Below are 55,607 nucleotides of genomic sequence, written 5' to 3'. Positions count from 1 at the left end.
CAGCTGCTACTTCGGCAAGCTGTCGATCGTGAACGGCGCGATCAAGCACTCCGGCGACAACCTCACGGGCGAGGGCGGCGGTGACGACGAGGTGATCGTCGTCGACCTCGGCCGGCTGCCGCAGGACGTGACGGGTCTCGTCTTCACGGTGAACTCGTTCTCCGGCCAGAAGTTCACGCAGGTCGCCAAGGCCTACTGCCGCCTCCTGGACGCGGCGACGGGCGAGGAGCTGGTCCGCTTCGACCTCACCAACGCCGAGGCGCAGACGGGCGTGATGATGGCCAAGCTGATCAAGCAGTTCACCGGCGAGTGGGAAATGACCGCCATGGGCGACTTCGTGAAGTCACGCACCGTGCGCGGCATGGTGAAGCCGGCGGCGCAGGCGCTGTAGCCGCCGCGGGACATGCGCAGGGGCGGCCGCCGGAGGATCGACTCCTCCTGGCGGCCGCCCCTTTGTCGTACGCAGATCAGGGACTCAGAGCTTGGCCAGCTTGGGGTACGGGCTCAGGAACCTTCCCTGGCGGCCGGCGAAGTCGATGACCACCGCTTCCTCGCCTTCGACTCCGACGATCCGTCCGAGTCCGTACTGGTCGTGCGAGACCCGGTCGCCCACGGCGAACTGCTCGATGGGCGGTGCGGGCGGCGGCGGAACGTTGAAGGGACTGTTCGGCAGGTGGCGTCGGGTACCGGGGGGCCTCGTCATGTCCTGAGTATGCGCCCCCGGGAGCCCGCCGCACCATGCTCCGAGCTCACACGGTCCTCACATCGGCATCAAACCGACACACAAACACGGCTTCCCCGTAGCGGTCCGTAGCCACTCCATCGCACCACGCGCACATTTGTGCCCCACGGGACTCCGTCAACGCCGATTTATCCCTTCCGGATCTCTCGTCGCATCCGTTCAGAAAAATCCGGCGGATCCGGTGCGGGGCGCGGTGGGCGGCCGCCAGGGAGTGCCGCCTCAGACCGCCCGCCGCTCGCCCCCTCCGTCACCTCACTTCACCCAGGGCCAGTCGCTCGAAGCCCCCTGCTCGAGCAGCTGCACCATGCGGAAGGCCGCGTCCGAAAGCCCGCCGAACACATGGCGGTTGCCCGTGCCGGACGCGCCGTGGCCCGCCTGGTAGCCCGCCAGGTTCCAGGTGTAGACCGGGATGTCCGCCGGAACCTGCTCGGTCGGGTCGCCGTGGTAGTTGTACGCCGCCTGCTCGTCGGTGACGATCAGGACCCGGTCGTGCTTCTTGTAGAAGCGGCGCACCGCCTCGGTGGTGTTCGTGCCGCCGAGGCTGCCGAAGCGGTCGAGCACCTTCAGGACGGACTCGCCCTTGCTGTACTTCACCCGGGCGCTGCTCGTGCCGAACTCGACCAGGTCCGCGTCCGCCGCCCGCAGTGCGAGCGCCGTGCCGAAGACCGCCGCCGCGTCCGCGCGGTTGAGCTGCGAGCGGGCCGAGAGCGGCGACCACATCGATCCGGACCGGTCGACCAGGATCAGCGAACGGCCGGGCAGCGCGGGCACGTTGGCCAGCGAGTGGCCGAGCGCCTGCTCCAGCGGGTACGACCACCGCAGCGACGGCGCGTGCTGGTACGCGGCGAGGTAGCGGAAGGGGAACTGCCGCGACTTCGCGACCTCCGCCGGGTCGGCGAGCTTCGCCGCGACGCCGGCCGCCACCTCGTCCGAGACGCCCGCCTCGTCGAAGTTGCGCAGGTTGCGGACGAGCGCCATGGCGCCCATGGACGGAATCACGGCCTCCCAGGCCGCCTTGTCCATCGGACCCTGCAGCCAGCCCGCGAGCGCCTCCCAGGTGATGCCCGCGGCGGCGAGCCGCTCGGCGCCGCCCGCACCGGTCACCACGGCGCGCCGCTCGGCGACGGGCACCGCCATCAGCTCGCGGTGCGCGCCCAGAATGCGGGCGGACGCGGGCGGGACAGCGGTGTCCGGGTTGTGCCGGCGGTCGAGGGCGTACTGGAAGAGGTCGCCCTGCCACGGCTTGTCCGGGTCGGGCGCGGCGTGCACGAGGTTGAGGATGTCGCCGAAGCGGTAGCCCTTGGACGCCGTGTCGTACTTCAGCAGTGCCTTCTCGCCGTACATGCGGCGTACGGCGTCGGCGATGCCGCGCTTGACGGGCTTGGGGATGCTGCGGCCGTACGTCGCCGTCCAGTAGCCGAGCAGCTCGCCGGGCTCGTCCGGGCGGCGCAGCACGGAGGCGACGACCTGGCGGTTGGCGGGGCCTTCGGTCACGTTCGCGTCGAGGCGCGCCTTGACGTACTCGGCGGCGCCGACGAGCGAGGCCGTGCGCATGTTGCCGTCGCCGCGCAGCCAGCCGAGCAGGCCCGCGGTCCACTCCGGGTCCTCGACGGCGAGGCGGCGCACCAGGGCGGCGAATCGGTCGTCGCGGTCATCGCCGGTCTCGTAAAAGGTCTGCTGGGACACGAAATTCGCGACCGCGAGCAGGAAAAGCTCGGAACGCGGGTCACGGAGATGCCCTCGGCCGCCCTCGTGGGTGCGGGTGGTGCGGCCGGTCGACTTCACCGCCGAAGTGACGAGAGCCTTCGCGGACTTGGTGTTGAAGCGTGCCATGAGAATTCCCCCGAATTCCGAAGTACGACGGGGGAGGCAGCACAGCGCGAGGGCGCGCCGCAGGGCGCGCACCGGCTGTTGAGGCCTCCCGAGATCAAAGTGGCGGCGGCATGGATTCTTTGAAGGAAGTAGCCGCTGCGTGCGCACCGGGAGGTGCGAAACATGTGAAGTTCAGGTGTCCAGAGTTCCGGTTCGGCTGAACTGACGATGGTGCTCTAACCCCTGAGCTACTCCGGCCTGTTGGTGCCGGAGACGGGACTCGAACCCGTCCGCTCCCCATTATGAGTGGAAGTAAGTCCTGCCTTCGCACCTGGACGAGCTTCACTTTAGGAGAGCGAACTGGCGGGGCACCAATGCTTTTTCGGTGCAACCGTACGATGACTCGCAGGCGTCGCACAGATCGTCCGGAGGGGTGGTCGATGCGGAGGGGGATGCCGGGGCATGGCACAGTCCACGCGGGGTGAGCCGGTCGAGCTCGGCGGGTTCATCGTGGCGCGGCTCGGCGAGGGCGGGATGGGGCGTGTGCACCTGGCGCGTTCGGCGTCGGGGCGGCTCGCCGCAGTCAAGACGGTGCATGAACACCTGGCCGTGGAGGCCGAGTTTAGGGAGCGGTTCCGCCGCGAGACCGTCGCCGCGCGCGCCGTCGCGGGCCCCTTCACCGCGGCGGTGCTCGACGCCGATCCGGACGCCGAACGGCCTTGGCTCGCCACGGAGTTCTGCGCGGGCCCCGATCTGACGGCCGCTGTCGCCGCGCACGGGCCCCTCGGGCCGGCCGAACTCGCCACGCTGGGCGCGGCCCTCGCGGAGGCGCTGTCCGGGGTGCACGCGGTGGGGCTCACGCACCGCGACCTGAAGCCGTCGAACATCCTCATCACCCGCGACGGCCCCAAGGTCCTCGACTTCGGCATCGCGAAGAGCGCGGCCGACGAGAGCCTGACCGCCGCCGACGAGGCCATCGGCTCGCCCGGTTTCATCGCTCCGGAACAGCTCGCACGGGACGGCGAACCGGGCCCCGCCGCCGATGTGTTCGCCCTGGGCGCGGTCCTCGCGCTGGCCGCGACGGGGCGCGCCCCGTTCGGTACGGGCGGCGCCCCCGCGGTCCTGTACCGCACCCTGCACGACGAGCCGGACCTGGAGGGCGTCCGGGCACCGCCTGGCCCACGTTTCTGGCCCGCTGCCTGGCGCGTGACAGCCCCGCTGGCACTTCCCCACCGCCGGGCTCGGCGCGAGCTGGCGGTGGCTGCCCGGCGGCGGGCACGGCCCCGTCACCGCCGACGGCGTCCTGCTGCACTGGACGAACGAGAAGACCCTGCAGGCCATCGACCTCAGCAGTGGCAAGGGCCTGTGGCTCGAGACGTTCGGCGCGACCGCGCAGGTCCCCCCGGCCGTCGCGGACGGCACCGTCTACGCCGCCGCGGGCGGTGTCTGCAAGGCGCTGGCCCTGAGCGGCGGCACGGTGCGTGAGCAATGGCCGGTCGGCGGCGAGATCACCGACCTCGCCGCCGATTCGTCCGGCTGGTACGCGCGCGTCGACAACGACTCCGTGCGCGCGGTCAACGCCCCCGGCCGGTCCCGGTCCTAGCCGCGCTGCCTCCGCCACGGCCCGGTGATCGCCAGCAGGATGCCGGGCGACTGGATGTTGGCGTAGAGCGTCTTGCCGTCGGGCGAGAACGTGACGCCGGCGAACTCGCTGTAGGAGGGCTTCTCCGGGGTGCCCGCGTTGAGGTCGTTACGGGCGATCGGGTACGTGCGGCCGCGGTCGGTCGCGCCGAAGAGGTGCTGGATGCCGTCGCCGTCCTCGGCGATGACCAGGCCACCGTACGGGGAGACCGTGATGTTGTCCGGGCCGTCGAAGGCGCCGTCCTTGCCGGGGTCCTGGTTGACGCCGATGAGGACCTTCAGGGTCAGGGTGCGGCGGGCCGGGTGGTAGAACCACACCTGTCCGTCGTGGTGGACGGGGCTCTCGTCACGGGCGTACGACGCGACGATGTAGACGCCGCCGTCGCCCCACCACATGCCTTCGAGCTTGCGGGCACGCGTGATGTCGCCGTCGTCGAACTGCTCGCGCACCGGGACCGTGCGGGCGTCGCGGTCGGGGACCTCCACCCAGTCCACGCCGTACACCGTGCCGATCTTGGTGGCGCGGGACAGGTCGTCCACGAAGCGGCCGCCGGAGTCGTAGCACTTGGGGGCCTTCAGTACGCCGGCGTCGTCGGCCAGGGTGCGCAGCTTGCCGCGGCCGTGCTCGAAGCCCTTCGGCGGGGTCCAGCGGTAGAACAGGCCGTTGGGCTTGGAGGCGTCCTCGGTGAGGTAGAGGTGACCGCGCTTGGGGTCGACGACGACGGCCTCGTGGGCGTAGCGGCCGAGCGCCTTGATGGGCTTGGGGTCGCGGTTGGCGCGCTTGTCGAGGGGGTCGACCTCGAAGACGTAGCCGTGGTCCTTGGTCATGCCGTTCTCGCCGGCCTTGTCCTCGGTCTCCTCGCAGGTGAGCCAGGTGCCCCAAGGAGTGCTGCCGCCCGCGCAGTTGGTGGCGGTGCCGGCGATGCCGACCCACTCGGCGACCTGTCCGTCGCGGCGGACCTCGACGACGGTGCAGCCGCCGGACGCGGCCGGGTCGTAGACGAGGCCCTCGGTGAGCGGGACCGGGTGCTTCCACTTGGAGCGGGGGCCGCTCAGCTCGTGGTTGTTGACGAGCAGGGTCACACCGCGCGGGCCCTCGAAGGTGGCCGTGCCGTCGTGGTTGGACGGCGTGAACTCGCCGGTCTCCAGCTTCGTCTTGCCGCTGTACGTGAGGACGCGGTACGAGAACCCGGCGGGCAGCGCGAGCAGGCCCTTCGGGTCGGGGACGAGCGGACCGTAGCCGGGGGCGCCGTACGGCGCATCGGCGCCTTCCGCGTCCACGCCTTCCGTCTCGGTGGCGGCGAGCGCACCGGGTGCGGTGGCGAGCGCGCCGACGCTGCCGGCCAGCGCGACCCCCGCGCCGGTGATCGCGGAGCGTCTGGCGAAGTCCCTGCGGGTGAGCGGCATGATCTCTCCAAAGGCGCGTACGAGCGGACTACGGACGGGCTGCGTGGGGCTCGGTCGCAGGCGGCGAGGATCGGCCGGGCTGCTGTCGGCGTCACGTTCCCGCTCACGTATAAACAGCGGTTGAACACCGTCCGACGTCAAGGGGCTTCCTTCCATGAACCTGCCAGCCACCGGCCGCCGTGTCCTGATCAGTGGAGCCTCCCGAGGCCTGGGGAGAGCCGTCGCGCAGGCCTTCGCGGAGAACGGGGACCGCGTCGCGGTGCACTACGGATCGCGTGAGGAGGAGGCGCGCGCGACCTTCGACTCGCTGGAGGGCGACGGACATGTGCTGGTGGGCGGCGACCTGTCGGATCCGGCGGGTGCGGCGGACGTCGCGGGGCGGGCCGCCGACGGGCTCGGCGGCATCGATGTCCTGGTGAACAACGCCGCTGTGAACCTGCCGCATCCGCTCGCCGACACGTCGTACGAGGACTGGGCGGGGCTGTGGCAGCGGCATGTGTCCGTGAACCTCCTTGCCACGGCGAATCTCAGCCACCTGGCTGCCCGCCGGATGATCGACCAGGGCTCGGGCGGCCGGATCGTGAACATCGGCTCGCGCGGCGCCTTCCGCGGGGAGCCGGACCATCCCGCCTACGGGGCGACGAAGGCCGCCGTGCACGCGCTCGGCCAGTCCCTCGCGGTGTCGCTCGCGCCGTACAAGATCGCGGTGGCCTCGGTCGCGCCCGGCTTCTTCGAGACCGAGCGGGTGGCACACCGGCTCAGCGGGGCGGAAGGCGCGGCGATCCGTGCGCAGAGTCCGTTCGGGCGGGCGGGGACGGCGCAGGAGATCGCGGCGGCGGTGCTGTGGCTGGCGTCGCCGGTCGCCGAGTGGGCGTCGGGCTCGGTGCTCGACCTCAATGGCGCTTCACATCTGCGTACGTGAACGTCTGCGTACCTGAACGTCCGCGCGCCTGAGCAACAGGTTGGAAGAATCTTCGTAAAGAAGGTCAACAGGCGCGGATCACCCGTAAAGCCAAGATTTCGTGCGGTACGCCTTGACCCGCGATCCACACCGCAATAGACATCACCTACCTGCATCACCCGTTGGGGGAGGCGAGCCGCGTGGACGCACAGCAGGCACGCAGCCTCCATGAGGACCGGCTGATGAAGCTGGCCAATGTCACCGGAGTCGGCATCGGAAAGGACGAGCACTCGGGCGCGGACGTGATCGTCGTGTTCGTCACCCGCACAGTGCCCCGCGACCGGCTCCGTGACGAAGACGTGATTCCGGATCGGCTCGAAGGCGTCCCCGTACGTGTGCTCGCCATCGGCGAGACCGCGGCGCAGTAGGACGAGGCGCAGCGGGACGACCTGCGCAAGCGGCCCGGAACTCCACCCTTCAACCAAGGGGAAGAGGTGGTCTGGCGTGGTGAGCCAGCCCGAATTGATGCGAGGACCCACCGGCGGTCAGCTCAGTGACAGCTCACGTCAGCAGGCGACAGGGGACTTCCTGGGCCCCCAGACGTCGCTGGCCAACGTCGTCGGCTTCGGCCACGGCGTGAAGTGGATCAACGGCGAGCCCACGGGCGAACCCGCGGTCATCGTGTTCGTGACCCAGAAGGTTCCGGAGTCCATGCTCCCGGAGCGGGACGTGATCCCCTCCCAGATGGACGACGGCACCCCCACCGACGTCGTCGCCGTCGGCCATGTCGCCGCACAGCGGCAGCAGCGCAAGTCGGGCCGCACCGAGGACCGTTCGGTGACGTACGGCCCCGACGGCAGTGTGAGCGAGCAGCTCGGCGGCCTTTCGCAGCCCATGCTGGAAGAGCTCGCCGGACTCGGCGCGTTCGAGCCGCAGCTCCTCAAGCGCCGGATGCGCCCGTGCCCCTCCGGCTTCTCGGTCGGCAACGTACGGGTGACGGCAGGCACGCTCGGCAGCGTGGTCTACGACTTCCTGCCCGGCGCCTCCGTCGACCCGCCGGGCTCCGGCCTCGGCGTACCGGCGAAGTTCTACATCCTGTCCAACAACCACGTGCTCGCCGACTCCAACCGCGCCCAGCTGGGCAGCGCGATCGTGCAGCCGGGGATCTTCGACGGCGGCCAGGACCCAGCCGACCGCATCGCGACCCTGGAGCGCTTCATCACGATCCAGTTCGCCCCGCAGATCCCGCTGGAGCGGCACAACAACGTCGTCGACGCGGCGCTCGGCACCGTCGACTTCCAGGACGCGACCCGTGAGACGTACTTCAGCGGTGCGCCGCGCGCCTGGCGCCGCAAGGCGAACGTCGCGGTCGGCGACCTGGTGAAGAAGACCGGCCGCACGACCAACATCTCCTTCGGCCGGATCATCGCCGTCGACGCGACGATCGACGTCAACTACGGCACGGCGGGCACGGCCCGCTTCAAGGACCAGATCCTGACGACGAACATCTCGGCGGGCGGCGACTCGGGGTCCCTGGTGACCTCGCTCGACAACGTCGCGCTCGGCCTGCTGTTCGCCGGTTCCTCGACCGTGACCGTGCTCAACCACATCGAGAACGTCCGCGCGCTGCTGCGGGTCGAGGTCTCCGAGCAGCTGGCCTGACCGGTCGCACCACGAGAGGAGGGTTTTCATGACCACTCAGGCACGTAAGCAGAAGGGCCAGGCCCGCGCGGAGCACCGCTTCCACAATCCGCAGGGCGCCGAGGTCAAGACGCGCGACGAGGCGTTCGCCGCGCCCCAGGAGGTGTCCGCCGAGGCGGTCTCCACCGCTTGCAAGATGGAGCTGCACAGCGGCACGTTCACCTTCGCCATCGAGGTGAAGTACAACCCGAACACCTACCCGCACGTGGTGACGGGCGGCCAGATCACCGCCGGCATCTGCGGCGCGCCGTGGGACATCACGGGCGGCTTCATCGGCGACACCATCCGCCTGGACGCCAAGCGCGCGGGCCAGGGATCGTGCGCGAACACGATCACGATCGTCGGCGAGTACCAGAACCCTCCGGCGTACCGGGGGACGTACGGCTTCGACGGTGCGACGTCGTCGTTCAAGCACACGACGCTGTATCAGTGCTGAGCTGAGCCGGATGCGGGCCGGGCTGAGAGCTTCAGCCCGGCCCGCGTCTGCCGAGGGATCAAATCCCTTGCTGCGAACGGGCCTTGAAGGCCGCCTTCCGCGCTTCCTTCGCCACCTTCTTGTCCGGGTGCAGCCGCCCCATCGCCTCCAGGACATCGGCGGTGGCCGGGTGCTCGACCCGCCAGGCCGCCGCGAAGAACCCGCTGTGCTGCTCGGAGAGGCCCTCGACCAGACCCTGCAGCTCGTCCGAGTTGCCCTCGGCGGCGAGCTGCGCGGCGATCGTGTCGATGGTCAGCCAGAACACCATCGCCTCGGACGGCGCGGGCACGTCCGCGGCCCCGTGCTCGGCCAGCCACACCCGGGCGAGCCCGCCGAGCTCCGCGTCGTCGAGCACCTCCCGCAGCGCGGGCTCCGCCTCCACACCCACCAGCGACAGCGCCTGCTGGCACCGCAGCCTGCGCAGCGGCGCGCCCTCGTCGCCGCCGCGTGCCGCGGCCAGCAACTCCCGTGCCGCGTCCAGCGGTTCGTGCCGGGCGAGCCACAGCTCGATCTCGGCCTGCGCGGCCGCCTGCGGGAAGCCGGCCGTCCCGTCGAGCAGCGTGTCGGCGCCCTTGTCCGCGAGGTCACCGACGGCGGGCGCGTCGACGCCGGCCTCCAGCATCCGCGCCCGGACGCCGTACAGGCCGAGCGGCGTCAGGCGGACCAGGCCGTACCGGGACACGTCCTCGTCGTCCTCCGGCAGCGGCGCCTCCGCCTCGTCGATGTCGACCATCAGTGCCTCGTCGACCGGCTGGTACTCGACGAGGCCAAGGGGCTCGAAGAGCCGGAACTGGTCGTCGAGCTTCATCATCGCGTCCGACACCTGCTCCAGGACGTCGTCCGTGGGCTCCCCCATGTCGTCGGGCACGATCATCGAGGCGGCGAGCGCGGGCAGCGGCACCGGCCCTTCGTTCCCGGCGGCGTCGCTGACGGTCAGCAGATACAGATTGCCGAGCACACCGTCGAGGAAGTCGGCCTCGGCCTGCGGGTCCCAGCCCAGCTCGTCGAAGTCGACCTCGCCGTTCTCCTCCAGGACGTCGAGGAGGTTGTCCATGTCGGGCACGGTCGCGTCCGCGTACACCGTGTCCAGGGCGCCGAGCCAGACCCCGAGGACGTCCTGCGGGCTGCCGGACGTGAGCGCGGCGAGGTCCTCGCCGAGGGTCACCGTGCCGAGCGCGTCCTCGCCCTCCGCCTCGTCGCCGTCCGTGACCTCCACCAGGCCCGTGTCGACGGCGACGCGCCAGGCCTCACTGGCGTACGCGGCGGAGTCCGGGTCGTCCGTGTCCAGGCCCAGCTCCGCCGCGGCGGCCGGCAGCTGCTCGTCGATCAGTTCGCCGCCCGCCCCGACCCGTGTGTCGGGGCCCGCCCAGCGGGCGAGCCGCGCGGCGCGGGACAGCAGCGGTGTGGCGAGCGCGGCCCGCGCGAGTTCCGCTTCGGGGTGCAGCAGCACCGGCGGCAGGGTGGCGGGACTTACGGACATCGGCTGGTTCTCCTCCGAGGCAAAGCAAACGGTTCGGCTGAACAGAAGCCTAGACGGATATGGACCCATGCCGCCCGGTTCATGTCCCTGTCAGAAGACATACATGGCGAGAACACCCGCCGAACCTTGACAACTCCCCTGGCCACACAAGAGATTGACGCGCGTAGAGTCCCGGGCGCCCGCCGGCCCGGTACTGCGTACGTACCCTCACCCACCCGGAGTCCCCACATGCCGCTCATACCCGGTGCCACCCGGCCCACCGTGAGATCCGCCGCGATCGCCACCGTCGTCGCCACCGCACTGGCCGCCGGTCTGCTCGCCGCGACCTCGTCCGCCGCCTCCGCCGACGAGGTCCGCGTCCACGACATCCAGGGCACCACCCGCCTCTCGCCCCTGAACGGTCAGCAGGTCACGGACGTGACGGGCATCGTCACGGGCGTGCGCTCCTACGGCTCCAAGGGCTTCTGGATCCAGGACCCGAAGGCCGACTCGGACGCCGCGACCAGCGAGGGCGTCTTCGTCTACACGGGGTCGGCGGCCCTGACGGTGAAGACCGGTGACGCCGTCCGCGTCTCCGGCACGGTCGCCGAGTACGTGCCCGGCGGCGCCGCGTCCGGCAACCAGTCCCTGACCCAGCTCACCAAGCCGACGGTGACCGTCGATTCGTCCGGCAACGCGCTGCCCGCGCCGGTCACGGTGGACGCCAAGAAGGTGCCGTCCGCGTACGCGCCCGACGGCGACCCGGCGAACGGCTCCAGCATCAACGCGCTGCCGCTGAAGCCCCGCTCGTACGCCCTCGATCTGTACGAGTCCCTGGAGGGCATGAACGTCCGGGTCGGCACCTCGCGCGTGGTCGGCGCCACCGATCCCTACAACGAGCTGTGGATCACCGTGAAGCCGCGCGAGAACGCGGACCGGCGGGGCGGCACCGTCTACGGCTCCTACACGGCGCAGAACACCGGACGGCTGCAGATCCAGCAGCTGGCGCCGGTCTCCGAGCAGCCGTTCCCGAAGGCGAACGTCGGCGACGTGCTGTCCGGTGGCGCCGAAGGACCCCTGGACTTCAACCAGTTCGGCGGCTACACCCTGACGGCGCGCACCCTCGGCAAGGTCACCGACAAGGGGCTCGTACGCGAGAAGACGCGGCGCCAGGCCAAGGGTGAGCTGGCCGTGGCGACGTACAACGTGGAGAACCTCGACCCGACCGACCCGCAGAAGAAGTTCGACGCGCTCGCGGGCGCCGTCGTCTCGAACCTCGCGTCGCCCGACATCCTCGCCCTGGAGGAGATCCAGGACGACAACGGCGCCAAGAACGACGGGACCGTCTCGGCGGAGGCGACCCTGAAGAAGTTCACGGACGCGATCGTCGCCGCGGGCGGGCCCCGCTACGAGTGGCGGTCCATCGCCCCGGAGAACAACAAGGACGGCGGGGAGCCCGGCGGGAACATCCGTCAGGTGTTCCTCTTCAACCCGGAGCGGGTGTCCTTCACCGACCGGGGCGAAGGGGACGCGACGACCGCCACGGACGTCGTCGCCTCGTCCTCGGGCGGACGGGCCGAGCTGACCCTCTCACCCGGGCGCATCGACCCCGCGAACTCCGCCTGGGCGGACAGCCGCAAGCCGCTGGCCGGTGAGTTCAGCTTCCGGGGGCGGACCGTGTTCGTGGTCGCCAATCACTTCGGCTCGAAGGGCGGCGACGAGGGCCTCACGTCGCACCACCAGCCGCCGGTGCGCTCGTCGGAGGAGAAGCGGGTGCGGCAGGCGCAGGCCGTGAACTCCTTCGTGCGGGACGTACGGAAGGTGCACAAGAGCGCGGACGTGATCGTGCTCGGGGACGTGAACGACTTCGAGTTCTCCGAGACGACGAAGACCCTGGAGTCGGGCGGCGCGCTGAAGTCGGCCGTCAAGTCCCTTCCCCGGTCCGAGCGTTACTCGTACGTGTACCAGGGGAACTCGCAGGTCCTCGACCAGATCCTGACCAGCCCCGGAGTGGGGGGTGCCGGGGACTTCGCGTACGACAGCGTGCACATCAACGCGGAGTTCGCCGAGCAGAACAGTGACCACGACCCGCAGGTGCTGAGGTTCCGTCCGTAGGGCCTAGGCGTACAGCCTGTCCAGCCAGTCCCGCCAGGCCAGTTCGGTGCCCTTGGGGTCGGTGTGCGCCGCGAAGTCGTGGACGCTGACGGCCACGGGGGCGCCGAAGCGGTTGCGGCCGAAGAAGCGGTACAGCGCGGTGTCCGTGCGCAGGCCGATGAAGTGGGACGTCCGGAAGTCGACCACCGCGTCGAGCGAGCCGCCGGGGGCGTCCACGCGTACGCGGGCGCCCTCCCGGGCGTCGTCGGGCAGCCCCAGATGGCGGCCCAGCTTGATGAAGGCGTCCGGGGTCTTGGCGGACGGCGGGCCCTCCAGGGTGGTGAAGGTGGCGGTGCGGCCCGTGAAGTGGGTCAGGTACTGGCGCAGGGTGTGCAGATAGAAGTCGGTGTGCTTGCTCGCCCCGTCGTACTGGTTGGCCCAGTCGTCGGTGAAGACGCCGCTGTGTACGTAGCGGACCCAGGAGCGGCGGCCGCCGTCGCGGGGCTCGATGGTCTGGTCGAGCTGATTGAGGACCTGGCCGTCCGGCAGACCTTCCGGACCCTCCACCCGTCCGGTGAGGCGGTGCGGGGGATCCCAGCGGGTGACGGTGCCGCCGAAGGGGGCGGCCCCGCCTTCGCGGGGTTCGTACCGCATGGGCCACAGCCAGCCGCCGGCGCCGGTGGTGAGCGCGTCCCAGACCTCCACGGGCGAGGCATCGACCTCAAACTCCCGCGCAATCTCGAACTCCTTGCCACTGCTGGTCGTCATGGCGACTCCCTCGTGATGGTGGTTCCTTCTATGTCGCCCCGGCTGTGGGCAGGCGTTCTATGTCGCCCCGGCTGTGGGCAGTCGTTCCGCAGGGCGGAACGGGTGGGCACAGCCCCCAGCTGCCGGGCAAGCGATGCACGAGGCGCCCGCCTCACGGCGCCCGCTCAGACATCACCACCGGCCCAAGAACCGGCCGCTTCGCCTCCCTCCCGTCCCCAGAGGAACGCCCCCGCAGCCGCCGCCAGGCCCACGGCCCCATGAACCCCGCAAACCACCGCGCCTCCACCACCGCCGCCCGCAGCGGCGAAACCGCCGGAGGCGTCGGCAGCGGCCGCAGCCAGTCCTCGTGCCCCGGAATGCCGAGCGCGTCGGCCATGCCGGCGGCGATCCGCGCATGCCCCAGCGGACTGGCATGCAGCCGGTCGGCGCACCACAGCCGCGGATCGGTGGTGATCCGGTGCGGGAACGTGTCGAAGACGACGACGCCGTGCCGGTCCGCGGCCGCCCTGATCCGCGCGTTCAGATCGAGCACCCGCGGCATCGCCCGGCGCGCGAGCGGCGAGATCCGCCCGATGTCCGGGAACGTCACCGTGGCCACCCGCGCTCCCGCCGCGGTGAGCTCGGTGAACATGTCCTCGATGTCGCGGGCCACCCCCGCGGCGTCGAAGCCGGGCCGCACCAGGTCGTTCATGCCCGCCATGACCGTGACCAGGTCCGGCTTGAGGGCCAGCGCGGGGGCGAGCTGCTCCGCCTTGATGCCCGCGGTCAGCCTGCCCCGCACGGCGAGGTTGGCGTACCCGATGTCAGGGTTGGCATCGGCGAGCAGCTCGGCGAGGCGGTCGGCCCAGCCGCGGTAGCCGTGGGCCTCGTCGCCGTCCCCGATCCCTTCCGTCTGGCTGTCGCCCATCGCGACATAGCGCGCGTACGGATGTGTGCTCATGGCCTGAGCCTCCTCTGACGGGCGGGGGTCGTCAACGCGGTCGCGGGGGCGGCCCGTCGGCGAGGGTCACAGAAGGTGGCCGCCGCCGTCCACCAGCAGGACCTCGCCGGTGATGTACGAGGCGTTGGCCAGGTCGAAGACGGCGTCCGCGATGTCCTGCGGCCTGCCCACGCGGCGCAGCGGAAGCCTGGCCGCCGTCTCCTCCATCGCGGACTCGATGCCCTCGACCCCGTCGAACCACGGGGTGTCGATCATTCCGGGCGCGACCGCGTTGACCCGTACGTCCGGGCCGAGGGTCTTGGCCAGGAGCTTGGTCATGTGGTTCACGGCGGCCTTGCTGACGGAGTACGGGATGGAGCTGCCGCCGGGGCGGACCCCCGCCTGCGAGGAGATCGTGACGACGCTGCCCGCGCCGCTCGCCCGCAGGTGCGGGACGGCGGCCGTGATCGTCTGCCATACGCCGATGACGTTGATGTCGTAGAGCTCGCGCCAGACCTGGGGGTTCGCGGACTCGAAGTCGTCGTGGGCGATGAAGCGGGTGGCGCCCGCGCAGTTGACGAGGATGTCCAGGCGTCCGTAGGTGTCGACCGCCGTCCGGACCAGGCGTGCGGCGTCGGCCTCGTCGGCGACGTTCGCCTGAACGTAGACGGCATCGGGGAGTTCGGCGGCCAGTTTCTCGCCGGCCTCGACCGAGTTGGCGGAGTTGACCACGACGCGGATGCCCGCCGCGGCGAGGCGCCGGGCCACCTCCGCGCCGATGCCCGATGACGACCCCGTCACCAGCGCGACGCGCTTGTCCTGTGCCTGTGCCTGTTCCTGTGCCTGCGTTCGGTTGTCGTTGTTGTTGCTCATCAAGCCTCATGTCTTGTCATGTCGGCCTGTCACGCCCCGCGCCGATCATGCCAGACAGTGCGCGGCTAGTTCCGTTCCCCCTTCGCCAGTCGCGCCAACTCCCCCTGGAACACGTCGAGTCGGGCCTGCAGCAGCGCCGCCTCGGCGAGGAGCTCGGGCACCCCCATGCCCTGAGGAGGCGCCCCGGACCCGGGCCGCGCCCCCAGGACCGTGAGCCCCTCCCCGGCGATCCGCGCGAACTCCGTGAGCCGCAGCGACGTACGCCCGCCCGCGCACACCCCGCACGCGCTCTCGAGCACCTGCCATCCGGGCCTGCCCCACCCGGCGTCCACGAGCAGCGAGGCCCGCGCCCCGCAGCCGCACGGCCGCACCGTCGCCGTGCGCACGCGCTGCCGCGCATACCGGAAGCCGCGCTCGAAGCGGATGTACGCGCCGAGCACCGTCACTTCGAGCAGCGCCGCCCTGTGATGTTCGGCGGTGCAGAGGAACGCCTCGGCCGCGGCGCGTTCGTGGACGCAGTGGAAGCCGCAGTCGCAGCGGCGGTGCGGGGCCGCGTGCCGTCTGCCGTAGACGCAGTGCGCCTCGTCGAGCACCGCGTAGGGCAGGGCGGCGCCCAGGGATACACCGGTGAACCCGGCCCGGGTGCCGTCCTGGGAAAGCACCGGGTGGGCGATCTTGTATCCGGTCGGCGGCTCCTTCGGGCGTTCCTCGGGGAGCCGCAGCCTCATCGGGTGGCCGGCACCTCGACCGGGGCCTGGATCTCTTCGACCCGTTCGGGATCGAGCACCGCGTCCTCGATCCGCTCTTCGACCCGCTCTTCAACCCGCTCTTCGACCCGCTCTTCTCGCGGCTGCTCATCGGCGATACCGGTGGCGAGTGCCTTGCCCAGCCTCATGACGCCTCCTGTGCCCGGCCCTGCGGCCGTCCGTCGACTACCGTCCCGCCATGGTGGCCCATACGGGGGCGAGTTGGCACTAGTGCCCGCCGGGTTCGGCGTCCACCTCGTAGCGTTCCTGCCCCGTATCTCGTAGCAGAATTAAGTGGAGCTTCACGGCCGTCGTGCCGACACTGCCCCTATGACCTCACCCTCATCGGCTCCTGTCTTCGGCCGCGCTCTCTGCGCGATGGTCACGCCCTTCACGGACGACGGTCTGCTCGACCTGGACGGCGCGCAGCGGCTCGCCGCGCGTCTGGTGGACGGCGGCTGCGACGGGCTCGTGCTGTCCGGCACCACCGGCGAGTCCCCCACCACGTCCGACGGCGAGAAGTCCGCGCTCGTACGGGCCGTCGCCGAGGCCGTCGGTGACCGGGCCACGGTCGTCGCGGGGGTCGGCAGCTTCGCCACACGGCACACCGTCGAGCTGGCACTGCAGGCCGAAAAGGCGGGCGCGGACGGCCTGTTGGTGGTCACGCCGTACTACAGCAAGCCCCCGCAGGCCGCCGTCGAGGCGCACTTCCGCGAGGTCGCCGACGCCTCGGGTCTGCCGCTCGCGCTGTACGACATCCCGGGCCGCACCGGGACACGGATCGAGCCGGAGACGATGCTGCGGCTGGCCGAGCATCCCCGGATCGTCGCCGTGAAGGACTGCGCGTACGACCTGATGGGCACTCAGAAGGTGCTCGCCCGCACGGACTTGGCGTATTACACGGGCTGCGACGAGTACATCCTGGCGATGTACGCGATCGGCGGCGCCGGATACATCAGCACGGTGGCCAACGCCGTGCCGCGCCAACTCCGGGCGATCATCGACGCGTTCGACGCGGGAGACACGACCGAGGCTCAGCGGCTTCAGCAACGGGCCATGGAGCTCATCGAGTTGATGATGGGCGCGGGTCTGCCCGGCACGGTGACCTCCAAGGCGGTGCTCGGCGCGCTCGGTCTGCCCGGCGGTCCGGTGCGGGCACCGCTGCTGCCCGCCGGCCGCGAGGCGACCGACGGGCTGATGACGGCGTACGAGGCGCTGCGATAGCTCCGCCGGGGGTCAGCGGGCGGCGAACATCGGCGTCCAGCGGCCCGGATAGTCGTCCGACGCCTTGCGGAAGTCGCTGAGCGGCACGACCTTCTTGCTGTCGACGGTGACCAGCACGAGCTGGTTGCGGAACTCGCCCTTCCCGCTGCACTTCTCGGGGTCGCAGCCCCACGCGATCAACCGCTTGTTGTCGGCCCAGGCGAGCTGCTGCTGCCCCGGCACCGTGGTGATCTTCTTGCCGGTCCTCGGGTCGAGGACTGGTGAGCCCTTGTCGTTGCCGTCGCTCGCGAGCAGCTTCCCGTCGGGCGAGAGACCGGCCTCGGGCCAGCCCGCGTACCGCTCGGCGGCGGGCGCCTTCGTCTTCTTGCCCTCCGGCGTGTACCAGGCGCGGTTCTCGCCGTCGGCGCCCGCCGCCAGCTGAACGTAGAGCAGCTTGCCGTCATGGCTCCAGCGCAGGTCCTCGCGCGAGTTGCCTTCGAAGAAGCCGAACTTGCCGGCGGCCTTCTGCGGCAGCTCGCGGAACGGGCCCACCTCGCCGGACGGGGCGTCGACGACGAAGAATCCGGTGCGGCTGCCGTGCCGCTGGGGCGGGTTCTTGGGGTGGTCGTCGGGCAGGTCGATCAGCCGGTCGGGGTTCTTGCTGTACGCGGTGGCGACCAGTTTGCCGCCGTCGGGGGACCAACTGACCCCCGCCACCGGGTGGTTCACCGGGATCCAGCGCTCGACCTTGCCGGTGATCAGGTCGAGGATCCCGATGCGCCGGGCGGGCAGTTCGCCCTCCAGGACCGCGGCGGTGCGCATGCCCGGCGCGACATCGATCCAGGCCCACTTCTTGGAGGCCTTCTTGTACGTCCCCGTCTTCTGGTCGAGCAGACCGTACGTACGGGTGGTGAGCTTGTCGCCGCCCGGCTGCTCCGTCGTCCGGGTGGTGTAGAACGCGGCGAGCGCGGTGCTCCCCGCGGCGATCAGGTCGCGGGGCGGCGACTGGTCGGGGTGGGCGACGACATCGCCGGTCTGGGCGTCGCTCGCGGGGCGTACGTCCTCGCCGCCGGAGTCCAGCGCGGGCACGGCCACCGCGGCCGCGACCGCCGCGGCCGTGGCGACCGCGAGGCCCGCGATGGTGCGGGTCCTGCGGCGGCGCCTGAGCGCAAGGACCCGGTCGGCGAACCCGTCCGGGGGCCGCACGCCGTCGCCCGCCTGCTCCCGGAGCGACTCGCGCACCACTTCTTCCACGTTCACGGCTTTACCTCCACGGACGACACGGGCGAGTAGTCGGGGGACGGCCGGCGGCCTGGGCCGGGGTCAGGACCGTCGAGCGCCGCCAGTTCCGGCGCGAGGCCGCGCAGCTTGGCGAGCGAGCGGTGCGTCGTGCTGCGCACGGTGCCGACCGAGCAGCCGAGCAGCCGGGCGACATCCGCCTCCGGCAGGTCCTCGAAGTAGCGCAGGACGAGCACGGTGCGCTGCCGCGTGGTGAGCCGGGCGAGCGCCGCCCGCATCACGATGCGCAGCTCGGCGGCGCCCGCGCCGTCCCCCACGGCGCTCTCCGGCGGCTCGGCGACGGCCAGTTCGCGCCGCGGCCACTTCAGCCGCCAGCGGCCGACCTGCTGCCGGTAGAGGATCTGCCGTACGTACGCCTCGGGATCGTCGATCCGATGCCACCGGCCCGCGGCCTTGACCAGCGCGTTCTGCAGCAGGTCCTCGGCCGCGTGCCGGTCGCCGCCGCTGAGCAGCACGGCGGTCCTCAGAAGTGCGGCCGACCTGTTGTCCACGAACTCCCGGAAGCTTTCCTGGCCTTCGGCATCCATCGCCACCTTCTCGTCTCCTGCGTTCCGACGGGCCTCACTGCCCCTCTGCCCGTGATGACGCGCGCGGCGCCGCCCCGCTATGCCTCGCCTGTGTATCTGTCCCTACATACGCGTGGGCGGCCCGCACCGGTTTCGGTGCGGGCCGCCCACGCGGAGTGTGTGGCGTACGTCAGTTGTGGCTGTGCAGGACGTCGTTCAGGCCGCCCCACACCGCGTTGTTCGGGCGGGCCTCGACGGCGCCGGAGACCGAGTTGCGGCGGAAGAGGATGTTCGAGGCGCCGGAGAGCTCGCGGGCCTTGACGATCTGCCCGTCGGGCATGGTGACGCGGGTGCCCGCGGTGACGTACAGACCGGCCTCGACGACGCACTCGTCGCCGAGGGCGATGCCGACGCCGGCCTCGGCGCCGATCAGGCAGCGCTCGCCGATGACGATGCGGACGTTGCCGCCGCCGGAGAGGGTGCCCATGGTGGAGGCGCCACCGCCGATGTCCGAGCCGTCGCCGACGACGACACCGGCGGAGATGCGGCCCTCGACCATGGAGGTGCCGAGCGTGCCCGCGTTGAAGTTCACGAAGCCCTCGTGCATGACGGTGGTGCCCTCGGCGAGGTGCGCGCCGAGCCGGACGCGGTCGGCGTCGGCGATGCGGACGCCCTTGGGTGCGACGTAGTCCGTCATGCGCGGGAACTTGTCGATGGAGGTCACGGCGAGGTGCAGGCCCTCGGCGCGGGCGTTGAGCCGGACCTTCTCGACGTCGTCCACGGCGACCGGGCCGAGCGAGGTCCAGGCGACGTTGGCGAGCAGGCCGAAGACGCCGTCCAGGCTCTGGCCGTGCGGCTTGACCAGGCGGTGCGAGAGCAGGTGCAGACGCAGGTACGCGTCGTGGGCGTCCAGCGGCTTCTCGTCGAGGGACGCGATGACCGTACGTACGGCGATGATCTCCACGCCACGGCGGGCGTCGGGGCCGATCGCCTTGGCGGCACCGTCGCCGAGCAGCTCCACGGCGCGCTCGGCGGTGAGCCGCTCGGTGCCGGACGGGCCCGGCTCGGCGGCGAGCTCGGGCGCGGGGAACCAGGTGTCGAGGACGGTGCCGTCGGCGGTGACGGTGGCAAGGCCTGCGGCGACGGCGCCGATGGTGCGGGAAGCGTTCGTGTCGGTCATGGGGAAAACCTAACCGGCCGGGCGCCGCGCGGGCGAACCGGTCTCAGGGACCGGGCCGGGGGACCGCCGGGGCCCTGCTCCGGGGCGGACCGCCCGGCGACGAGGACGGCGCACCCGGCCGCGCCCGCGAGAGCCGCGCACAGCGGCCAGAGCAGCCCCGGCGCCACGGAGTACAGCGCCCCGCCGAGCGGCGCCGAAAGCACGACACCGCTGACCGAGACCCCCGAGTACAGGCTCTGGAAGCGGCCCTGCGCATGGGCGGGCGCATGGTCGGCGACGTACGCGGTGGCCGGAGTCTTGTAGAGGACCTCGCCCGCGGTGAGCAGCAGCATCATGGCCACGGCGGTGGCGACCGAGGTGCCGATGACGAGCGCGGCGTACCCCGCGCCGACCAGGAGCAGCCCGGCCCCGACGATCCGCAGCGGCGCGCGGCCGCGCAGGGCGAGGGTGGCGGGGAGTTCGAGGAGCAGGATGACGCCGCCGTTGATCGCGAGGAGCCAGCCGTAGACGCCGGTGTCCAGGCCGTGGCGTGCGAGGTCGACGGGGAGCGTCGAGTACTGCTGCCGGTAGACCAGGTCGGTGACGAGGATCGCGCCGAGCAGGACGAGGACGGTGGGGCGCTGTCGCAGCGCGGCGAACACCCCGGGGCCCGGCTCGGCCGTTCTGGCGGCGCGCACGGCGCCGTGCGCGGGCAGGACGCGCCAGGCGTACGCGGCGAAGGCGAGGGTGCCGAGCCCGTCGACGACGAAGAGCAGGCCGTACGAGGCGTGCGCGATGATCAGCGCGCCCAGCGGGGGCCCGACGGTGAATCCCGCATTGGCCGCGAACCGCGTCACGGCGAAGGCCTGGCGCCGTCCGCCCTCGGGCACGGTGACCGCGACGAGCGCGCCGTTCGCCGCGCGCACGCATCCTCCGGCGTACTGGCTCAGGGTCGGCACCACGTACAGCAGGGCGAGCGGGAGAACGGGCAGCGCGAGCACGCCCGCGCCGCTGATCAGCGATCCGATGAGCAGGATCCTGCGGTGGCCGTACCGGTCGCCGAACCAGCCGCCGGTGAAGTTGCCCGCGACCATGCCCGCCCCGCCCATGCCGCTGATCACCCCGGCCTGGGCGACGGAGAGGCCGCGCTCGTCCGTCAGGTAGACGAAGAAATAGACGAAGGTGAAGGCGACGACCATGTTGAAGAAGCCGCCGGCGGCCAGCAGCCACACGGTTCTCGGTACGTCACGCAGGCTGCGCAGCATGCCACCCCCAGCAAGACAGTGAGTTCCTTTTGGGAACGGACTATGTCAGCATGGGGGCCATGGCGCAACGGACCCGGCTCGACGACGACCACTGCGCCATCGCGCAGGCCCTGGACGTCGTGGGCGACTGGTGGACCCTCCTGATCGTGCGCGACGCGGCCCGCGGCCTGCACCGCTTCGACGAGCTGCAGCGTGAACTGGGCGTGTCCCGCAAGGTGTTGACCGAGCGGCTGCGCCTCCTGGTGGACGCGGAGGTGCTCACGCGCGTCCCCTATCAGGACCGTCCGGTACGCCACGAGTACCGCCTGACGCCACGCGGCCGCGCGTTGCTGCCGGTCCTGGTCGCCCTCCAGGACTGGGGCGACACCTGGGTGATGGGAGAGGGAGAGACGATGGCGACCGCGGCGGAGGTCTCCATGGAGGCACAGCGGGTCCACGAGCTCCTGGGCACACACCTGCCCGAGCTCCAACTCCTCGGCGGGGACGGGGAGTTCAATGACCCGGTGGCCGCCACCACCCCGTACACCGTCTTGTACTGCTTCCCGGGCGCCTACGCCCGCAAGGACGCCTACCCGCCCGACTGGGCCGAGATCCCCGGCGCCCAGGGCTGCACGCTGGAGTCCTGTACCTACCGCGACCGGCTCGCCGAGTTCACCGCGGCGGGCGCGACGGTCCACGGGGTTTCCACCCAACGCCCCGACGAACAGCGGGCGTTCGCCGAGAAGGAGCGGCTGCGCTTCCCGCTCCTCTCGGACGCGGACCTGAACCTGACGGCGGCGCTGCGCCTGCCGACGTTCCGCGCGGCCGGGGTGAGCCGGCTGAAGCGGCTGACCCTGGTGGTGGACCGGGACCGAGTCGTGCGGGACGTGCAGTACCCGGTCACGGATGTCACGGCGAGCGTCGACGCGGCACTGGCGACGGTCGGCCGCCTGCGACGGTCAACCGGCTGACCGAACAATCCGGCTGAACGCCTCGCGCGCGTACTCCTCGTCGTACCGCGCGTCCGTGAGCAGGACCTCCAGACAGATGCCGTCCATGAGCGCGGCGATGGCCCGCGCGGTGACGGCGTCGGTGCGCTGTTCCAGGACCTCCGCGAGGCCCACGCCGCACTCGGCGGCGACGGGCCGCAGGGCGGGCTTGCGCAGGGCGGCCAGATAGAGCTCGTACTCCAGCTCCACCTCCGTGCGATCCCCCGCGAGCCACTCCCCGAGCAGTGCGGCGAGCTCACCTGCGAGATCGGCCCGCGGGTCCTCGAAGGCGCTCCGCGCGGCGACCGCCTTGGCGAACCCCTCATTGGCCTGCCGCAGCGCGGCCACCATCAGCTCGTCAAGTGTCTTGAAATGATAGGTCGTTGACCCGAGCGGCACATCCGCCTCCGCGGCGACCGAGCGATGACTGAGCCCGCCGATCCCCTTCTGCCCTACCACCCGGATCGCGGCGTCGATGATCCGCTGCCGCCGCTCGGGGTCGTACCTGCGGGCCATCAGTGCGCACCTCCGAGATTGAGCACGACGACGCCCGCGATCACGAGCGCGATCCCGGAGACCTTGACCAGGCTCGTCGACTCCCCAAGGAACAGCATCCCGATTCCGGCGACCGCGGCGGTCCCTATCCCCGCCCAGATCGCGTAGGCGGTCCCCACGGAGAGCGTCTTCAGCGTCTGCGCGAGGAGGGTGAACGCGATCAGATATCCCGCGACGGTGATCAGCGAAGGCCAGAGCCTGCTGAACCCTTCGCTGTATTTCATGGCCGTCGTCCCGGCCACCTCCGCCGCGATCGCCGCGGCCAGCAGTCCGTATCCCATGCGTACGAGTGTACATAACGTTGTGTACGGGCGTACGCAAAGCCGGACGGCAAACCGGCTAAGGTGACGCGATCACTGTGGGGGGCCACAGCGAGCACACGCGGAACACCGCACGAAGCTACGGAGCACAAGAGCGATGTCAGACACATCGGGGTGGGGACCACAGGCGCCTTACGGCGGGCCGCCGGGGCCGTACGGGCCGCCGGGGCCGTACGGGCCGCCCGGGCCCTACGGCGGGCCACCGCCCGGCTGGGGCTGGAACGGCAGCGGCTGGGCACCCCTGCCCCCGCCGCCCAAGCCGGGCGTCATCCCCCTCGCGCCGCTCGGCGCGAACCACATCATCGGCGGCGCGTTCGCGACGATGCGGCGCTACGCCAAGCCGCTGTTCGGCACCGCCGCCGCGGCCTACGGCCTGCTCGCCGTCGTCCTCGTGGCCGGGGCGGGGCTCGCCTACGCCGCGACCCAGGACCACGTCCGCGCCGTGTACGAACCGGGCACGGACTTCACCTGGGACGACGGCAGGCCGATCCTGGTCGCGTTCGGCCTGGTGTGGCTGCTGTTCATGCTCGCCACGCTGGCCGTCAACTCGTTCATCCAGGCCGCCTGCGCGGCCACCCTGCACGAGGCGGTGCTCGGCCGCCCCGCGACGTTCGGCGCGGTCTGGCGCAGGGCGTGGTCACGGACGCCGTCCGTGGTGGCCGTGACGCTCTTTCTCTCCTTCATCCTGATGCTGCCGGTGGCCGCGTTCGCACTGGTCCTCTTCTCCATCGTCTTCCTGATGATGACCCAGTCGCTCATCCCCATCGGCCTGGTCTTCCCGCTGTTCCTGGTGACGATGCCGCTCGCGGCCTGGCTGTACGTCCTGTTCGCCTTCGCCCCGGCGGCCGCGGTCCTCGAATCAGCGGGCCCCTTCACGGCGTTGCGGCGCTCCGTACGTCTGGTGCGCGGCTCCTGGTGGCGCACCTTCGGCATCTCGCTGCTCGCGGGCCTCATCGTCCTTGGGGTGTCCCTCGCGCTGCGGCTCCCCCTGCAGTTCGCGGCCCCGACACCGCCCCCGGTGGACCCGGACGACTCCGCGTCGGCCTACTTCCTGGACCAACTGCGTTCCCAGTTCGGCCTGTACGCCGTCCTCGGCCTGGTCGGCAGCTTCCTCACCCAGCTGGCCGCCACGGTCTTCCTCCCCCTGGTGACCGCCCTGCTCTACATAGACCGCCGCATCCGCAAGGAGGGCCTGGCCCACACGCTGACGGAGGCCTCGACGGCCCAGCCGACCTCCCCCTAAAAGCAGTTCGGCCCCCTGCGCCATAAGCGCGGGGGGCCGAATCAGCCGTATCAGTGGTGTCTCAGACGTTGAACCCGAGCGCCCGAAGCTGCTCGCGACCATCGTCCGTGATCTTGTCCGGGCCCCACGGCGGCATCCAGACCCAGTTGATCCGCAGCTCGTTGACGATGCCGTCGGTGGCGGACTTCGCCTGGTCCTCGATGACGTCCGTCAGCGGGCAGGCCGCCGAGGTGAGCGTCATGTCGATCGTCGCGATGTTCGCGTCGTCGATGTGGATGCCGTAGATCAGGCCGAGGTTGACGACGTCGATGCCCAGCTCGGGGTCGACGACGTCGTACAGCGCCTCGCGCACCTCTTCTTCGGAGGCGGGCTTCGTCAGCGTCTCGTTCTCGCTCATGCGGTCTTCCTCTCAGCGATCCCGGCTCCGGCGCTCTCCAGCGCCTGGGCCGTCGCGTCCTTCCACGCCATCCAGCTCAGCAGAGCACACTTCACACGCGCCGGGTACTTCGAGACCCCCGCGAACGCGACCGCGTCCTCCAGGATCTCCTCCATCGCGTCGTCCGGCTCCAGCTTGCCCTTGGACTGCATCAGCTCCAGGAACACGGCCTGGATCTTCTGCGCCTCGGCGAGCTCCTTGCCGACAAGCAGGTCGTTCAGGACGGACGCGCTGGCCTGGCTGATGGAGCAGCCCTGGCCCTCGTACGACACGTCGGCGATCGTCGACCCGTCGTACCTGACGCGCAGCGTGATCTCGTCGCCGCACGTCGGGTTGACGTGGTGCACCTCGGCGTCGCCATCACGCAGACCGCGCCCGTGCGGGTGCTTGTAGTGGTCCAGGATGACTTCCTGGTACATCGAATCCAGCTTCACGTTCCCAGCCAGCCCCTCAGCCGAAGAAGTTCCGTACGTGCTCCAGGCCGTCGATCAGCGCGTCGATCTCGCCGGGCGTGGAGTACAGATAGAACGACGCTCGCGTGGTCGCAGGAATTCCGTAGCGGAGGCAGACGGGGCGGGCGCAGTGGTGACCCACACGGACCGCGATGCCTTCCTCGTCCAGGACCTGGCCCACGTCGTGCGGGTGGATGTCGCCGAGCGTGAAGGAGATCGCGGCGCCGCGGTCCTCCGCCGTGGACGGACCGATGATCCGGAGGTCGGGGACCTCCAGGAGGCGCTTCACCGCGTACTCGGTGATCGCGTGCTCATGCGCGGCGATCTTGTCCATGCCGATCGCCGACAGGTAGTCCACGGCCGCGCCCAGGCCGACGGCCTGGGAGACCGGGGGCGTGCCCGCCTCGAACTTGTGCGGCGCGGGAGCGTAGGTCGACGAGTGCATCGACACGGTCTCGATCATCTCGCCGCCGCCGAGGAACGGCGGCAGGTCCTCGAGGAGCTCCTGCCGTCCCCACAGCACGCCGATGCCCGTCGGGCCGAGCATCTTGTGGCCGGTGAAGGCCACGAAGTCGGCCTGCAGCGCCTGCACGTCGAGCACCATGTGCGGGGCGGCCTGCGAGGCGTCGATCAAGACGAGCGCGCCGACCTCCTGGGCGCGGCGGACGATCGCCTCGACCGGGTTGAGCGTGCCCAGGATGTTCGACACGAGCACGAAGGAGACGATCTTCGTCTTCTCCGTGATGATCTCGTCGATGTTGGACAGGTCGAGCCGGCCGTCGTCCGTGAGACCGAACCACTTCAGCTTCGCGCCCGTGCGCTGCGAGAGCAGCTGCCACGGCACGATGTTGGAGTGGTGCTCCATCTCCGTGATGACGATCTCGGTCTCGTGGTCCACGCGGTAGGGCTCGTCGGCCCAACCGAGCATGTTGGCCACGAGGTTGAGCGACTCCGAGGCGTTCTTGGTGAATATCACCTCGTCGCGGCTCGGCGCGTTGATGAACGCCGCGACCTTGTCACGGGCGCCCTCGTACAGCGCCGTGGCCTCCTCCGCGAGGACGTGCACGCCGCGGTGGACGTTGGCGTTGTGCTTCTCGTAGTACTCGTTGAGTACGTCGAGCACCTGGCGCGGGGTCTGGGACGTGGCCGCGTTGTCCAGGTAGACGAGCTTTTTGCCGTCGTGGATCGTGCGATCCAGGATGGGAAAGTCCTTGCGGATCGCCTCGGTGTCGAGGAGGCCGGAGAGCCCCTGGTGGGCCAACGTCACGCTGATACGCCACCCTTCGTGTAAGCCTCGTAGCCCTCGGCCTCGAGCTTGTCGGCGAGCTCCGCGCCGCCGGACTCGGCGATGCGGCCGTTCGCGAAGACGTGCACGAAGTCGGGCTTGATGTAGCGCAGGATGCGCGTGTAGTGCGTGATCAGCAGGGTGCCGACCTCGCCCGTCTCACGGACGCGGTTGACGCCGTCCGAGACCTGACGCAGGGCGTCGACGTCCAGACCGGAGTCCGTCTCGTCGAGGATCGCGATCTTCGGCTTGAGGAGCTCCATCTGCAGGATCTCGTGGCGCTTCTTCTCACCGCCGGAGAAGCCCTCGTTCACGTTGCGCTCGGCGAAGGCCGGGTCCATCTGGAGCTGCTCCATCGCGGACTTGACCTCCTTCACCCAGGTGCGCAGCTTGGGGGCCTCGCCGCGGATCGCGGTGGCCGACGTACGCAGGAAGTTGGAGACCGAGACGCCGGGGACCTCGACCGGGTACTGCATGGCCAGGAACATGCCGGCGCGGGCGCGCTCGTCGACGGACATCTCCAGGACGTCCTCGCCGTCGAGGGTGACGGTGCCCTGCGTGATCGTGTACTTGGGGTGTCCCGCGATCGAGTACGCGAGGGTGGACTTGCCGGAGCCGTTCGGGCCCATGATGGCGTGGGTCTCGCCCTGCTTCACGGTCAGGTCGACACCCTTGAGGATTTCCTTGGTGCCGTTCTCGACCTCGACAGTGACGTGCAGGTCGCGGATTTCAAGCGTTGCCATGTGCCTCAGGACTCCTGGGTGACGGAGACGAGCACATCGTCCCCTTCGATCTTTACGGGGTATACGGGGACGGGGCGCGTCGCGGGAAGGCCGGACGGCTTGCCGGTGCGGAGGTCGAATGCGGAGCCGTGCAGCCAGCACTCGATCTGACAGTCCTCCACCTCTCCCTCGGAGAGGGAGACGTTCGCGTGCGAGCAGATGTCGTAGATCGCGAACACCTCGCCCTCGGTGTGGACGACCGAGACCGGCGTGCCGTCGAGTTCCACCCGCTTCGGGGTGTCCTCCGACAGCTCGCTCAGGCCACAGGCGCGTACGAATGTCATGCGACCGACGCCTCCAGCTCCTCTTCGATCTTGGCGAGGAGGCGCTCTTCGATGTCGGGCAGGCCGATCTGCTGGATCAGCTCGGCGAAGAATCCACGGACGACCAGGCGGCGCGCCTCGTCCTCCGGGATACCGCGCGACTGCAGGTAGAAGAGCTGCTCGTCGTCGAAGCGGCCGGTCGCCGATGCGTGGCCCGCGCCGACGATCTCGCCGGTCTCGATCTCGAGGTTCGGCACGGAGTCGACGCGGGCGCCGTCGGTCAGAACCAGGTTGCGGTTCATCTCGTACGTGTCCGTGCCCTCGGCCGCGGCCTCGATGAGGACGTCGCCGATCCACACCGCGTGGGCGTCCTGGCCCTGGAGCGCGCCCTTGTAGACGACGTTCGACTTGCAGTGCGGCTGGTTGTGGTCGACCAGGAGGCGGTGCTCCTGGTGCTGGCCGGCGTCGGTGACGTACAGACCGATGAGCTCGGCCTCGCCGCCCGTGCCCGCGTACTCGACGCGGGGGTGCAGGCGGACGACGTCGCCGCCGAAGGTCACGACGACCGACTTGAAGGAGGCGTCCCGGCCGATCAGCGCGTTGTGCTGCGCGACGTGCACGGCCTTGTCGTCCCAGTCCTGGACGGAGACGACGGTCAGCTTGGCGCCGTCGCCCAGGATGTAGTCGACGTTGCCCGCGAGCACGGCGTCACCGGTGTGGTCGATGACGACGAGGGCCTCGGCGAAGGCACCGAGCTCGATCACCTGGTGCGCGAAGGCGGTGCCGCCCTCGCCATGGACCGCGATCCGGATCGGCTCGGTGAGCACCGTCTCCTTGGGGACGGTCACGACCGAGGCCTTCTCGAAGGACGAGTACGCCTGCGCGGCGACGCGGTCGACGGGCTTGCCCGCCTTGCCCACGCGCGCGTCGTCCCGGCCGACGGTCTCCTGGGTCACGCCCGCCGGCGCCGTCACCTCGACGCGGATGCCGCCGGTGGCGACCGCCGTGCCGTCGTGCAGCCCGCGAAGGCGCTCGAGCGGCGTGAACCGCCACTCCTCCTCACGGCCGTGCGGCACCGGGAAGTCCGCCACGTCGAAGGACGGGGGCGCGCTCATACGGGTGGCGACGGTGGACTCGGCGGCCACCGCGATGGATCCGGCGGTGGTGGATCCCACCGGGATGTTCTGAGCCTCAGCCATGGCTGTCGTCGTGCTCTCTCTCTGCGTAAGAAGTCTGCTCGCTGCTACGGGGACGCGGCCGGTCTTAACCGACCGAGCCCTCCATCTGCAGCTCGATCAGCCGGTTCAGCTCCAGGGCGTACTCCATGGGCAGCTCCTTGGCGATCGGCTCGACGAAGCCGCGGACGATCATCGCCATGGCCTCGAACTCGGTCATGCCGCGGCTCATCAGGTAGAAGAGCTGGTCGTCGGAGACCTTGGAGACGGTCGCCTCGTGACCCATGGAGACGTCGTCCTCGCGGACGTCGACGTACGGGTACGTGTCCGAGCGGGAGATCGTGTCGACGAGCAGCGCGTCACAGAGCACGTTCGACTTCGATCCGGCGGCGCCCTCACCGATCTCGACGAGACCGCGGTAGGAGGTGCGGCCACCGCCACGCGCCACGGACTTCGAGACGATGTTGGAGGACGTGTTCGGCGCCATGTGGACCATCTTGGAACCGGCGTCCTGGTGCTGCCCCTCGCCCGCGAAGGCGATGGAGAGGGTCTCACCCTTGGCGTGCTCACCCATGAGGTAGACAGCCGGGTACTTCATCGTCACCTTGGAGCCGATGTTGCCGTCGATCCACTCCATGGTCGCGCCCTCGTACGCCACGGCGCGCTTGGTGACCAGGTTGTAGACGTTGTTCGACCAGTTCTGGATCGTCGTGTAGCGGCAGCGGCCGCCCTTCTTGACGATGATCTCGACGACCGCGGAGTGCAGCGAGTCCGACTTGTAGATCGGCGCGGTGCAGCCCTCGACGTAGTGAACGTAGGCGTCCTCGTCCACGATGATCAGGGTCCGCTCGAACTGGCCCATGTTCTCCGTGTTGATGCGGAAGTAGGCCTGGAGCGGGATCTCGACGTGCACGCCCTTGGGGACGTAGATGAACGAGCCGCCGGACCAGACGGCCGTGTTCAGCGAAGCGAACTTGTTGTCGCCGACGGGGATGACGGTCCCGAAGTACTCCTTGAAGAGCTCCGGGTGCTCCTTCAGCGCCGTGTCGGTGTCCAGGAAGATGACGCCCTGCTCCTCCAGGTCCTCACGGATCTGGTGGTAGACGACCTCGGACTCGTACTGGGCCGCGACACCGGCGACGAGGCGCTGCTTCTCCGCCTCGGGGATGCCGAGCTTGTCGTACGTGTTCTTGATGTCCTCGGGCAGGTCCTCCCAGGACTCCGCCTGCTTCTCCGTGGAGCGCACGAAGTACTTGATGTTGTCGAAGTCGATGCCGGACAGGTCCGAGCCCCAGTTGGGCATGGGCTTCTTGTCGAAGAGGCGCAGGCCCTTGAGGCGGAGCTTGGTCATCCACTCCGGCTCGGACTTCTTGGCCGAGATGTCCCGGACGACGTCCTCGTTGATGCCGCGCTTGGCAGAGGCACCAGCCGCGTCGGAGTCGGCCCAGCCGTATTCGTACGTACCCAGACCCTCGAGTTCGGGGTGGGCAGTCTCCGTGGGGAGAGTCATGCGGGGTTCCTCCCGGCCGTGCTTGCAGATGCGTTAACAGTGGTCTCTGGGGGTTGTGCGGTGTTGCGGGGAATGAACGTCGTGCAGACGCCGTCGCCGTGGGCGATGGTGGCGAGCCGCTGGACATGCGTTCCGAGCAGGACGGAGAAGATCTCCGTCTCCGCCTCGCACAGTTGCGGGTACTGCTCGGCGACATGAGCGACGGGGCAGTGGTGCTGGCACAGCTGCTCGCCTACCGGCGCGCTGCGCGCCGTAGCAGCGTACCCGTCGCGGGTCAACGCCTTCGCAAGAGCCTCGGTGCGCTGCTCCGGAGGTGCCGCGTCGATCGCCTTGCGGTAGGCCTCCGCCTGGGAGGCGACCCGCTCGCGGGCGAATTCGACGACCGCTCCCTCGCCGTGCCGCTCGCCGATCCAGCGCAGGGCGTCGGCGGCGAGCTTGTCGTAGGACTGGTCGAAGGCGTCCCGGCCGCAGTCCGTCAGGGCGAAGACCTTGGCGGGGCGCCCGCGGGTACGCGTGCCGTAGACGCGCTGCTCGCGGGGCTCGACCACGTTCTCGTGGACGAGGGTGTCGAGGTGCCTGCGTACGGCTGCCTGGGTGAGCCCGAGGCGCTTCGCGAGGTCCGCGACGGTGGACGGGCCGTGATCCAGGACGGAGCGCGCGACCCGGTTGCGCGTAGACCGCTCCCCGGTCGCGAGTTCCTCCTGCGGAGCCTCGCCAACGTTTTTCACAACGCCATTGTTGCGTAATTCCTCAGAGCCTGACAACCCGCGTCCGGATCACGGTCCGGTGCGCTGCGTCACTTAGGCATACCTAAGCTGACCTGCGGAAATGATCACTGATCGATCAAATAGGTGGCGGCCCGAAGCGGGCCCGAGGACACTCTCAAACCATGCCCACACCCCCTCCGACCGGCCCTTTGTGTACGCGGACGTCTCTTGCCGCCGACCTCCGCGAGCTCGGCGTACGGCCCGGCGAGACCCTCCTCGTGCACTCCTCGCTCAGCGCGCTCGGCTGGGTCAGCGGCGGCCAGATCGCCGTCGTGCAATCACTGCTCGACGCCCTGGGCGAAATCGGCACGCTGGTGGTCCCCGCGCAGTCCAGCGACAACTCGGACCCCGCCGAGTGGGAGAACCCTCCCGTGCCCGAGTCCTGGTGGCCCGAGATCCGCGCGTCCATCCCCGCGTACGACCCGCGCACCGCGCCCACCCGGGGCGTCGGCGTGATCCCCGAGACCGTGCGGACCTGGCCCGGAGCCGTCCGCAGCGCACACCCGCAGACCTCCTTCGCGGCGATCGGCCCGCGCGCGGCGGCCCTCATGGACGGGCACGCGCTCGACTGCCGCCTGGGCGAGCGCAGCCCGCTGGCCCGCCTCGAAGAGGTGCACGCGCGCGTGCTGCTGCTCGGCGCCGGCTTCGACTCCTGCACCTCCTTCCACCTGGCCGAGTACCGGATCCCCGCCCCCGAGGTCGAGAATTCCTTCGCGGTCATGACCCCCGAGGGCCGCCGGTGGACGACGGTGCGCGAGCGCTCCATCTCCGATGAGCGTTTCGACGAGCTCGGCGCGGACTTCGAGCGGGACAGGCCGGTCGTGCGGGGCAAGGTCGGTGCCGCGACGGCACGGCTCTTCCCCGTCGCCGATGCGGTCGCGTACGCCGAGCGGTGGCTTGACATCCACCGCTCGCGGGCCGAGTTCGCCGGGTAGCAGCCCCCTGCCCACGGCCCGTCTCCCCCTCTCTAGACTTCCCGCCATGGGAACTGAGTCCGTCGTCCAGGTCACCGGCCTGGTCAAGCGGTACGGCAAGAAGACCGCGGTGGACGGGCTCGACCTCCGGGTCCGCGCGGGCACCGTCACCGCCGTCCTCGGGCCGAACGGCGCCGGGAAGACCACCACGATCGAGACCTGTGAGGGTTACCGCAGGCCGGACGCGGGCACGGTCCGCGTCCTCGGCCTCGACCCGGTCACGCAGGCCGCGGCCCTGCGCCCCCGCATCGGCGTGATGCTGCAGTCCGGCGGCGTCTACTCCGGCGCCCGCGCCGACGAGATGCTGCGGCACGTGGCGAAGCTGCACGCAGGCCCCCTGGACGTGGGCGCGCTGATCGAGCGCCTTGGCCTGGAGAGCTGCGGCCGCACCACCTACCGGCGGCTCTCCGGCGGCCAGCAGCAGCGCCTCGCACTCGCGATGGCCGTGGTCGGCCGGCCCGAACTTGTCTTCCTGGACGAGCCCACCGCGGGCCTCGACCCGCAGGCACGCCGGGCCACCTGGGATCTCGTACGCGATCTGCGCCGCGACGGAGTCTGCGTCATCCTCACCACGCATCACATGGACGAGGCCGAGGAGCTCTCCGACGACGTCGCGATCATCGACGCGGGCAAGGTCATCGCCGAGGGCAGCCCCGAGGAGCTGTGCCGCGGCGGCGCCGAGAACACCCTGCGCTTCACCGGGCGCCCGGGACTCGACGTCGCCTCCCTGCTCAAGGCGCTGCCGCCGGACTCGGCGGCCGCCGAACTCACCCCCGGCGCCTACCGCGTGAGCGGCACGGTCGACCCCCAGCTGCTCGCCACCGTCACCTCCTGGTGCGCCCAGCACGGCGTGATGCCGGAGAAGATCGCCGTCGAACGCCACACCCTGGAAGACGTCTTCCTGGAGCTCACAGGCAAGGAGCTGCGCGGATGAGCGCCGCCGGTACGTACGCACCGAAGCCGGGCGCCGCCCCGCTCCCCCGCATGATCGCCGCGCAGGCGGCGCTCGAGACGAAGATGCTGCTGCGCAACGGCGAGCAGCTGCTCCTCACGGTCGTGATCCCGACCCTGCTGCTCGTGCTGTTCAGCGCGGTCGACATCGTCGACACGGGCGAGGGCAAGGCCGTCGACTTCCTCGCGCCCGGCATCCTCGCGCTCGCCGTGATGTCGACGGCGTTCACCGGGCAGGCCATCGCGACGGGCTTCGAGCGGCGCTACGGCGTGCTCAAGCGGCTCGGTGCCTCGCCGCTGCCCCGCTGGGGCCTGATGGCGGCCAAGACCCTCTCGGTCCTGGTCACCGAGGTCCTGCAGATCGTGCTGCTCACGGTCATCGCCTTCGCGCTGGGCTGGTCGCCGCAGGGCAGCCCCGTCTCCGTACTCCTCCTCCTGATCCTCGGCACCGCGGCCTTCTCCGGGCTCGGCCTGCTGATGGCGGGGACCCTGAAGGCGGAGGCGACGCTCGCCGCCGCGAACCTCGTCTTCCTGCTCCTGCTCGTGGGCGGCGGCGTCATCGTGCCGCTCGACAAGTTCCCGGACGCCGCCCAGTCGGTACTCGGTCTGCTGCCCATCTCGGCGCTCTCGGACGGGCTTCGGGACGTGCTCCAGCACGGCGCGGGCATGCCGTGGGGCGACCTCGCGATCCTTGCCGTGTGGGCGGTCGTGGGGCTCGGCGCGGCGGCGAAGTTCTTCCGCTGGGAGTAACCGCCGTCACAGATACGCCGCTTACGTCCCCCTCGTGAAGGCGTGCACAAGCGGCCCCCTACGATGGGGCCCGTGCCAAACGTGACCCGAGCCGACGTCGCTCAAGCCGTGCGCAACCCGCTCGCCTTCATCGCTGAACGCTGGACCCCGCAGCAGCGGACCGTCCGGCGCGCGGCGATGATCTCGCTCGTGATGACGGTGGGCATCGTGGTCACCGGCGGCGCCGTCCGCCTGACCGGCTCGGGCCTCGGCTGCCCGACCTGGCCCAAGTGCACGGACGACTCCCTGACCGCGACCAGCGAGATGGGCATCCACGGCTACATCGAGTTCGGCAACCGCATGCTGGCGTATGTGCTCAGCGCGGCCGTCGGCTGGGCCATCATCGCGGCGCGCTCCCAGAAGCCGATGCGGCGCAGCCTCACCCGGCTCGGCTGGATCCAGTTCTGGCTGGTCATGAGCAACGCCGTGCTCGGCGGCATCGTGGTCCTCGTCGGCCTGAACCCGTGGACGGTCGCGGCACACTTCCTGCTCTCCTCCGCCCTGATCGCGGTCGCCGTCACGATGTGGCAGCGCACCCGCGAGGGCGACGCCGAGCCGCGCCCGCTGGTCGGCAGGGCCGTGACACAGCTGGTGTGGTTCCTGATCGTGACGTCCGGTCTGCTGATCGCCGTGGGCACGGTCGTGACCGGCTCGGGGCCGCACGCGGGCGACTCCAGCGAGGTGCCGCGGATGGGCTTCGACTGGGAGACGGTCAGCAAGGTGCACGCGGTCCTCGCCTGGATCGTGGTGACGCTGACGTTCGCCCTGTGGTTCGTCCTCAAGGCCGTCGACGCGCCCAAGGGCCCGCTGCACCGCACCCGCGATCTGTTCCTGATCCTCCTTGCCCAGGGCGGCATCGGCTACGTCCAGTACTTCACGGACCTGCCCGAGGTCCTGGTGGGCCTGCACATGCTCGGCTCGTGCCTGGTGTGGATCTGCGTGATGAGGGTGCTCCTCTCGCTGCGCGAGCGCCCGCTGACCGCGGTGGAGGTCCCGGCGCAGGCCGACGACTCCCGCCTGTCGGCGGTCTGACGGGCCTCAGCCCTCCGAAAGCCCGTACACACGGCGGGCGTTGCCCGACGCGACGAGCCCCGCCACCCGCTGTGCGTCCGCAAGGGACCACGCCCCGTCCGCGACCCAGCCACCGAGCACCCTGCCCAGCGCCTCCCTGAACAGCCGCGCGCCCACCACGTGCAGCTCGGGAAGCCCGTGCGCGCCGCTGGAGAACAGCACCTTGCCGAACGGCGCCAGCTCCAGGATCTCCGCGAGCACGGCCGCCGCGCGGGCGCCGGTGCGCACCAGCGCGGGGCCCAGATCGGCGTACACGTGCGGGAAGTCGCCCGCGAGGTGGGCGGCGCCCCGGTGGTAGGGGTAGCCGTGCAGCAGTACGAGATCGGTGCCGAGCCCCGCGGTCGCCCGCGCGAAGCCGCCGAAGTACGCCTGCGGGTCGCCGGCCCCCGCGTGCAGCTGCAGCGGGCGCCCCGACGCGACGGCGATCCACAGCAGATGCCTCAGCAGTACGGGGTCCCCGAGGGCGCCGCCCACCTGCCGCCCCGAGAGCCAGCGGCCCGCGGCGCCCCGCACCTCCCCCGGGCCCGGCGGTTCGGGCGTCAGGGCGAGACCGTGCCGGACGCCGGCGACGGAGGTGAAGGCGACGGCGCCCGCGGCCGCCGCGTGCACGGACTCGGCAAGATTGGCGAGGAACGAATCGACGGTGCCGGAGGTGTCGGCCACCTGTTCGGCCAGTAATTCGAGGCGGACGATCTCGTGCGCCTCGGCCGCACCGGTGGAGGCCATCTCACCGGGCCCGGTGAGATCACCCGGCAGCCCGGTGTCGACGAGATACGTCGTGATGCCGCTGCCCTGCAACAGCCGCCGGGCCGCTTCCAGTACGCCCAGTTCGCGACGGCGGGCCAGATAGCGGGCGGGCGGGCAGTGCGGTTCGAGGCCGAGCAGCGGCGGGCACCAGCGGCGTACCGCGAAGCCCGCCTGGGTGTCGAAGAAGGTGGTGCCGGGCGCGGGCGGGCCCCCGCCGCGGCCGAGGTGGGCCTCGAAGGTGCCGAGGCCCAGCTCCGTGCGCAGCACGCCATGGCAGTACTGGTCCACCAGGGACGGCGTTTCGATCATCCGGGCTCCCGGTAGACGGACCGTGCTCCTACGGTCCTAACGGGTCACCCGGGCCTCAGGTGTTGCTTTCGGCCAGTCTGTACGACATCGGCCGCGATCCGTCAGCCGTTGCTCGGGCCGCCGAGCTGAATGCCCGCCATGCGCGTCCACTCGTAGGGCCCGGTCTTCACCTTGGCCGCGAACTCGCCGTCGAAGTTCTCGTGGACGGTGATCCCGGCCTTCTCCACGGCGCTCTGCGCGATGGCGTAGGTGGGCGCCACCAGGTCGCCCCACCCACCGTCCTCACCGACGAGAACGATCCGGGTGCCCTCGTGCCCGATGTACGCGACCTGCCCCTCGGCACCGCCGTGCGCCCGCGCGAAGGCCCCGATCTCCTTGGCCAGCTTGGCCGCCTTCCGCTCGGCCTTCGCGGCCTGCTTGCTGTCGTCCACCTGCTGCGTGTCTGCCATGGGCAGGATGCTACCGACGGGTAGATCAACTGGCGACGGGCGGGGTACGTGGCGTTCAACACCACGTACCCCGCCCGTCGGCGAAGCCTTGAAAGTCAGCGCAGGAAGGGGTCCACCGCGACCGCCACGAACAGCAGCGAGACGTAGGTGATCGACCAGTGGAAGAGCCGCATCTCCTTGAGCTTGCCGCCCGTGACCTCGGCCTTGGCGCGGGTCTGCAGGCCGTGTGCCTCCCACAGCCAGAAGCCGCCGGACAGCAGGGCGACCGCGGTGTAGAACCAGCCGGTGTAGCCGAGCGGCTGCAGCAGCAGGGACACGGCGACCATGACCCAGCTGTAGAGGACGATCTGGCGGGCGACCACCTTGTTCGACGCGATGACCGGCAGCATCGGGACGCCCACGCGTGCGTAGTCCTCCTTGACCTTCATGGACAGCGGCCAGTAGTGCGGCGGCGTCCAGAAGAACATGACAAGGAAGAGGATGACCGGCGCCCACGACATGGAGTTGGTGACCGAGGACCAGCCGATGAGGACCGGCAGACAGCCCGCGATGCCGCCCCAGACGATGTTCTGCGAGGTGCGGCGCTTCAGGATCATCGTGTAGACGACCACGTAGAAGAGCAGTGCGCCCAAGGAGAGCCAGGCCGAGAGCCAGTTGACGGCCAGGCCGAACAGGAGCGTGGAGATCACCGCGAGCGAGATGCCGAAGACCAGGCACTCGCGGGGGCTCACCATGCCGGTGACCAGGGGCCGTTGCGACGTACGGTCCATCAGCGCGTCGATGTCGCGGTCGATGTACATGTTCAGCGCGTTGGCACCGCCCGCGGAGAGGTAGCCGCCGACGCAGGTCAGCAGGACCAGCCACAGGTCGGGCACACCCTGCTCGGCGAGGAACATCACCGGAACGGTGGTGATCAGGAGGAGCTCGATGATCCGCGGCTTGGTCAGCGCCACGAACGCCATGACACGGGCCCCGAACGGCCGGTGGCTTGGGCTTGAGCTCGTCCCAATTGCTCCCGCTGGACGGGATTCAACGGCCGTCACGCACACCCCTGACAGAGACTTCCCAGCAAGCCACTTCGGAAGTTCGGACATGAAGATCCGGTAAAGGCTCGCGCGTACCACGCCACTGTAGACGTTGCCCATACCTCGCCCTTCGCGGGGGTGGGGTCGTGTTGAGCGGCGTGTTGGGTACCCGGGAAACACCCGGGAACACGGTGCGACACCCGTTCAGATGAGCGGCCCGGCACTCGTTCATACAGTCCATCTGAGCGGCTTCGACTTCACATGGTGAACAGCGTGGATCCCTTTCGGGAGGCGGATCCCGGCGCACCCCGGCAGTCTGGAATGACTCGAAAAAATGCACGTCTTCACAGCGGTAGGCTCGACATCGGCCGGTGGGATCTCCATCGCCGGCATTCGACATTTTGGAGAGGAGCCCTGACTCAGGGTGAGCACCAAGCCGACCACCACTGACCTCGAGTGGACCGAACTGGACCAGCGGGCTGTCGACACCGCCCGCGTCCTGGCCGCCGACGCCGTACAGAAGGTCGGCAACGGCCATCCGGGTACGGCCATGAGCCTCGCGCCTGCCGCGTACACCCTCTTCCAGAAGGTGATGCGGCACGACCCCGCGGACGCCGAGTGGACCGGGCGCGACCGGTTCGTTCTTTCCGCGGGCCACTCGTCACTGACCCTTTACATCCAGCTCTACCTGGCCGGCTTCGGCCTGGAGCTCGATGATCTGAAGGCGTTCCGCACCTGGGGTTCGAAGACCCCCGGCCACCCGGAGTACGGGCACACCACGGGCGTGGAGACGACGACGGGCCCGCTGGGCCAGGGCGTCGCGAACGCCGTGGGCATGGCGATGGCCGCCCGTTACGAGCGTGGCCTGTTCGACCCGGAGGCCGCCGAGGGCGAGTCGCCGTTCGACCACTACATCTACGCGATCGCGGGCGACGGCTGCCTCCAGGAGGGCATCTCCTCGGAGGCGTCCTCGCTGGCCGGGCACCAGAAGCTCGGCAACCTCGTGCTGCTGTGGGACGACAACCACATCTCCATCGAGGGCGACACGGAGACGGCCGTCTCCGAGGACACGATGAAGCGGTACGAGGCCTACGGCTGGCACGTCCAGCGCGTGGAGCCCAAGGAGAACGGCGACCTCGACCCGGCCGCCCTGTACCGGGCGATCCAGGCCGCGAAGGCGGTGACGGACAAGCCGTCCTTCATCGCGATGCGCTCGATCATCGCCTGGCCCGCGCCGAACGCGCAGAACACCGAGGCCGCGCACGGCTCGGCGCTCGGCGCCGACGAGGTCGCGGCCACCAAGCGCGTCCTCGGCTTCGACCCGGAGCAGAGCTTCGAGGTCGCCGACGAGGTCCTCGCGCACGCCCGCGAGGCGCTCGACCGCGGCCGTGACGCCAAGGCCGAGTGGGAGAAGGGCTTCGCCGCCTGGCGCACCGCTTCCCCGGAGCGCGCCGCGGAGTTCGACCGCATCGCCGCGGGCGAGCTGCCGGCCGGCTGGGAGGAGAAGCTCCCGGTCTTCGAGGCGGGCAAGGGTGTCGCGACGCGTGCCGCGTCCGGCAAGGTCCTCCAGGCGCTCGGCGCGGTCGTGCCCGAGCTGTGGGGCGGCTCCGCCGACCTCGCGGGCTCGAACAACACGACGATCGACAAGACGTCGTCGTTCCTCCCGGCGGACAACCCGCTGCCGGAGGCCGACCCGTACGGCCGCACGATCCACTTCGGCATCCGTGAGCACTCCATGGCCGCGGAGATGAACGGCATCGCGCTGCACGGCAACACCCGCATCTTCGGCGGCACCTTCCTGGTGTTCTCCGACTACATGCGCAACGCCGTCCGTCTGTCCGCGCTGATGCACCTGCCGGTGACGTACGTGTGGACGCACGACTCCGTCGGCCTCGGCGAGGACGGCCCGACGCACCAGCCGGTCGAGCACCTGGCATCGCTGCGCGCCATCCCGGGCCTGAACGTGGTCCGCCCGGCGGACGCGAACGAGACCGCCGTCGCCTGGCGCGAGATCCTCAAGCGCTACACCAAGGTGTTCGGCAAGGGCGCCCCGCACGGCCTCGCGCTGACCCGTCAGGGCGTGCCGACGTACGACCGCGAGGTCACCGAGGGCGCGGCCAAGGGCGGTTACGTCCTGTTCGAGGCCGACGGCGGCAAGCCCGAGGTCGTCCTCATCGGCACCGGCTCCGAGGTGCAGCTCGCCGTCGAGGCGCGCGAGCAGCTGCAGGCCGCCGGCGTTCCGACGCGCGTCGTCTCGATGCCGTCGGTCGAGTGGTTCGAGGAGCAGACCCAGGAGTACCGCGACAGCGTCCTTCCGCCTTCGGTGAAGGCGCGCGTGGCGGTCGAGGCGGGCATCGGCCTGACCTGGCACCGCTTCGTGGGTGACGCCGGCCGCATCGTTTCGCTGGAGCACTTCGGCGCTTCGGCCGACGGCAAGGTGCTCTTCCGCGAGTTCGGCTTCACTGCCGAGGCTGTGGCCGCCGCCGCGCGGGAATCGATCGACGCCGCTCAGCGCTGACGCCGACATACGACCAAGTAGGAGATGTAATCCCATGACAGACGCACTCAAGCGCCTCTCCGACGAAGGCGTCGCGATCTGGCTGGACGACCTGTCGCGCAAGCGGATCACGTCCGGCAACCTCGCCGAACTGATCGACCAGAGCCACGTGGTGGGTGTCACGACGAACCCGTCGATCTTCCAGAAGGCGATCAGCAGCGGTGACGGCTACGAGCAGCAGCTCGCCGACCTCGCCGCCCGCAAGGTCACCGTCGAAGAGGCCATCCGCATGATCACGACGGCGGACGTCCGTGACGCCGCCGACATCCTGCGCCCGGTCTTCGACGCGACGGGCGGCCAGGACGGCCGCGTGTCCATCGAGGTCGACCCGCGCCTGGCGCACAACACCGAGGCGACGGTCGCCGAGGCCAAGCAGCTCGCCTGGCTGGTGGACCGCCCGAACACCCTCATCAAGATCCCGGCGACCAAGGCGGGCCTGCCCGCGATCACCGAGGTCATCGGCAAGGGCATCAGCGTGAACGTGACGCTGATCTTCTCCCTCGAGCGCTACCGCGAGGTCATGGCCGCGTACCTGGCGGGCCTGGAGAAGGCGAAGGCCGCGGGCCTGGACCTCTCCAAGATCCACTCGGTGGCGTCCTTCTTCGTGTCCCGCGTGGACACCGAGATCGACAAGCGCCTGGACGGCCTGGGCACCGACGAGGCCAAGGCCCTCAAGGGCAAGGCCGCGCTCGCCAACGCGCGTCTGGCCTACGAGGCGTACGAGGACGTCTTCTCCTCGGACCGCTGGGCCGCGCTCGACAAGGCGCAGGCCAACAAGCAGCGTCCGCTGTGGGCCTCGACCGGCGTCAAGGACCCGGCGTACAAGGACACCCTGTACGTCGACGACCTGGTCGCGCCGAACACGGTGAACACCATGCCGGAGGCCACCCTGGAGGCCACCGCGGACCACGGCCGGATCACGGGCAACACCGTGGCCGGCACGTACGACGCGTCGCGCGGCGAGATCGAGGCCGTCGAGAAGCTCGGCATCAGCTACGACGACGTCGTGCAGCTTCTGGAGGACGAGGGCGTCGACAAGTTCGAGGCGTCCTGGAACGACCTGCTCAAGTCCACCGAGGCGGAGCTCAAGCGCCTCACCCCTTCGGAGGGCTGACCATCTTGTCAAGCAGCAATCCGCTGCGTGACGCCGCAGACCGACGGCTCCCGCGTATCGCGGGGCCGTCGGGCCTGGTCATCTTTGGCGTCACGGGCGATTTGTCCCGTAAAAAGCTGATGCCCGCTGTCTATGACCTCGCCAACCGAGGCCTTCTTCCGCCGGGCTTTTCCCTGATCGGTTTCGCCCGGCGCGAGTGGCAGGACGAGGACTTCGCGCAGGAGGTGCACGACGCGGTCAAGCAGCACGCGCGCACCCCCTTCCGCGAGGAGGTCTGGCAGCAGCTCATCCAGGGCATGCGCTTCGTCCAGGGCAACTTCGACGACGACACCGCCTTCGAGCAGCTCAAGGCCACCATCCAGGACCTCGACAAGGCGCAGGGCACGGGCGGCAACTTCGCCTTCTACCTGTCCGTACCGCCGAAGTTCTTCCCGGACGTCGTCCAGCAGCTCAAGAAGCACGGGCTCGCGGACGCCCCCGAGGGGTCCTGGCGGCGCGCGGTCATCGAGAAGCCGTTCGGGCACAACCTGGCGTCCGCCCAGGAGCTCAACTCGATCGTGCACGAGGTGTTCGACCCGGACCAGGTGTTCCGGATCGACCACTACCTCGGCAAGGAGACCGTCCAGAACATCCTGGCGCTGCGCTTCGCCAACCAGATGTTCGAGCCGATCTGGAACCGGTCGTACGTGGACCACATTCAGATCACCATGGCCGAGGACATCGGCATCGGCGGCCGCGCCGGCTACTACGACGGCATCGGCGCCGCCCGTGACGTCATCCAGAACCACCTCCTCCAGCTGATGGCGCTGACCGCGATGGAGGAGCCCGCCTCCTTCGACGCGGATGCGCTCGTCGCCGAGAAGGCGAAGGTGCTCGGCGCCGTCCGGCTGCCCAAGGACCTCGGCGAGAGCACGGTCCGCGGGCAGTACGCGGCGGGCTGGCAGGGCGGCGAGAAGGCCGTCGGCTATCTCCAGGAAGACGGCATCGACCCCAAGTCGAAGACCGACACCTACGCGGCCATCAAGCTGGAGGTGGACAACCGCCGCTGGGCGGGCGTCCCCTTCTACCTGCGCACGGGCAAGCGCCTGGGCCGTCGCGTCACGGAGATCGCGGTCGTCTTCCAGCGCGCCCCGCACTCCCCCTTCGACCACACGGCGACCGAGGAGCTCGGGCAGAACGCGATCGTCATCCGCGTCCAGCCCGACGAGGGCATCACGGTCCGCTTCGGCTCCAAGGTGCCGGGTACGTCGATGGAGATCCGCGACGTGTCCATGGACTTCGCGTACGGCGAGTCCTTCACCGAGTCCAGCCCCGAGGCGTACGAGCGCCTGATCCTGGACGTCCTGCTCGGCGACGCCAACCTCTTCCCGCGCACGGAGGAGGTCGAGCTGTCCTGGAACATCCTCGACCCGATCGAGGAGTACTGGGACAAGCACGGCAAGCCCGCGCAGTACCCGGCAGGCACCTGGGGCCCGACCGAGGCGGACGAAATGCTCGCACGAGACGGACGGAGCTGGCGTCGGCCATGAAGATCGACCTTACGGACACCACGTCCAGCAAGATCAACAAGGCGCTCGTGCAGGGCCGCCGCGCGATCGGCACCCCGGCCGTCGGCATGGTCCTCACCCTCGTCATCGTCACCGACGAGGAGAACGCCTACGACTCCCTGAAGGCCGCCAACGACGCGTCGCGCGAGCACCCCTCGCGCACCCTGGTCGTCATCCGGCGCGCCGCGCGCTCGCCGCGTGACCGCACGTCGTCGCGGCTGGACGCCGAGGTGCGGGTGGGCGTCGAGGCGGGCACCGGCGAGACGGTGATCCTGCGGCTGTACGGCGAGGTCATCAACCACGCCCAGTCGGTCGTCCTGCCGCTGCTGCTTCCCGACGCCCCCGTGGTCGTCTGGTGGCCGGTGAACGCACCGCTCGACCCGTCCAACGACCCGCTGGGCTCGCTGGCCCAGCGCCGCGTCACGGACACCTACGCCGCGGAGCAGCCGATCCACGAGCTGGCCGCGCGCGCCGAGGCGTACCACCCCGGCGACACGGACCTGTCCTGGACCCGGATCACGCCGTGGCGCTCGATGCTCGCGGCCGCCCTTGACCAGGTCACCTGCAAGGTCACGTCGGTCGAGGTGGAGGGCGAGGAGTTCAACCCGAGCTGTGAGCTGCTCGCGATGTGGCTCGCGGACCGCCTCGACGTCCCCGTGAAGCGTTCGATCTCGACGGGCCCGGGCCTGACCGGCGTACGCATGGACACCGACTGCGGTCCCATCGTGCTCGGCCGCTCCGACGGCTCGCTCGCGACGCTCTCCGTCCAGGGGCAGCCCGACCGCGCGGTGGCGCTCAAGCGCCGCGAGACGGCCGAGCTGATCGCCGAGGAGCTGCGCCGGCTCGACCCGGACGACACCTACGCGTCCGCGCTGAAGTTCGGCGTGGAGCGGCTCGGTGAGCCGGCGAAGCCGACGGCGGTGAACGCGGCCGAGCAGCCCCCCGGCGAGCAGTCCGCCGACGAGCCGAAGAAGGCCGCCCCGGCGAAGAAGGCCCCGGCCAAGAAGGCGGCGGCGAAGTGAGCGCGGCCCCGCAGCTGGTCGTGCACCGCGACAAGGAACTGATGGCGCAGGCCGCGGCGGCCCGCCTCATCACGAAGATCGTCGACGCGCAGTCCGCCCGCGGCTACGCGTCGGTGGTCCTCACCGGCGGCCGCAACGGCAACGGCCTGCTTGCGGCGCTCAGTTCGGCCCCGGCGAAGGACGCGGTCGACTGGTCGTGCCTCGACCTGTGGTGGGGCGACGAGCGCTTCCTGCCGGACGGCGACCCGGAGCGCAACTACACCCAGGCCAAGGAGGCGCTGCTCGACTCGGTGCCGCTCAACCCGGCCCGGGTGCATCCGATGCCCGCCTCGGACGGCGTGTACGAGGCGGACGCCGCCGCGGCGCAGTACGCCGCCGAGCTCTCCGCGGCGGCGGGGCCCGAGGACCACGGTCCGGTGCCGACGTTCGACGTGCTGATGCTGGGCGTCGGCCCGGACACCCATGTCGCCTCGCTCTTCCCGGAGCTGCCCGCGGTCCGTGAGACGGAGCGCACGGTGGTCGGCGTGCACGGCGCGCCCAAGCCGCCGCCCACCCGCATCACGCTCACCCTCCCGGCGATCCGGGCGGCCCGCGAGGTGTGGCTGCTCGCGGCGGGCGAGGACAAGGCGAACGCCGCGGCGATCGCCCTGTCGGGCGCGGGCGAGGTGCAGGCTCCGGCTGCCGGTGCGTACGGCAGGTCGCGCACCCTGTGGCTGCTCGACGCGGCGGCGGCCTCGCAGCTGCCGCGCGATCTGTATCCGCCGGCTTCGCCCTGACGGTGGCGACGACGCACGCGCCGCGGCCCGGTCCTCCTCGTGGAGACCGGGCCGCGGCGCGTTGTGCGTACGGGCAACTCCCGCATGTATACGGGTAACTCCCGCACATGCAGGCTCACTTGACCGAGCCCGCCATCACCCCCTGCACGAAGTGCCGCTGGAACGCGAAGAACACGACCACCGGGACGACCAGCGAGAGAAACGCGCCGGGCGCGAGCACATCGATGTTGCTGCCGAACTGCCGGATCTGCGACTGCAGTTCCACGGTCAGCGGCTGCGAGGCACTGTCGGCGAAGAGCAGCGCCACCAGCATGTCGTTCCACACCCAGAGGAACTGGAAGATGGCCAGGCTCGCGATGGCAGGACGCCCCACCGGCAGCACGAGCCGCGTGAAGATCCGCCACTCCGTGCCGCCGTCCATCCGGGCCGCCTCCAGCATCTCCTTCGGCATCTCGGCGAAGTAGTTGCGCAGCAGGAAGATGGCGAACGGCAGTCCGTAGGCGACGTGGAAGAGCACCACGCCCGGGATGGTGCCGAAAAGCCCCAGCTCACCGAAGAGTTTGGCCACCGGAAGAAGGCCGATCTGCATCGGCACCACGAGCAGCGCCACCACGAGCAGGAACAGCGGGTCCCTGCCGGGGAACTCCAGCCAGGCGAAGGCGTACGCGGCGAGCGCCGCGATGACGACGACGAGGGCGGTGGCGGGCACCGAGATCAGGACGGTGTTCCAGAAGGCCTGCGTCATCCCGGCGTTGCCGAGCAGCGCCGAGTAGTTGTCGAAGGACAGCTGCGCCGGGCTGCTCAGGGATGTCCACCAGCCGCCGCTCGCGTTGTCCTGGGCGGAACGCAGCGAGGAGAGGAAGAGCCCGGCGAGCGGGGTGATCCAGACCAGGGCGACGACCACGAGGAACGCCTGGACCAGGCTGCTGCCGAGCCACCGGCCGATCCGGCCCTTGGGGCGGGGGCGCGGGGCGGGTGCGGCGGCCGCCGGTTCCTTGTCCGGCGCCGCGGCCTGCCGTTCGGGAGTGGTGACGGTCATGACTGACTCCTGCGGAAGCGGCGGACGTTGAACACCATGGCGGGGATCACCAGGAGCAGCAGGAGCATGCCGAGCGCGCTGCCGAGGCCCTGGTTGTTGCCGCCGCCGAAGGAGACCAGCCACATCTGGGTGGCGAGGACCGTGGCGTCCTCCTGCACGGGCCCCGGCGCGATGATGTAGACGAGGTCGAAGACCTTCATCACGTTGATCACCAGGGTCACGAAGACCACGGTGAGGACGGGCGCGAGCAGCGGCACGGTGATCCGGCGGAAGACCTGCCACTCACTGGCGCCGTCCATCCGGGCCGCCTCCAGTGCGTCGCGCGGCAGCGAGGCGAGCCCGGCGCCGATGAGCACCATGGCGAAGCCCGTCCAGATCCACAGATACGCGCCGATGATGGCGGGGGTGACGAGGGCGGGCCCCAGCCAGGAGACGCCTTCGTAGGGCGCGGCGAAGTTCTCCGCGGGCAGCCGCACGCTGTACGTCTCACCGGGGTCGAGGTCCGTGAAGCGGAAGGAGCCGTCGGCGCCGGTGGTGGCGCTCGCGACCGTCTTGCCGTCCCGCACCGCCTCGACCTGCATCTGCGGCAGTCCGCTCTCGGCCCGGTCCGTCTCGCCCTGCTTCCCTCCCCCGCCGGGCACGAAGTCCAGGTAGACGACACCGCGCAGCTCACTCGCGCCGGCCGTCCGCCCGGCCGCCGCGTACGCCGGCTCGGCGTCCTCGGGCAGGTCCTTGGGCGCGACGCCGACCAGGCCGAGACCGACCGTCTGGCCGGGAGACGCGGCGGCCGTCGTACGGTACGAGCCGTCGGCGCCCTTGGTCAGGCCCTGGCCGTCACGGGCACGCGCGGTCGGATAGGAGGAGGTGCCCTCGAAGGCGTCGTGCACGCCCACCACGGCGGCGTTCAGGACACCCTTCTCGGGGTCCTCGTCGTACGCGAGCCGGAAGATGATGCCCGCGGCGAGGAACGAGACCGCCATGGGCATGAAGAGCAGCAGCTTGAACGCGGTGGCCCAGCGGATCTTCTCGACCAGGACGGCGAGGATGAGCCCGAGTCCGGTGAGCAGCGTCGGGGCGATGACCACCCAGATGACGCTGTTGCGGATGGCCTTGAGCGTGGCCGGGTCGCGGAACATCTCGGCGTAGTTGTCGCCGCCGACGAACTCCGTGCCGGAGGCGTCGAAGAAGCTGCGTCCCGCCGAGAACAGCACGGGGTAGACGACGAGGGCGCCGAGCAGGAGCAGGGCGGGCAGCACGAAGACGACGGCGATGACCCGCCCGCGGCGCCTGCGCCGGGCGGCCTCGGTGGCGGCCGCGGGCCCGGCGGAGGTGGCGGAAGTGGCGGTCACGGCGATCAGCCCTTGTCGGCCTTGGCGGCCGCGGCCTCGAGCCGCCGCGCCGTGGCCTTCGGGTCCGACGGGTCGCGCAGGAAGTCCTGGAGGAGCTTCCACTCGCCCATTCCCTTGGTGCCGCCGAAGGCCGCGGGGGCCTGGTCGGACATGTCGAAGCGGACCGAATCACCGGCGCCGACAAGGGACTTGGCGGTGTCGCGGGACACGTCGTCGCCGTACGACGCGAGGTCGACCTTCTTGTTCGGGGAGAGGAAACCGCCCGCCTCGGCCCACACCGCCGCCGCCTCGGGGGTCGCCAGGTACTCCAGGAACTTCATGGCCCCCTCCTGGTTCTTGCCGTCCTTCAGGACGACCGCGGCGTCACCGCCGCTGACCACGGGCGCCTTGCCGCCGTCGACCGCGGGGAAGGGGAAGAAGTCGGCGTCCGTACCGATCTTCTTGTCGAACTGGTCCTTGGCGACACCGGCCACGAAGTCGCCCTCGTAGACCATGCCCGCCTTGGGCTCGGGCCCGAAGACCTTCTCGACGGAGCCCGGGAAGTCGGTGCTCAGGGCCTCCTTGCGGCCGCCGGCGATCAGCTGCTCGTCCTTGAAGAGCTTGCCGAGGGTGGTGAGCGCGTCGACCACGGACGGATCGGTCCACTTGATCTTGTGCGCGGCGAGCTGGTCGTACTTCTCGGGCCCGGCCTGGGAGAGGTAGATGTTCTCGAACCAGTCGGTGAGGGTCCAGCCGTCCTGTCCCGCGACGGAGAAGGCGGCGAGCCCCGAGTCGGAGACCGTACCGCCCGCCTTGAGCATGTCCTCGTATGTCTTGGGTGTCTTGACGCCCGCCTGGTCGAGGGCGTCGGGGCTGTACCAGACGGTCGACTTGTGCGCGGCCTTGAAGTACAGGCCGTAGAGGGCGCCTTCGACGCTGCCGTACTTCTTCCACACGCTCGCGTAGTTGGTGTCGACGGCCTGCTCGGTCTTCTGGGACAGGGGCTTGAGCCAGCCCTTCTCGGCGAACTGCTTCAGGACGCCGACCTGCGGGACCATCACGACGTCGGGGGCGTTGCCGCCCTCGATCTTGCTTCCGACGACGGTGGAGACGTTGTCACCGGTGGAGACGAACTGGGCCTTGGCCCCGGTCTTCTCGCCGAAGGCGTCGAGCACCTTCTGGAAGTTCTTCTGCTCACTGCCGGACCAGACGCCGGCGACGGTGATCGTCTGGCCGTCCAGCGACTTGTCACCGCCACCGGCGCTGACGTCGCCACCGCCGCAGGCGGTGGCACCCATGGCCAGGGCGAGGGCGGTGCAGCTCGCGAGCGTGATACGTCGTCGCATCATCGTTGATGTCCCTTCGGGGGCAAAGGAGTTGACGGTCTGTTGGGTGGAGCGGATCTCAGGGGTTGGTGCAGTCGCTGATCCACCAGGCGGCGGTGGACCCGGGCAGGACGCCGGTCGGGCACGGACCGCTGGACAGGAGCGGGGCGCCGGAGACGGGCGCGGGCACCGGAGCCGTGCCGAAGTTGACCGCGCACACCAGGCCGTCGCCGCGCACGAAGGCGAGGACCCCGGGCGGCGTCTGCAGCCAGCGCAGCGCTCCCTCGCCCAACTGGGGCAGCCCGGCGCGCAGTTGGAGTCCGTCGCGGTAGAGGTGCCAGAAGGATCGGGTGTCGGCGAGCGCACGGTCGGTGGCGTGCTCGGCGAACCACGCGGGCTGCGGCAGCCACGGCTTGGCGCCCTCCGCCCCGGAGGTGAAGCCGAACGGCGACGCGTGCCCCGACCACGGCAGCGGCACCCGGCAGCCGTCGCGGATCCGGGCCCGGCTTCCGGTGCGGTGGAAGATCGGGTCGGTGAGCACCTCGTCGGGCAGATCGTCGACCTCGGGAAGGCCGAGCTCCTCGCCCTGGTAGATGTACGCGGCTCCGGGCAGCGAGAGCATGAGCAGCGCCGCGGCCCGGGCCCGGGTGGCGCCGAGGCCGCTGCCCTCGGTGCCGGACTCGCCGTACCGCGTGACCGTGCGGACCTGGTCGTGGTTGTTGAGCACCCAGGTGACCGTGGAGCCCGTGCCCGCGATGTCCCGCATCGCCTCGTCGATGACCTTGCGGAAGGCGTCCGCGTCCCAGGGCGCGCCCAGCAGGTCGAAGAAGAAGGCCTGGTGGAGTTCGTCGGGACGTACGTACTGGGCGTGTTCGCGGGCTGTCGGCACGGAGACCTCGCCGACGAGGAGGCGCTCGTGGCCGTCGCGCGCGGTGTACTCCTCGCACACCGCACGCCAGTGCCGCCACACGTCGTGCACCTCGGGCTGGTTCCAGGCGAGGGGGTTGACCGAGTCGCGGGTGCGGGCGTCGGCCTCGGGGTCCGGCGAGTCCGGCAGGTCGGGGTGCTTGAAGAGCCCGGCGGCCACATCGATGCGGAAGCCGTCGACGCCCCGGTCGAGCCAGAACCGCAGCGCGTGGTCGAAGTGGGCGCCGACCTCGGGGTTGCGCCAGTTCAGGTCCGGCTGCTCGGGCGTGAACATGTGCAGGTACCACTGGCCGGGGGTGCCGTCAGGATCGGTGACGCGGGTCCAGGCGGGGCCGCCGAACATGGCGTGCCAGTTGTTCGGCGGCTCCTCGCCCTGCGGGCCGCGGCCCTCGGCGAAGTGGAAACGGGCGCGCGCCGCGCTGCCGGGCTCCGCGGCGAGCGCCTCGCGGAACCAGTCGTGGTCACTGGAGCAGTGGTTGGGGACGATGTCCAGGAGCACCTTGACGCCCAGGCGCCGGGCGTCGGCCATCAGCAGGTCGAACTCGGCGAGGTTGCCGAAGATCGGGTCCACGTCGCAGTAGTCGGCGACGTCGTAGCCGTGGTCGCGCTGGGGCGAGGGATAGAAGGGGCTCAGCCAGATGCCGTCGACGCCGAGCTTCTTCAGATACGGCAGGCCCGCGCGGACCCCGGCGAGATCGCCGATGCCGTCACCGGTGCTGTCCAGGAAGCTGCGGACGTACACCTGATAGATCACCGCGTCCCGCCACCAGTGGTGCGGGTGGAGGCGCGCGAGGCCGTCGCCGGCCGGGACTGTGAGCATGACCCGTTGACCTGTCTACGTGAAGTGCTGGAAGTGCTGGAAGTGCCGAGAAAGCGCGCCGAAGTGCGCGAGGGGTGTGTGGCCGAGAGCCGACCGCGACCCGAGCGGTTATGCATGCATGTTAAGTAGACGTGTCGCAGGGGTGTCAACGAATAGACAGAAAGCTGCGGTGTATTGAGTCGATATGTCCGGAGTTTTTGGCACCCATGAGACCCCTGAGGCTCGCCTCAGATACCTAACATGTAACTAGGGCAGCTAGCGCGAGATCGCCGCAAGCTCCCGGGCGAGGCGCCGCACCGCCGCATCGGGCGACTGGTTCCCTGCCATGGCGTCATGCACGGCGGCCTGCACGGCCAGGCTCACCTGGTCGTAGCGGGGGCTCTTGGGGCGCGGCGCCGCCGCGAGCACGCTCGCGCGCAGCGTCGGCAGATACGGGAACTTCCGGATGAGACCGGGGTCCCGATAGAGCGCGGCCCGCACGGGCGGCAGCGCGCCCCGCGTGAGGACCTGCCGCTGCACCTTCTCGCCGGTGAGATACGCGAGAAGGCGGGCGGCGGAATCGGGGTGCCGCGCATGCGAGCTGACGGCGAGGTTCGAGCCCCCGAGCACACTCGTCCCCGGGCCATCGGCCCCCGGCAGCTGTACGGCGCCGACCTTCCCCGCGACCTCGGACTTCTCGCCGGACGCGCTGACGTACGCGTACGGCCAATTGCGCAGGAAGAGCAGCCGGCCGTCCTGGAAGGCCTGCCGGGACTCCTCTTCCTTGTACGTCAGGGCCTTCTTCGGGATCCAGCCCTCGCGCACCCCGCGGGCGAGGAACCCGATGCCCTCGCGGCCCGCCGTGGAGTTCACGGTGACGCGCTCGCCGTCGTCGCCGAGGATCGTGCCGCCCGCCGAGTAGACCGCCTCGGCGGCGTTCACGGTGAGCCCTTCGTAGGGGAGGAACTGGCCCGCGTATCCGTCGAGTCCGTGCTTGGGGGCGATGGTCTTCGCCGCCCGTTCGAGCTCGGCCCAGGTGCGCGGCGGCGCGATGCCCTCCTTGGCCAGGACGTCCTTGCGGTACAGGAGCAGCCCGGCGTTGGTGACGTAGGGAACCGCGTACAGCTTCCCGTCGTACGTCGCCGTGTCCACGACCGGCGGCAGGAAGCTCTTCAGCGGGAAGCTGTCGCGCCGCAGCGGGGCGATCCAGCCCGCGGCGGCGAACTCCGAGGTCCAGGCGACGTCGATGTTGAGCACGTCGAAGCGGCTGTTGCCCGAGCGCAGATCGGTGGTCATCTGCGCATGGGTCTCGTCGGCGGAGTCCGGGAGCTCGACGAGGGTGACCTTCTCGCCCGGGTGGGTGCGGTTCCAGCCCTCTAGCAGCGGTCCCAGATAGCCGGTGAGGTCGCCCGCGGTGGCCAGCGTGAGGGGGCCGCGTCCGTCGCCGGGTGCCGTGTCGGACCGGGTTCCCGATGCGACGTACCCGGACAGGATCACGGCGATGACCAGGAGTCCCCTACCCGCGGCACGTATCCACCGCATAGGTTCCTCCCTGTACACCGGCGCCCGGCACCTTCGCCATGCGTCAGGGGCCATGTATACCCGTTAGGTATGGGCGATACTAGGGCCTGGAGCACAATACGAGGATGCGAGGAGGAGAGCACGAGTGCGGCTGCCCCTCCTTGCTCTCCTGGCGCGAGGCCCGGCCCACGGCTACGAGCTCAAGCAGGACCTTGAGCAACTCCTCGGCTCCGCGTACCCTCAGCCGAACGTCGGCCAGATCTATGTGACGCTCGGCCGCCTCGAGAAGTCGGGACTGATCGAGGGCGAGGAAGTCGAGCAGTCGAGCCGGCCCAACAAGAAGATCTACCACCTCACCGACGCCGGGCGGGAAGCGCTGCACGCCTGGTACGAGGAGACGGCGGACGAGCCGCGGGTACGGGACGAGTTCTTCATGAAGCTCGCGCTCGCCCCACGGACCGGTCTCGCCGACCAGATCGCCCTGATCAACAAACAGCGGCGCCAGTACCTGAACACCATGCGCGATCTGTCGAAGCTGTCCGCGGCCGAGAACCGGGACAACCGCATATCCCAACTGCTGATCGAGGGCGCCATGCTGCATCTGCAGGCCGACCTCGACTGGCTCGAGCGCTGCCAGGAAGAGCTGGAGGAACTGGAGTGAACGACAGTCCCTCCGTGCCGTCTCCCGTGCCTCCCCTCCTCGAGGCCGATGGCCTGGTCAAGACCCACTACGGCGAGGGCGCACCCGCCCCTGCCGTACGCGGTGTCGATCTCTGCATACGGCAGGGCGAGTTCGTCGCCGTCACCGGGCCCTCCGGCGCCGGGAAGTCGACCCTGCTGCATCTGCTCGGCGGGCTCCAGCGGCCGGACAGCGGCAGCATCCGTCTCGACGGCGAGTCCACCGACTCCTACAGCGAGGCGCGCTGGGCGGTGGAGCGCCGGCGCCGGATCGGCATCGTCTTCCAGTTCTTCAACCTCGTGTCCAATCTGTCGGTCGCCGACAATGTGGAGCTGCCCGCGCTGCTCGCCGGGACCTCGCCGAAACAGGCGCGCGCCGAGCGCGAGGAGCTCCTGGCCGAGCTCGGCCTTCAGGGCAAGGAGCGCAGCATGCCGGGCGAGCTGTCCGGTGGCGAGCAGCAGCGCGTCGCGCTGGCCCGCGCCCTGGTCAACCACCCTTCCCTGCTCCTGGCCGACGAGCCCGCGGGCAGCCTGGACAGCAAGGGGACGCGCGAGGTGATGCGCCTGCTTTCCCGCTTCCACGGGCGCGGTCAGACGATTGTGCTCGTCACCCATGACGCACGGCTCGCGAGCTCCGCGGACCGCGTCATCAGCTTCTTCGACGGCCGGATCGCCGACGACGCCGAGCTCGGCGGCGCACTGCCGCGCGGCACCGGCATCTCCGGCGTGCTCGAACTGAAGGACTGACCCCATGCGGGCCACCCTGCGCTGGGCGCACGCCGATCTGCGGACGCACCGTGGCGAGGCGCTGTTCATCGTGCTCGCCACCGCCGGGATCGTCGCATCGCTGCTCCTTGCGTCGGCGCTCTTCGGGTACGCCACCAACCCCTGGCAGCGCGTCTTCACCCAGTCACGGGGCGCGCATGTGTGGATCCACACCGGGGCCGACACCGACGCAGGACGGCTGGCTCGTCTCGGCGGCGTCGAGTCCGTCTCCGGGCCGTACCGGACCGCCGCGACCGCCGTCGAGTCGCACGGCGCACGTGCCTCCGTCGAACTGCGCGCAGCCACCGGCGCACCGCCCGCCACCGGGCGGCCCCTGCTGACCTCCGGCCGCTGGCTCGACCCGGCCACTCCGGACGGCGTCGTCCTCGAGCACGGCCTCGCCCGCGCGCTGTGGGCCGAGCCCGGCGACACCTTGAAGCTGCCCGGCACCGCACGCACCCTGACCGTCCTCGGCGTCGCCGACAGCGCCGAGCCCGGCTACAGCCCCGGGGAGCGGTCCGGACTCGTCTGGGCGCCCCCGTCCGTCGTGCAGCGGACCGAGGGTCGCTCGGGCCAGGTCGTCGGCCTTCGCCTCGCCGACCCCGGCGACACGGACTACGCGGTGCAGCGCGCCGTCACGACCCTGGGCGCCGGAGCGGTCACCCAGGTCTCCCACTGGCAGCAGGCACGCGCGGAGGCCCAGGGCGGCAACCGGCTGCTCGGCCAGGTGCTCGGCCTCTTCGGCCTGGGAGCCCTGGTGGCCGCCGCCCTCGCCGTGTACGGCGCCATCGACACCCGTATCCGGGGCCATCTGCGCGACATCTCGGTCCTGAAGGCCATCGGCTTCACCCCCGGCCAGGTGGTGCGCAGCTTCCTCGTCCAGCATCTGGCGTACGCCCTGCTCGGCGCCGCGGTGGCGACGGCTCTGATCCAGACGCTGGGCAGCCGCGTCCCGGGGCGGCTCGGCGACGCGGTCGGCGTGTGGCAGGGGCTGCCGGAGCATACGGCGGCCCTGTTCGGGGTGCCGGCCGCCGCGGTCCTCTTCATCGGCGCCATGACGGGGCTCGCCGCGTGGCGGGCCGGGCGGGTGCCGTCGGTGCCCGTGCTTCGGGCCGCGGTGGCGCCCGGCGGCCGTCTGTCCGGCGTGGCGCGCGGGGCACTGGGGCTGCGGCTGCCGCCCGCACTGGTCCTCGGCTGGCACAAGGCGTTCACGCGGCGGCCGCGCTCCCTGTCCGCGATCGCCCGCCTCGCCCTGCCGCTCCTGCTGATCGTGGTCGCGCTGAGCGCCTGGACCACCATCGACCGGTTCCACGACAGGCCCCAGGAGCTCGGCCTCGCGGCGGCGCTCACCGCCCGCGCCGACGAGGACCTGACCGACTCCGGGGCGCGGGACCTGCTCGCCGGAAACCGGCAGGTCACCGGGGTCCATCCGGGCATCGAGGTGGCGGCCCTCGTCCCCGGCCAGACCGGCACCATCGCGCTGCGCGGCCTGGGCACGCACCAGAACCCGTACCCCTTCACGCTGGCCGAGGGCCGCCCGGCGCGCGGCCCGGACGAGGCGGTGGCCGGTCAGGGGCTCCTCGACGCACTGGACGTACGCGTCGGTGACTGGGTGCGGATGACGGTGGGCGGGCGCCCGCAGATCCTGCACATCGTGGGCCGCAACATCGAGCCGGAGAACAGCGGCCGGATCATCTCCACCTCGCTCGACACGCTGCGGGAGAACGACCCGAAGCTCCGGCCCACGCTCTACCAGCTGCAGCTGCGCCCCGGCGCGGATCCCGCAGCGGTCGGCGCGGAGCTGACGAGGACCTCGCGGGGACAGCTCGACGTCCAGGCCGTGACCAACCCGGCCGACGGGCTCTCGCCCCTGCGCTCGGTGGTCATCGGTCTGATCGCCGTCCTTGCCCTGATCGGGCTCATCGAGCTGCTGACCGCGATCGGCGGCACGGTGCGCGAGGGGGAACGGGATCTGCTCGCCCTCAAGGCGATCGGCCTGTCACCACGGCAGATCACGGCGGTCGCGGTGACGGCGACGGGGTGCACCGCCCTCGCTGCCGCGCTCACCGGCACGGCACTCGGGCTGCCCATCGCGCACTGGCTGATCGACGCCCAGGGGCGGTCGAACGGCATCGGCGCCGGTATCGCCCGGATGCCGTCCCCCGCTCTGCTCATCCTCTTCGGCTCGGCCGCGGTCCTTGGAGCCGCCGCCCTTGCCGCGCTCCCGGCGTCGCGAGCGGCCCGGCGCCGCCTCGCGGACACGCTGAGCGCGGTCGCCTGAGGCCTGAGCTCTGTGCGGTGGTGCGCCCCCTGCTTCGGCTGGGGTTGATTCAAGGCCTGGCCGCCCACGGCCGGGCCCGTCGGCCATCGGGGTGCGCCGTGGCCGCTCGGTCCTCGCGCCGTCGCCAGGTGACGGCGCTCGTCGCACGGACCAGCGTCACCGCCGCGTCGACCCCGGAACCCGGTGCCTGATCCAGGCGGGCGTCACCGCCTGCCGCCCGTGCCAGGCGCCGGACGAGCGGCAGGCCAAGACCGGACCCGCCCTTGGGCGCGTCCGAGGCCCGCCAGAACCGGTCGAAGGCACGCTCGCGCTCCTCCGGCGAGAGCCCCGGCCCTTCGTCGATCACATGCAGCTCGACCAGCTGCGGCGGGGCGCCGTCCTCCTGGGTCCCGCGGATACGGCGGGCACGCCGGCCCAGCCTGTGGCGCGGGCGCACGACGTGGGTGCGGACGGTGACCGTGCCGCCCGTCGGGCAGACCCGTACGGCGTTGGACAGCAGATTGTCCAGGATCTGCTCCACCGCGCCCGGCAGCGCCCAGACCCGGCCCGCCGCCTCACCTGCCGCGACCAGCCAGACACCGGATGCCGCCGCGACCGGCGCCCACGAAGCGACGCGCTCGGCGACGACGGCGTCCACGGCGATCGGTTCGGGCGCGCTGCCGGCCTCTTCCAGGCGGGACAGGGCAAGGAGCGTCTCCGCCGTCCGGGCAAGACGGTCGGTCTCCGCGAGGGCCGCCTCCAAGTCCCGCCGTGCGCGCGGCGCGAGGTCCTGTTCCAGGTTCTCGAGGCGCAGCCGCAGCGCCGCCAGCGGCGTCTTGAGCTGGTGGGAGGCCTCGCCCGCGAAGGCCCGCTGGGCGGCAAGCAGATGACCCAGGCGCCGGGCGGTC

54 protein-coding genes and 2 pseudogenes (2 of these 56 cut by a window edge) are annotated in these 55,607 nt (G+C 70.6%); 24 read left to right on the top strand and 32 right to left on the bottom strand.

The annotated features are described in order from the left end of the window. Positions 1-391: the 3' portion of a TerD family protein gene (locus AB0G47_RS03840; protein WP_360763965.1), read on the top strand. Its footprint begins 833 nt before the window's first position; only the last 391 of its 1,224 coding nucleotides appear in the window; its start codon lies off the left edge, out of view; it ends in the stop codon at positions 389-391. Between the two features lie 84 nt (positions 392-475). Here AB0G47_RS03840 and AB0G47_RS03835 read toward each other — a convergent pair whose 3' ends face one another. Both AB0G47_RS03835 and AB0G47_RS03830 read right to left on the bottom strand, forming a co-directional pair. Continuing rightward, positions 476-703, bottom strand: coding sequence for a CarD family transcriptional regulator (locus tag AB0G47_RS03835; protein WP_135329399.1), 228 nt, complete (start codon positions 701-703; stop codon positions 476-478). 291 nt (positions 704-994) lie between these two features. After that, the gene (locus AB0G47_RS03830; RefSeq protein WP_360763679.1) at positions 995-2,575 is read right to left on the bottom strand and encodes a TROVE domain-containing protein; all 1,581 of its coding nucleotides are present in this window, start codon (positions 2,573-2,575) and stop codon (positions 995-997) included. Positions 2,576-3,016: 441 nt separating this feature from the next. Here AB0G47_RS03830 and AB0G47_RS03825 point away from each other — a divergent pair. The 3 genes and pseudogenes from AB0G47_RS03825 to AB0G47_RS03815 all read left to right on the top strand — a co-directional run. Continuing rightward, a pseudogene (locus tag AB0G47_RS03825) lies at positions 3,017-3,595 on the top strand (serine/threonine-protein kinase); the annotation flags it as partial. A gap of 220 nt (positions 3,596-3,815) precedes the next feature. Further along, positions 3,816-3,995: pseudogene (locus tag AB0G47_RS03820) on the top strand (hypothetical protein); the annotation flags it as partial. 36 nt (positions 3,996-4,031) lie between these two features. Then, on the top strand, positions 4,032-4,157 hold the full coding sequence (locus AB0G47_RS03815) for a hypothetical protein (RefSeq protein WP_360763677.1): 126 nt from the start codon (positions 4,032-4,034) through the stop codon (positions 4,155-4,157). Here AB0G47_RS03815 and AB0G47_RS03810 read toward each other — a convergent pair. Beyond that, entirely contained in the window at positions 4,154-5,602 is a 1,449-nt protein-coding gene (locus tag AB0G47_RS03810) for an alkaline phosphatase PhoX (RefSeq protein WP_360763675.1), read from the bottom strand. The two genes, AB0G47_RS03815 and AB0G47_RS03810, sit on opposite strands and share 4 nt — an antisense overlap. A gap of 154 nt (positions 5,603-5,756) precedes the next feature. Between AB0G47_RS03810 and AB0G47_RS03805 the strand changes: the two genes are divergently transcribed. From AB0G47_RS03805 to AB0G47_RS03790, 4 genes are all read left to right on the top strand, one after another. Then, positions 5,757-6,524, top strand: coding sequence for an SDR family oxidoreductase (locus AB0G47_RS03805; RefSeq protein WP_360763673.1), 768 nt, complete (start codon positions 5,757-5,759; stop codon positions 6,522-6,524). 179 nt (positions 6,525-6,703) lie between these two features. Then, positions 6,704-6,931: a hypothetical protein gene (locus AB0G47_RS03800; protein WP_266868367.1), complete on the top strand. Its 228-nt coding sequence runs from the start codon at positions 6,704-6,706 to the stop codon at positions 6,929-6,931. Between the two features lie 79 nt (positions 6,932-7,010). Next, positions 7,011-8,165 (top strand): hypothetical protein, encoded by a 1,155-nt coding sequence (locus AB0G47_RS03795; protein ID WP_360763671.1) that lies wholly within the window; start codon positions 7,011-7,013, stop codon positions 8,163-8,165. 28 nt (positions 8,166-8,193) lie between these two features. Continuing rightward, on the top strand, positions 8,194-8,640 hold the full coding sequence (locus AB0G47_RS03790; RefSeq protein ID WP_360763670.1) for a hypothetical protein: 447 nt from the start codon (positions 8,194-8,196) through the stop codon (positions 8,638-8,640). A gap of 58 nt (positions 8,641-8,698) precedes the next feature. Here AB0G47_RS03790 and AB0G47_RS03785 read toward each other — a convergent pair whose 3' ends face one another. Then, on the bottom strand, positions 8,699-10,159 hold the full coding sequence (locus AB0G47_RS03785; RefSeq protein WP_360763668.1) for a hypothetical protein: 1,461 nt from the start codon (positions 10,157-10,159) through the stop codon (positions 8,699-8,701). A 228-nt stretch (positions 10,160-10,387) separates the two neighbouring features. On the opposite strand from AB0G47_RS03785, the gene AB0G47_RS03780 reads away from it, so the two are divergent. After that, positions 10,388-12,253 (top strand): endonuclease/exonuclease/phosphatase family protein, encoded by a 1,866-nt coding sequence (locus tag AB0G47_RS03780; RefSeq protein ID WP_360763666.1) that lies wholly within the window; start codon positions 10,388-10,390, stop codon positions 12,251-12,253. Between the two features lie 3 nt (positions 12,254-12,256). On the opposite strand, the gene AB0G47_RS03775 is transcribed toward AB0G47_RS03780, so the two are convergent. The 5 genes from AB0G47_RS03775 to AB0G47_RS03755 all read right to left on the bottom strand — a co-directional run bounded on the left by AB0G47_RS03775 (position 12,257) and on the right by AB0G47_RS03755 (position 15,687). Further along, entirely contained in the window at positions 12,257-13,000 is a 744-nt protein-coding gene (locus AB0G47_RS03775; RefSeq protein WP_360763665.1) for an SRPBCC domain-containing protein, read from the bottom strand. A gap of 151 nt (positions 13,001-13,151) precedes the next feature. Continuing rightward, the gene (locus tag AB0G47_RS03770) at positions 13,152-13,940 is read right to left on the bottom strand and encodes an SGNH/GDSL hydrolase family protein (protein WP_360763664.1); all 789 of its coding nucleotides are present in this window, start codon (positions 13,938-13,940) and stop codon (positions 13,152-13,154) included. Positions 13,941-14,006: 66 nt separating this feature from the next. Then, positions 14,007-14,792, bottom strand: coding sequence for a glucose 1-dehydrogenase (locus AB0G47_RS03765; protein ID WP_360763662.1), 786 nt, complete (start codon positions 14,790-14,792; stop codon positions 14,007-14,009). Between the two features lie 65 nt (positions 14,793-14,857). Next, positions 14,858-15,520, bottom strand: a complete 663-nt coding sequence (locus AB0G47_RS03760) for a hypothetical protein (RefSeq protein WP_360763660.1) — start codon at positions 15,518-15,520, stop codon at positions 14,858-14,860. After that, entirely contained in the window at positions 15,517-15,687 is a 171-nt protein-coding gene (locus AB0G47_RS03755) for a hypothetical protein (protein ID WP_360763658.1), read from the bottom strand. The genes AB0G47_RS03760 and AB0G47_RS03755 overlap by 4 nt, the downstream gene beginning before the upstream one ends. 181 nt (positions 15,688-15,868) lie before the next feature. Here AB0G47_RS03755 and dapA point away from each other — a divergent pair, with 181 nt between their 5' ends. Beyond that, positions 15,869-16,762, top strand: coding sequence for a 4-hydroxy-tetrahydrodipicolinate synthase (gene dapA, locus AB0G47_RS03750; protein WP_360763656.1), 894 nt, complete (start codon positions 15,869-15,871; stop codon positions 16,760-16,762). 12 nt (positions 16,763-16,774) lie between these two features. Here the strand turns inward: dapA and AB0G47_RS03745 are convergent, their stop codons facing one another. From AB0G47_RS03745 to AB0G47_RS03730, 4 genes are all read right to left on the bottom strand, one after another. Then, complete coding sequence (locus tag AB0G47_RS03745; RefSeq protein WP_360763654.1) at positions 16,775-18,001, bottom strand: WD40 repeat domain-containing protein; 1,227 nt, start codon at positions 17,999-18,001, stop codon at positions 16,775-16,777. Next, the gene (locus AB0G47_RS03740; protein WP_360763963.1) at positions 17,998-18,567 is read right to left on the bottom strand and encodes a SigE family RNA polymerase sigma factor; all 570 of its coding nucleotides are present in this window, start codon (positions 18,565-18,567) and stop codon (positions 17,998-18,000) included. Before AB0G47_RS03740 ends, AB0G47_RS03745 begins: the two co-directional genes overlap by 4 nt. A gap of 169 nt (positions 18,568-18,736) precedes the next feature. Then, positions 18,737-19,726 carry a 2,3,4,5-tetrahydropyridine-2,6-dicarboxylate N-succinyltransferase gene (gene dapD, locus AB0G47_RS03735; RefSeq protein WP_360763652.1) on the bottom strand — a complete coding sequence of 330 codons (990 nt, stop codon included), beginning with the start codon at positions 19,724-19,726 and terminating at the stop codon, positions 18,737-18,739. Continuing rightward, on the bottom strand, positions 19,723-20,970 hold the full coding sequence (locus AB0G47_RS03730; protein ID WP_360763651.1) for an MFS transporter: 1,248 nt from the start codon (positions 20,968-20,970) through the stop codon (positions 19,723-19,725). The genes dapD and AB0G47_RS03730 overlap by 4 nt, the downstream gene beginning before the upstream one ends. 59 nt (positions 20,971-21,029) lie before the next feature. On the opposite strand from AB0G47_RS03730, the gene AB0G47_RS03725 reads away from it, so the two are divergent. Next, complete coding sequence (locus AB0G47_RS03725) at positions 21,030-21,920, top strand: winged helix-turn-helix transcriptional regulator (RefSeq protein ID WP_360763649.1); 891 nt, start codon at positions 21,030-21,032, stop codon at positions 21,918-21,920. Here the strand turns inward: AB0G47_RS03725 and AB0G47_RS03720 are convergent. Together AB0G47_RS03720 and AB0G47_RS03715 are read right to left on the bottom strand one after the other, a co-directional pair. Then, on the bottom strand, positions 21,909-22,454 hold the full coding sequence (locus AB0G47_RS03720; protein ID WP_360763647.1) for a TetR family transcriptional regulator: 546 nt from the start codon (positions 22,452-22,454) through the stop codon (positions 21,909-21,911). The two genes, AB0G47_RS03725 and AB0G47_RS03720, sit on opposite strands and share 12 nt — an antisense overlap. Beyond that, complete coding sequence (locus tag AB0G47_RS03715; RefSeq protein ID WP_266868340.1) at positions 22,454-22,774, bottom strand: multidrug efflux SMR transporter; 321 nt, start codon at positions 22,772-22,774, stop codon at positions 22,454-22,456. The genes AB0G47_RS03720 and AB0G47_RS03715 overlap by 1 nt, the downstream gene beginning before the upstream one ends. A 136-nt stretch (positions 22,775-22,910) precedes the next feature. Here AB0G47_RS03715 and AB0G47_RS03710 point away from each other — a divergent pair, with 136 nt between their 5' ends. Next, complete coding sequence (locus tag AB0G47_RS03710; protein WP_360763645.1) at positions 22,911-24,056, top strand: hypothetical protein; 1,146 nt, start codon at positions 22,911-22,913, stop codon at positions 24,054-24,056. Between the two features lie 61 nt (positions 24,057-24,117). On the opposite strand, the gene AB0G47_RS03705 is transcribed toward AB0G47_RS03710, so the two are convergent. The 8 genes from AB0G47_RS03705 to AB0G47_RS03670 all read right to left on the bottom strand — a co-directional run bounded on the left by AB0G47_RS03705 (position 24,118) and on the right by AB0G47_RS03670 (position 30,687). Continuing rightward, complete coding sequence (locus AB0G47_RS03705; RefSeq protein ID WP_135329414.1) at positions 24,118-24,453, bottom strand: metal-sulfur cluster assembly factor; 336 nt, start codon at positions 24,451-24,453, stop codon at positions 24,118-24,120. Beyond that, complete coding sequence (gene sufU, locus AB0G47_RS03700; RefSeq protein ID WP_360763643.1) at positions 24,450-24,926, bottom strand: Fe-S cluster assembly sulfur transfer protein SufU; 477 nt, start codon at positions 24,924-24,926, stop codon at positions 24,450-24,452. Before sufU ends, AB0G47_RS03705 begins: the two co-directional genes overlap by 4 nt. A gap of 16 nt (positions 24,927-24,942) precedes the next feature. Then, positions 24,943-26,211, bottom strand: coding sequence for a cysteine desulfurase (locus AB0G47_RS03695; RefSeq protein ID WP_360763641.1), 1,269 nt, complete (start codon positions 26,209-26,211; stop codon positions 24,943-24,945). Then, positions 26,208-26,972, bottom strand: a complete 765-nt coding sequence (gene sufC / locus AB0G47_RS03690) for a Fe-S cluster assembly ATPase SufC (RefSeq protein ID WP_160504343.1) — start codon at positions 26,970-26,972, stop codon at positions 26,208-26,210. The genes AB0G47_RS03695 and sufC overlap by 4 nt, the downstream gene beginning before the upstream one ends. A gap of 5 nt (positions 26,973-26,977) precedes the next feature. Then, entirely contained in the window at positions 26,978-27,295 is a 318-nt protein-coding gene (locus AB0G47_RS03685) for a non-heme iron oxygenase ferredoxin subunit (RefSeq protein WP_360763639.1), read from the bottom strand. Then, positions 27,292-28,473, bottom strand: coding sequence for a Fe-S cluster assembly protein SufD (gene sufD / locus AB0G47_RS03680; RefSeq protein ID WP_360763637.1), 1,182 nt, complete (start codon positions 28,471-28,473; stop codon positions 27,292-27,294). Before sufD ends, AB0G47_RS03685 begins: the two co-directional genes overlap by 4 nt. A gap of 64 nt (positions 28,474-28,537) precedes the next feature. Continuing rightward, the gene (gene sufB / locus AB0G47_RS03675; protein ID WP_266868326.1) at positions 28,538-29,959 is read right to left on the bottom strand and encodes a Fe-S cluster assembly protein SufB; all 1,422 of its coding nucleotides are present in this window, start codon (positions 29,957-29,959) and stop codon (positions 28,538-28,540) included. Next, positions 29,956-30,687, bottom strand: a complete 732-nt coding sequence (locus AB0G47_RS03670; protein WP_360763635.1) for a metalloregulator ArsR/SmtB family transcription factor — start codon at positions 30,685-30,687, stop codon at positions 29,956-29,958. The genes sufB and AB0G47_RS03670 overlap by 4 nt, the downstream gene beginning before the upstream one ends. A gap of 161 nt (positions 30,688-30,848) precedes the next feature. On the opposite strand from AB0G47_RS03670, the gene AB0G47_RS03665 reads away from it, so the two are divergent. The 4 genes from AB0G47_RS03665 to AB0G47_RS03650 all read left to right on the top strand — a co-directional run bounded on the left by AB0G47_RS03665 (position 30,849) and on the right by AB0G47_RS03650 (position 34,472). After that, positions 30,849-31,661: an AAC(3) family N-acetyltransferase gene (locus tag AB0G47_RS03665; protein ID WP_360763634.1), complete on the top strand. Its 813-nt coding sequence runs from the start codon at positions 30,849-30,851 to the stop codon at positions 31,659-31,661. A 46-nt stretch (positions 31,662-31,707) separates the two neighbouring features. Further along, positions 31,708-32,634 (top strand): ABC transporter ATP-binding protein, encoded by a 927-nt coding sequence (locus AB0G47_RS03660; protein WP_360763632.1) that lies wholly within the window; start codon positions 31,708-31,710, stop codon positions 32,632-32,634. After that, complete coding sequence (locus tag AB0G47_RS03655; RefSeq protein WP_360763631.1) at positions 32,631-33,401, top strand: ABC transporter permease; 771 nt, start codon at positions 32,631-32,633, stop codon at positions 33,399-33,401. Before AB0G47_RS03660 ends, AB0G47_RS03655 begins: the two co-directional genes overlap by 4 nt. Positions 33,402-33,464: 63 nt before the next feature. Next, positions 33,465-34,472, top strand: a complete 1,008-nt coding sequence (locus AB0G47_RS03650) for a COX15/CtaA family protein (protein ID WP_360763629.1) — start codon at positions 33,465-33,467, stop codon at positions 34,470-34,472. A 6-nt stretch (positions 34,473-34,478) separates the two neighbouring features. Here AB0G47_RS03650 and AB0G47_RS03645 read toward each other — a convergent pair whose 3' ends face one another. From AB0G47_RS03645 to AB0G47_RS03635, 3 genes are all read right to left on the bottom strand, one after another. Continuing rightward, complete coding sequence (locus AB0G47_RS03645) at positions 34,479-35,567, bottom strand: amidohydrolase family protein (protein WP_360763628.1); 1,089 nt, start codon at positions 35,565-35,567, stop codon at positions 34,479-34,481. A gap of 101 nt (positions 35,568-35,668) precedes the next feature. After that, positions 35,669-36,016: a hypothetical protein gene (locus AB0G47_RS03640; RefSeq protein ID WP_360763627.1), complete on the bottom strand. Its 348-nt coding sequence runs from the start codon at positions 36,014-36,016 to the stop codon at positions 35,669-35,671. A gap of 95 nt (positions 36,017-36,111) precedes the next feature. Then, positions 36,112-37,065 carry a heme o synthase gene (locus AB0G47_RS03635; protein WP_360763961.1) on the bottom strand — a complete coding sequence of 318 codons (954 nt, stop codon included), beginning with the start codon at positions 37,063-37,065 and terminating at the stop codon, positions 36,112-36,114. Positions 37,066-37,465: 400 nt separating this feature from the next. Here AB0G47_RS03635 and tkt point away from each other — a divergent pair, with 400 nt between their 5' ends. Genes tkt through pgl form a run of 5 tightly spaced genes read left to right on the top strand, consistent with a single transcriptional unit; the run spans position 37,466 to position 44,057 of the window. Next, a complete protein-coding gene (gene tkt / locus AB0G47_RS03630) occupies positions 37,466-39,559 on the top strand; it encodes a transketolase (protein ID WP_360763625.1) in 2,094 nt (697 codons plus the stop codon). A 34-nt stretch (positions 39,560-39,593) separates the two neighbouring features. Then, positions 39,594-40,712: a transaldolase gene (gene tal, locus AB0G47_RS03625; protein ID WP_360763623.1), complete on the top strand. Its 1,119-nt coding sequence runs from the start codon at positions 39,594-39,596 to the stop codon at positions 40,710-40,712. Beyond that, positions 40,709-42,241 (top strand): glucose-6-phosphate dehydrogenase, encoded by a 1,533-nt coding sequence (gene zwf, locus AB0G47_RS03620; protein WP_360763959.1) that lies wholly within the window; start codon positions 40,709-40,711, stop codon positions 42,239-42,241. Before tal ends, zwf begins: the two co-directional genes overlap by 4 nt. Continuing rightward, positions 42,238-43,281 (top strand): glucose-6-phosphate dehydrogenase assembly protein OpcA, encoded by a 1,044-nt coding sequence (gene opcA / locus AB0G47_RS03615; protein WP_360763621.1) that lies wholly within the window; start codon positions 42,238-42,240, stop codon positions 43,279-43,281. The genes zwf and opcA overlap by 4 nt, the downstream gene beginning before the upstream one ends. Further along, positions 43,278-44,057, top strand: coding sequence for a 6-phosphogluconolactonase (gene pgl, locus AB0G47_RS03610; RefSeq protein ID WP_360763619.1), 780 nt, complete (start codon positions 43,278-43,280; stop codon positions 44,055-44,057). Before opcA ends, pgl begins: the two co-directional genes overlap by 4 nt. Positions 44,058-44,172: 115 nt before the next feature. On the opposite strand, the gene AB0G47_RS03605 is transcribed toward pgl, so the two are convergent. From AB0G47_RS03605 to AB0G47_RS03585, 5 genes are all read right to left on the bottom strand, one after another. Further along, positions 44,173-45,096, bottom strand: coding sequence for a carbohydrate ABC transporter permease (locus AB0G47_RS03605; RefSeq protein WP_360763617.1), 924 nt, complete (start codon positions 45,094-45,096; stop codon positions 44,173-44,175). After that, positions 45,093-46,445 carry an ABC transporter permease subunit gene (locus AB0G47_RS03600; protein ID WP_360763615.1) on the bottom strand — a complete coding sequence of 451 codons (1,353 nt, stop codon included), beginning with the start codon at positions 46,443-46,445 and terminating at the stop codon, positions 45,093-45,095. The genes AB0G47_RS03605 and AB0G47_RS03600 overlap by 4 nt, the downstream gene beginning before the upstream one ends. 5 nt (positions 46,446-46,450) lie before the next feature. Beyond that, positions 46,451-47,773, bottom strand: a complete 1,323-nt coding sequence (locus AB0G47_RS03595) for an ABC transporter substrate-binding protein (protein WP_360763613.1) — start codon at positions 47,771-47,773, stop codon at positions 46,451-46,453. A gap of 55 nt (positions 47,774-47,828) precedes the next feature. Further along, the gene (locus tag AB0G47_RS03590; RefSeq protein ID WP_360763611.1) at positions 47,829-49,496 is read right to left on the bottom strand and encodes a glycoside hydrolase family 13 protein; all 1,668 of its coding nucleotides are present in this window, start codon (positions 49,494-49,496) and stop codon (positions 47,829-47,831) included. Between the two features lie 255 nt (positions 49,497-49,751). Next, positions 49,752-51,017 carry an ABC transporter substrate-binding protein gene (locus AB0G47_RS03585; protein ID WP_360763609.1) on the bottom strand — a complete coding sequence of 422 codons (1,266 nt, stop codon included), beginning with the start codon at positions 51,015-51,017 and terminating at the stop codon, positions 49,752-49,754. Between the two features lie 124 nt (positions 51,018-51,141). Here AB0G47_RS03585 and AB0G47_RS03580 point away from each other — a divergent pair, with 124 nt between their 5' ends. From AB0G47_RS03580 to AB0G47_RS03570, 3 genes are read left to right on the top strand one after another with little or no spacing between them, the layout of a single operon-like run. Then, positions 51,142-51,657, top strand: coding sequence for a PadR family transcriptional regulator (locus tag AB0G47_RS03580; protein WP_360763608.1), 516 nt, complete (start codon positions 51,142-51,144; stop codon positions 51,655-51,657). Then, on the top strand, positions 51,654-52,421 hold the full coding sequence (locus AB0G47_RS03575; RefSeq protein ID WP_360763606.1) for an ABC transporter ATP-binding protein: 768 nt from the start codon (positions 51,654-51,656) through the stop codon (positions 52,419-52,421). The genes AB0G47_RS03580 and AB0G47_RS03575 overlap by 4 nt, the downstream gene beginning before the upstream one ends. A 4-nt stretch (positions 52,422-52,425) precedes the next feature. Further along, on the top strand, positions 52,426-54,720 hold the full coding sequence (locus tag AB0G47_RS03570) for an FtsX-like permease family protein (RefSeq protein WP_360763604.1): 2,295 nt from the start codon (positions 52,426-52,428) through the stop codon (positions 54,718-54,720). A 49-nt stretch (positions 54,721-54,769) separates the two neighbouring features. Here the strand turns inward: AB0G47_RS03570 and AB0G47_RS03565 are convergent, their stop codons facing one another. Next, positions 54,770-55,607: the 3' portion of a HAMP domain-containing sensor histidine kinase gene (locus tag AB0G47_RS03565; protein ID WP_360763602.1), read on the bottom strand. It continues 692 nt past the right edge of the window; only the last 838 of its 1,530 coding nucleotides appear in the window; the start codon falls outside the window, past its right edge; the stop codon is at positions 54,770-54,772.

It is taken from the genome of Streptomyces sp. NPDC021622, assembly GCF_040640795.1.
Taxonomy (GTDB): Bacteria; Actinomycetota; Actinomycetes; order Streptomycetales; family Streptomycetaceae; genus Streptomyces.
The sequence above is the reverse complement of the archived record's forward strand: the minus strand, read 5'-3'. Positions and strand labels throughout refer to the sequence as shown.

Bases quoted from the DNA above. Each gene is read 5' to 3' on its own strand.
- AB0G47_RS03835 (WP_135329399.1), bottom strand. From the start codon at position 703: ATGACGAGGCCCCCCGGTACCCGACGCCACCTGCCGAACAGTCCCTTC.
- AB0G47_RS03830 (WP_360763679.1), bottom strand. From the start codon at position 2,575: ATGGCACGCTTCAACACCAAGTCCGCGAAGGCTCTCGTCACTTCGGCG.
- AB0G47_RS03810 (WP_360763675.1), bottom strand. From the start codon at position 5,602: ATGCCGCTCACCCGCAGGGACTTCGCCAGACGCTCCGCGATCACCGGC.
- AB0G47_RS03805 (WP_360763673.1), top strand. From the start codon at position 5,757: ATGAACCTGCCAGCCACCGGCCGCCGTGTCCTGATCAGTGGAGCCTCC.
- AB0G47_RS03790 (WP_360763670.1), top strand. From the start codon at position 8,194: ATGACCACTCAGGCACGTAAGCAGAAGGGCCAGGCCCGCGCGGAGCAC.
- AB0G47_RS03785 (WP_360763668.1), bottom strand. From the start codon at position 10,159: ATGTCCGTAAGTCCCGCCACCCTGCCGCCGGTGCTGCTGCACCCCGAA.
- AB0G47_RS03780 (WP_360763666.1), top strand. From the start codon at position 10,388: ATGCCGCTCATACCCGGTGCCACCCGGCCCACCGTGAGATCCGCCGCG.
- AB0G47_RS03775 (WP_360763665.1), bottom strand. From the start codon at position 13,000: ATGACGACCAGCAGTGGCAAGGAGTTCGAGATTGCGCGGGAGTTTGAG.
- AB0G47_RS03770 (WP_360763664.1), bottom strand. From the start codon at position 13,940: ATGAGCACACATCCGTACGCGCGCTATGTCGCGATGGGCGACAGCCAG.
- AB0G47_RS03765 (WP_360763662.1), bottom strand. From the start codon at position 14,792: ATGAGCAACAACAACGACAACCGAACGCAGGCACAGGAACAGGCACAG.
- AB0G47_RS03760 (WP_360763660.1), bottom strand. From the start codon at position 15,520: ATGAGGCTGCGGCTCCCCGAGGAACGCCCGAAGGAGCCGCCGACCGGA.
- AB0G47_RS03755 (WP_360763658.1), bottom strand. From the start codon at position 15,687: ATGAGGCTGGGCAAGGCACTCGCCACCGGTATCGCCGATGAGCAGCCG.
- dapA (WP_360763656.1), top strand. From the start codon at position 15,869: ATGACCTCACCCTCATCGGCTCCTGTCTTCGGCCGCGCTCTCTGCGCG.
- AB0G47_RS03740 (WP_360763963.1), bottom strand. From the start codon at position 18,567: ATGGATGCCGAAGGCCAGGAAAGCTTCCGGGAGTTCGTGGACAACAGG.
- dapD (WP_360763652.1), bottom strand. From the start codon at position 19,726: ATGACCGACACGAACGCTTCCCGCACCATCGGCGCCGTCGCCGCAGGC.
- AB0G47_RS03730 (WP_360763651.1), bottom strand. From the start codon at position 20,970: ATGCTGCGCAGCCTGCGTGACGTACCGAGAACCGTGTGGCTGCTGGCC.
- AB0G47_RS03725 (WP_360763649.1), top strand. From the start codon at position 21,030: ATGGCGCAACGGACCCGGCTCGACGACGACCACTGCGCCATCGCGCAG.
- AB0G47_RS03720 (WP_360763647.1), bottom strand. From the start codon at position 22,454: ATGGCCCGCAGGTACGACCCCGAGCGGCGGCAGCGGATCATCGACGCC.
- AB0G47_RS03715 (WP_266868340.1), bottom strand. From the start codon at position 22,774: ATGGGATACGGACTGCTGGCCGCGGCGATCGCGGCGGAGGTGGCCGGG.
- AB0G47_RS03710 (WP_360763645.1), top strand. From the start codon at position 22,911: ATGTCAGACACATCGGGGTGGGGACCACAGGCGCCTTACGGCGGGCCG.
- AB0G47_RS03705 (WP_135329414.1), bottom strand. From the start codon at position 24,453: ATGAGCGAGAACGAGACGCTGACGAAGCCCGCCTCCGAAGAAGAGGTG.
- sufC (WP_160504343.1), bottom strand. From the start codon at position 26,972: ATGGCAACGCTTGAAATCCGCGACCTGCACGTCACTGTCGAGGTCGAG.
- AB0G47_RS03685 (WP_360763639.1), bottom strand. From the start codon at position 27,295: ATGACATTCGTACGCGCCTGTGGCCTGAGCGAGCTGTCGGAGGACACC.
- sufD (WP_360763637.1), bottom strand. From the start codon at position 28,473: ATGGCTGAGGCTCAGAACATCCCGGTGGGATCCACCACCGCCGGATCC.
- sufB (WP_266868326.1), bottom strand. From the start codon at position 29,959: ATGACTCTCCCCACGGAGACTGCCCACCCCGAACTCGAGGGTCTGGGT.
- AB0G47_RS03665 (WP_360763634.1), top strand. From the start codon at position 30,849: ATGCCCACACCCCCTCCGACCGGCCCTTTGTGTACGCGGACGTCTCTT.
- AB0G47_RS03660 (WP_360763632.1), top strand. From the start codon at position 31,708: ATGGGAACTGAGTCCGTCGTCCAGGTCACCGGCCTGGTCAAGCGGTAC.
- AB0G47_RS03655 (WP_360763631.1), top strand. From the start codon at position 32,631: ATGAGCGCCGCCGGTACGTACGCACCGAAGCCGGGCGCCGCCCCGCTC.
- AB0G47_RS03650 (WP_360763629.1), top strand. From the start codon at position 33,465: ATGGGGCCCGTGCCAAACGTGACCCGAGCCGACGTCGCTCAAGCCGTG.
- AB0G47_RS03645 (WP_360763628.1), bottom strand. From the start codon at position 35,567: ATGATCGAAACGCCGTCCCTGGTGGACCAGTACTGCCATGGCGTGCTG.
- AB0G47_RS03640 (WP_360763627.1), bottom strand. From the start codon at position 36,016: ATGGCAGACACGCAGCAGGTGGACGACAGCAAGCAGGCCGCGAAGGCC.
- tal (WP_360763623.1), top strand. From the start codon at position 39,594: ATGACAGACGCACTCAAGCGCCTCTCCGACGAAGGCGTCGCGATCTGG.
- opcA (WP_360763621.1), top strand. From the start codon at position 42,238: ATGAAGATCGACCTTACGGACACCACGTCCAGCAAGATCAACAAGGCG.
- AB0G47_RS03605 (WP_360763617.1), bottom strand. From the start codon at position 45,096: ATGACCGTCACCACTCCCGAACGGCAGGCCGCGGCGCCGGACAAGGAA.
- AB0G47_RS03595 (WP_360763613.1), bottom strand. From the start codon at position 47,773: ATGATGCGACGACGTATCACGCTCGCGAGCTGCACCGCCCTCGCCCTG.
- AB0G47_RS03590 (WP_360763611.1), bottom strand. From the start codon at position 49,496: ATGCTCACAGTCCCGGCCGGCGACGGCCTCGCGCGCCTCCACCCGCAC.
- AB0G47_RS03585 (WP_360763609.1), bottom strand. From the start codon at position 51,017: ATGCGGTGGATACGTGCCGCGGGTAGGGGACTCCTGGTCATCGCCGTG.
- AB0G47_RS03570 (WP_360763604.1), top strand. From the start codon at position 52,426: ATGCGGGCCACCCTGCGCTGGGCGCACGCCGATCTGCGGACGCACCGT.